General features: G+C 41.6%; 52 protein-coding genes, 10 tRNA genes and 1 riboswitch (1 of these 63 running past the window's edge). Of the genes, 16 read left to right on the top strand and 46 right to left on the bottom strand.

Features of this window, described 5'->3' with window-relative positions; translation table 11 throughout:
- From ilvB to HED61_RS07845, 9 genes are all read right to left on the bottom strand, one after another.
- Nucleotides 1-1547: the 5' portion of a biosynthetic-type acetolactate synthase large subunit gene (gene ilvB, locus HED61_RS07885; protein WP_219645295.1), read on the bottom strand. It extends 151 nt beyond the left edge of the window; only the first 1547 of its 1698 coding nucleotides appear in the window; its start codon is at nt 1545-1547; its stop codon lies off the left edge, out of view.
- Complete coding sequence (gene ilvD, locus HED61_RS07880) at nt 1547-3235, bottom strand: dihydroxy-acid dehydratase (protein ID WP_081131804.1); 1689 nt, start codon at nt 3233-3235, stop codon at nt 1547-1549. Before ilvD ends, ilvB begins: the two co-directional genes overlap by 1 nt.
- Before the next feature lie 408 nt (nt 3236-3643).
- Nucleotides 3644-3919 (bottom strand): HU family DNA-binding protein, encoded by a 276-nt coding sequence (locus HED61_RS07875; RefSeq protein ID WP_003126821.1) that lies wholly within the window; start codon nt 3917-3919, stop codon nt 3644-3646.
- A 234-nt stretch (nt 3920-4153) separates the two neighbouring features.
- Nucleotides 4154-5464 (bottom strand): ribosome biogenesis GTPase Der, encoded by a 1311-nt coding sequence (gene der / locus HED61_RS07870; RefSeq protein ID WP_003126818.1) that lies wholly within the window; start codon nt 5462-5464, stop codon nt 4154-4156.
- Nucleotides 5465-5631: 167 nt separating this feature from the next.
- On the bottom strand, nt 5632-6840 hold the full coding sequence (gene rpsA / locus HED61_RS07865) for a 30S ribosomal protein S1 (protein WP_003126816.1): 1209 nt from the start codon (nt 6838-6840) through the stop codon (nt 5632-5634).
- Nucleotides 6841-7147: 307 nt separating this feature from the next.
- Nucleotides 7148-7819 (bottom strand): (d)CMP kinase, encoded by a 672-nt coding sequence (gene cmk, locus HED61_RS07860; protein ID WP_003126814.1) that lies wholly within the window; start codon nt 7817-7819, stop codon nt 7148-7150.
- Between the two features lie 74 nt (nt 7820-7893).
- A complete protein-coding gene (locus HED61_RS07855) occupies nt 7894-8529 on the bottom strand; it encodes an SAG1386/EF1546 family surface-associated protein (RefSeq protein WP_003126813.1) in 636 nt (211 codons plus the stop codon).
- A 72-nt stretch (nt 8530-8601) separates the two neighbouring features.
- Nucleotides 8602-9978 carry a RecQ family ATP-dependent DNA helicase gene (locus HED61_RS07850; protein ID WP_113849938.1) on the bottom strand — a complete coding sequence of 459 codons (1377 nt, stop codon included), beginning with the start codon at nt 9976-9978 and terminating at the stop codon, nt 8602-8604.
- Nucleotides 9972-10955, bottom strand: a complete 984-nt coding sequence (locus tag HED61_RS07845; RefSeq protein WP_003126811.1) for a helix-turn-helix domain-containing protein — start codon at nt 10953-10955, stop codon at nt 9972-9974. The genes HED61_RS07850 and HED61_RS07845 overlap by 7 nt, the downstream gene beginning before the upstream one ends.
- 35 nt (nt 10956-10990) lie before the next feature.
- On the opposite strand from HED61_RS07845, the gene HED61_RS07840 reads away from it, so the two are divergent.
- Nucleotides 10991-11206: a ferredoxin gene (locus HED61_RS07840; protein ID WP_003126810.1), complete on the top strand. Its 216-nt coding sequence runs from the start codon at nt 10991-10993 to the stop codon at nt 11204-11206.
- A 41-nt stretch (nt 11207-11247) separates the two neighbouring features.
- Here HED61_RS07840 and HED61_RS07835 read toward each other — a convergent pair whose 3' ends face one another.
- From HED61_RS07835 to tuf, 14 genes are all read right to left on the bottom strand, one after another.
- Complete coding sequence (locus HED61_RS07835; protein ID WP_003126809.1) at nt 11248-11841, bottom strand: ECF transporter S component; 594 nt, start codon at nt 11839-11841, stop codon at nt 11248-11250.
- A gap of 154 nt (nt 11842-11995) precedes the next feature.
- A riboswitch (FMN riboswitch) is annotated at nt 11996-12120 on the bottom strand.
- An 81-nt stretch (nt 12121-12201) separates the two neighbouring features.
- Nucleotides 12202-12918, bottom strand: coding sequence for a pseudouridine synthase (locus HED61_RS07830; RefSeq protein WP_081131786.1), 717 nt, complete (start codon nt 12916-12918; stop codon nt 12202-12204).
- Nucleotides 12918-13496 carry an SMC-Scp complex subunit ScpB gene (gene scpB / locus HED61_RS07825; protein ID WP_003126807.1) on the bottom strand — a complete coding sequence of 193 codons (579 nt, stop codon included), beginning with the start codon at nt 13494-13496 and terminating at the stop codon, nt 12918-12920. Before scpB ends, HED61_RS07830 begins: the two co-directional genes overlap by 1 nt.
- Entirely contained in the window at nt 13489-14241 is a 753-nt protein-coding gene (locus HED61_RS07820) for a segregation/condensation protein A (RefSeq protein ID WP_003126805.1), read from the bottom strand. The genes scpB and HED61_RS07820 overlap by 8 nt, the downstream gene beginning before the upstream one ends.
- 14 nt (nt 14242-14255) lie before the next feature.
- Nucleotides 14256-15146 carry a site-specific tyrosine recombinase XerD gene (gene xerD, locus HED61_RS07815; protein ID WP_003126804.1) on the bottom strand — a complete coding sequence of 297 codons (891 nt, stop codon included), beginning with the start codon at nt 15144-15146 and terminating at the stop codon, nt 14256-14258.
- An 89-nt stretch (nt 15147-15235) separates the two neighbouring features.
- On the bottom strand, nt 15236-15706 hold the full coding sequence (gene fur / locus HED61_RS07810) for a ferric iron uptake transcriptional regulator (RefSeq protein ID WP_003126803.1): 471 nt from the start codon (nt 15704-15706) through the stop codon (nt 15236-15238).
- 109 nt (nt 15707-15815) lie between these two features.
- Nucleotides 15816-16679 carry a CvfB family protein gene (locus HED61_RS07805; protein WP_081131788.1) on the bottom strand — a complete coding sequence of 288 codons (864 nt, stop codon included), beginning with the start codon at nt 16677-16679 and terminating at the stop codon, nt 15816-15818.
- A 25-nt stretch (nt 16680-16704) separates the two neighbouring features.
- Entirely contained in the window at nt 16705-17022 is a 318-nt protein-coding gene (locus tag HED61_RS07800; protein WP_147735539.1) for an AzlD domain-containing protein, read from the bottom strand.
- Entirely contained in the window at nt 17015-17722 is a 708-nt protein-coding gene (locus HED61_RS07795) for an AzlC family ABC transporter permease (RefSeq protein ID WP_003126799.1), read from the bottom strand. Before HED61_RS07795 ends, HED61_RS07800 begins: the two co-directional genes overlap by 8 nt.
- Before the next feature lie 118 nt (nt 17723-17840).
- Nucleotides 17841-19796, bottom strand: coding sequence for a cell division site-positioning protein MapZ family protein (locus HED61_RS07790; RefSeq protein ID WP_171918022.1), 1956 nt, complete (start codon nt 19794-19796; stop codon nt 17841-17843).
- Between the two features lie 324 nt (nt 19797-20120).
- Complete coding sequence (rpoD, locus tag HED61_RS07785) at nt 20121-21227, bottom strand: RNA polymerase sigma factor RpoD (RefSeq protein WP_003126797.1); 1107 nt, start codon at nt 21225-21227, stop codon at nt 20121-20123.
- Nucleotides 21228-21250: 23 nt separating this feature from the next.
- Nucleotides 21251-23080, bottom strand: coding sequence for a DNA primase (dnaG, locus tag HED61_RS07780; protein ID WP_219645296.1), 1830 nt, complete (start codon nt 23078-23080; stop codon nt 21251-21253).
- 158 nt (nt 23081-23238) lie between these two features.
- A complete protein-coding gene (locus HED61_RS07775) occupies nt 23239-23868 on the bottom strand; it encodes a lysozyme family protein (protein ID WP_103299860.1) in 630 nt (209 codons plus the stop codon).
- A gap of 178 nt (nt 23869-24046) precedes the next feature.
- A complete protein-coding gene (gene tuf / locus HED61_RS07770) occupies nt 24047-25234 on the bottom strand; it encodes an elongation factor Tu (RefSeq protein ID WP_003126794.1) in 1188 nt (395 codons plus the stop codon).
- A 274-nt stretch (nt 25235-25508) separates the two neighbouring features.
- Between tuf and HED61_RS07765 the strand changes: the two genes are divergently transcribed.
- Nucleotides 25509-25868 (top strand): YxeA family protein, encoded by a 360-nt coding sequence (locus HED61_RS07765; protein ID WP_003126793.1) that lies wholly within the window; start codon nt 25509-25511, stop codon nt 25866-25868.
- A gap of 44 nt (nt 25869-25912) precedes the next feature.
- Here HED61_RS07765 and HED61_RS07760 read toward each other — a convergent pair whose 3' ends face one another.
- Entirely contained in the window at nt 25913-26917 is a 1005-nt protein-coding gene (locus HED61_RS07760; RefSeq protein WP_219645297.1) for a nucleoid-associated protein, read from the bottom strand.
- 153 nt (nt 26918-27070) lie between these two features.
- Here HED61_RS07760 and HED61_RS07755 point away from each other — a divergent pair, with 153 nt between their 5' ends.
- The 4 genes from HED61_RS07755 (at nt 27071) to HED61_RS07740 (ending at nt 29671) form a co-directional block, all read left to right on the top strand.
- A complete protein-coding gene (locus HED61_RS07755; protein WP_373368160.1) occupies nt 27071-27916 on the top strand; it encodes an aldo/keto reductase in 846 nt (281 codons plus the stop codon).
- Nucleotides 27917-27930: 14 nt separating this feature from the next.
- On the top strand, nt 27931-28200 hold the full coding sequence (locus tag HED61_RS07750; protein WP_005472161.1) for a hypothetical protein: 270 nt from the start codon (nt 27931-27933) through the stop codon (nt 28198-28200).
- A gap of 213 nt (nt 28201-28413) precedes the next feature.
- On the top strand, nt 28414-29055 hold the full coding sequence (locus HED61_RS07745; RefSeq protein ID WP_003126789.1) for a hypothetical protein: 642 nt from the start codon (nt 28414-28416) through the stop codon (nt 29053-29055).
- A 193-nt stretch (nt 29056-29248) separates the two neighbouring features.
- The gene (locus HED61_RS07740) at nt 29249-29671 is read left to right on the top strand and encodes a GNAT family N-acetyltransferase (protein ID WP_372339116.1); all 423 of its coding nucleotides are present in this window, start codon (nt 29249-29251) and stop codon (nt 29669-29671) included.
- 91 nt (nt 29672-29762) lie between these two features.
- Here HED61_RS07740 and HED61_RS07735 read toward each other — a convergent pair whose 3' ends face one another.
- Nucleotides 29763-32210 (bottom strand): hydroxymethylglutaryl-CoA reductase, degradative, encoded by a 2448-nt coding sequence (locus HED61_RS07735; RefSeq protein WP_219645298.1) that lies wholly within the window; start codon nt 32208-32210, stop codon nt 29763-29765.
- Between the two features lie 191 nt (nt 32211-32401).
- Here HED61_RS07735 and HED61_RS07730 point away from each other — a divergent pair, with 191 nt between their 5' ends.
- The 9 genes from HED61_RS07730 to vanS all read left to right on the top strand — a co-directional run bounded on the left by HED61_RS07730 (nt 32402) and on the right by vanS (nt 42710).
- On the top strand, nt 32402-33556 hold the full coding sequence (locus HED61_RS07730) for a hydroxymethylglutaryl-CoA synthase (protein WP_103299852.1): 1155 nt from the start codon (nt 32402-32404) through the stop codon (nt 33554-33556).
- A gap of 450 nt (nt 33557-34006) precedes the next feature.
- Complete coding sequence (locus tag HED61_RS07725; RefSeq protein WP_060814818.1) at nt 34007-34981, top strand: ABC transporter substrate-binding protein; 975 nt, start codon at nt 34007-34009, stop codon at nt 34979-34981.
- Between the two features lie 101 nt (nt 34982-35082).
- Nucleotides 35083-36003, top strand: a complete 921-nt coding sequence (locus tag HED61_RS07720) for an ABC transporter permease (protein WP_005472153.1) — start codon at nt 35083-35085, stop codon at nt 36001-36003.
- Nucleotides 36000-36809, top strand: coding sequence for an ABC transporter ATP-binding protein (locus HED61_RS07715; RefSeq protein WP_021151270.1), 810 nt, complete (start codon nt 36000-36002; stop codon nt 36807-36809). The genes HED61_RS07720 and HED61_RS07715 overlap by 4 nt, the downstream gene beginning before the upstream one ends.
- 348 nt (nt 36810-37157) lie before the next feature.
- The gene (vanC1, locus tag HED61_RS07710; RefSeq protein ID WP_063856645.1) at nt 37158-38189 is read left to right on the top strand and encodes a D-alanine--D-serine ligase VanC1; all 1032 of its coding nucleotides are present in this window, start codon (nt 37158-37160) and stop codon (nt 38187-38189) included.
- Nucleotides 38186-38758, top strand: a complete 573-nt coding sequence (locus tag HED61_RS07705) for a D-Ala-D-Ala dipeptidase/D-Ala-D-Ala carboxypeptidase VanXY-C (RefSeq protein ID WP_003126779.1) — start codon at nt 38186-38188, stop codon at nt 38756-38758. The genes vanC1 and HED61_RS07705 overlap by 4 nt, the downstream gene beginning before the upstream one ends.
- Nucleotides 38755-40851 carry a membrane-bound serine racemase VanT gene (gene vanT / locus HED61_RS07700; RefSeq protein WP_081131798.1) on the top strand — a complete coding sequence of 699 codons (2097 nt, stop codon included), beginning with the start codon at nt 38755-38757 and terminating at the stop codon, nt 40849-40851. Before HED61_RS07705 ends, vanT begins: the two co-directional genes overlap by 4 nt.
- Nucleotides 40852-40939: 88 nt before the next feature.
- The gene (gene vanR-C / locus HED61_RS07695) at nt 40940-41635 is read left to right on the top strand and encodes a vancomycin resistance response regulator transcription factor VanR-C (protein WP_003126775.1); all 696 of its coding nucleotides are present in this window, start codon (nt 40940-40942) and stop codon (nt 41633-41635) included.
- Complete coding sequence (vanS, locus tag HED61_RS07690) at nt 41625-42710, top strand: vancomycin resistance histidine kinase VanS (protein WP_308460647.1); 1086 nt, start codon at nt 41625-41627, stop codon at nt 42708-42710. The genes vanR-C and vanS overlap by 11 nt, the downstream gene beginning before the upstream one ends.
- Before the next feature lie 241 nt (nt 42711-42951).
- Here vanS and HED61_RS07685 read toward each other — a convergent pair whose 3' ends face one another.
- From HED61_RS07685 to arcA, 10 genes are all read right to left on the bottom strand, one after another.
- On the bottom strand, nt 42952-43596 hold the full coding sequence (locus HED61_RS07685; RefSeq protein WP_029487033.1) for a V-type ATP synthase subunit D: 645 nt from the start codon (nt 43594-43596) through the stop codon (nt 42952-42954).
- Nucleotides 43587-44984 (bottom strand): V-type ATP synthase subunit B, encoded by a 1398-nt coding sequence (locus tag HED61_RS07680; protein WP_003126771.1) that lies wholly within the window; start codon nt 44982-44984, stop codon nt 43587-43589. Before HED61_RS07680 ends, HED61_RS07685 begins: the two co-directional genes overlap by 10 nt.
- Nucleotides 44984-46759 carry a V-type ATP synthase subunit A gene (locus HED61_RS07675; protein WP_081131800.1) on the bottom strand — a complete coding sequence of 592 codons (1776 nt, stop codon included), beginning with the start codon at nt 46757-46759 and terminating at the stop codon, nt 44984-44986. Before HED61_RS07675 ends, HED61_RS07680 begins: the two co-directional genes overlap by 1 nt.
- Before the next feature lie 31 nt (nt 46760-46790).
- A complete protein-coding gene (locus tag HED61_RS07670; RefSeq protein WP_005472140.1) occupies nt 46791-47105 on the bottom strand; it encodes a V-type ATP synthase subunit F in 315 nt (104 codons plus the stop codon).
- Nucleotides 47098-48099, bottom strand: a complete 1002-nt coding sequence (locus HED61_RS07665) for a V-type ATP synthase subunit C (protein ID WP_113849949.1) — start codon at nt 48097-48099, stop codon at nt 47098-47100. Before HED61_RS07665 ends, HED61_RS07670 begins: the two co-directional genes overlap by 8 nt.
- A gap of 12 nt (nt 48100-48111) precedes the next feature.
- Entirely contained in the window at nt 48112-48702 is a 591-nt protein-coding gene (locus HED61_RS07660; protein WP_003126766.1) for a V-type ATP synthase subunit E, read from the bottom strand.
- 13 nt (nt 48703-48715) lie between these two features.
- The gene (locus tag HED61_RS07655) at nt 48716-49189 is read right to left on the bottom strand and encodes a V-type ATP synthase subunit K (RefSeq protein ID WP_003126765.1); all 474 of its coding nucleotides are present in this window, start codon (nt 49187-49189) and stop codon (nt 48716-48718) included.
- The gene (locus HED61_RS07650) at nt 49173-51167 is read right to left on the bottom strand and encodes a V-type ATP synthase subunit I (protein WP_219645299.1); all 1995 of its coding nucleotides are present in this window, start codon (nt 51165-51167) and stop codon (nt 49173-49175) included. Before HED61_RS07650 ends, HED61_RS07655 begins: the two co-directional genes overlap by 17 nt.
- Nucleotides 51168-51479: a hypothetical protein gene (locus HED61_RS07645; RefSeq protein ID WP_219645300.1), complete on the bottom strand. Its 312-nt coding sequence runs from the start codon at nt 51477-51479 to the stop codon at nt 51168-51170.
- 370 nt (nt 51480-51849) lie between these two features.
- The gene (gene arcA / locus HED61_RS07640; RefSeq protein WP_171918031.1) at nt 51850-53073 is read right to left on the bottom strand and encodes an arginine deiminase; all 1224 of its coding nucleotides are present in this window, start codon (nt 53071-53073) and stop codon (nt 51850-51852) included.
- Between the two features lie 292 nt (nt 53074-53365).
- On the opposite strand from arcA, the gene HED61_RS07635 reads away from it, so the two are divergent.
- Nucleotides 53366-55369, top strand: coding sequence for a beta-galactosidase (locus HED61_RS07635; RefSeq protein ID WP_219645301.1), 2004 nt, complete (start codon nt 53366-53368; stop codon nt 55367-55369).
- Nucleotides 55370-55647: 278 nt separating this feature from the next.
- On the opposite strand, the gene HED61_RS07630 is transcribed toward HED61_RS07635, so the two are convergent.
- The 11 genes from HED61_RS07630 to HED61_RS07580 all read right to left on the bottom strand — a co-directional run bounded on the left by HED61_RS07630 (nt 55648) and on the right by HED61_RS07580 (nt 57671).
- On the bottom strand, nt 55648-56409 hold the full coding sequence (locus HED61_RS07630) for a (S)-acetoin forming diacetyl reductase (RefSeq protein ID WP_219645302.1): 762 nt from the start codon (nt 56407-56409) through the stop codon (nt 55648-55650).
- 225 nt (nt 56410-56634) lie between these two features.
- Nucleotides 56635-56718, bottom strand: a tRNA-Leu gene (locus tag HED61_RS07625).
- 126 nt (nt 56719-56844) lie between these two features.
- A tRNA-Leu gene (locus HED61_RS07620) sits at nt 56845-56928 on the bottom strand.
- Between the two features lie 26 nt (nt 56929-56954).
- Nucleotides 56955-57025: transfer RNA gene (locus tag HED61_RS07615), tRNA-Cys, on the bottom strand.
- A gap of 39 nt (nt 57026-57064) precedes the next feature.
- Nucleotides 57065-57136, bottom strand: a tRNA-Gln gene (locus HED61_RS07610).
- Between the two features lie 10 nt (nt 57137-57146).
- A tRNA-His gene (locus tag HED61_RS07605) sits at nt 57147-57219 on the bottom strand.
- A 29-nt stretch (nt 57220-57248) separates the two neighbouring features.
- A tRNA-Trp gene (locus HED61_RS07600) sits at nt 57249-57322 on the bottom strand.
- Nucleotides 57323-57328: 6 nt separating this feature from the next.
- Nucleotides 57329-57409 (bottom strand) — tRNA-Tyr (locus HED61_RS07595).
- Between the two features lies 1 nt (nt 57410).
- Nucleotides 57411-57486 (bottom strand) — tRNA-Phe (locus tag HED61_RS07590).
- Nucleotides 57487-57520: 34 nt separating this feature from the next.
- Nucleotides 57521-57594 (bottom strand) — tRNA-Asp (locus HED61_RS07585).
- Between the two features lie 4 nt (nt 57595-57598).
- Nucleotides 57599-57671: transfer RNA gene (locus tag HED61_RS07580), tRNA-Val, on the bottom strand.

Raw genomic sequence — 57671 nt, 5'->3', positions numbered from 1 at the left:
CGCACACTATTGATGCCATATGCTTCTGCTAATTGGCCAAAATTTGGCTGTTTAGCAAATACAGAAGCAGAACGGCGTTCATTATGAAACGTTTCTTGCCATTGCCGTACCATCCCGAGAGAGCGGTTATTCATCAAAATGAATTTGACATCCAGACCATAATCATTTAGCAGAGCAAACTCTTGGTTGGTCATTTGGAAACCGCCATCGCCTACAAAAACGACTATCGTTTTTTCAGGACAAGCAAATTTTGCCCCTATGCCTGCGGGGATGCCATACCCCATTGTCCCTAAACCTCCGCTAGTGATCAGCTGTTTGGGAAATCGGAAAGGATAATATTGAGCGACCCACATTTGGTGTTGACCAACATCGGTAACAATAACGGCTTCCCCTTTCGTCAAGCGTCCCACTTCTTCAATCAATTTTTGCGGCTTGATTTCCTTTGTTTCCTCGCGGTCATACCGATAAGGATGTTCTTTTTTCCGTTTTTGACAACGATTGAGCCATTCCTTGCAATCTAATTCCTCCGCAGGATAGCGCAGCAACTGGGTCAAAGCTGCTTTCGCATCCGCCACGATCGGAATGGTTGTTTGAACGACTTTTCCGATTTCTGCAGGATCAATATCGATATGAGCAATGATTGCCTGTTGTCCAAATTGACTGCCGGCTGTTGCTAATCGGTCATCAAAACGTGAGCCAATATTGATGATCAAATCCGCTTCAGATAATGCCATATTCGCAGCATACGTGCCATGCATGCCCCCCATTCCTAAGAATAAGGGATGATCTGCTGGCACCAATCCAAGACCTAAGAGCGTGGTTACGATCGGCAAATGATGGGTTTCGACAAACAGACGCAATTCTTCGGCTGCATTGGCGGCACATACCCCTGCTCCCGCCAAGACAACTGGACGTTTTGCTTGTTTTAAACAATTCATCAATTTCTCGATTTGCAAAATAGATGGAAAGAGGGTGGGTTGATAGCTTTTTCGCTCAATCGGCAGTTCAATGACTGCGGCTGTCCGCTGAAGCGTGACATCTTTTGGCAAGTCGATCACCACTGGACCTTTTCTACCCGTGGTAGCGATATGAAAAGCTTCTGCGATCACTCGCGGCAAATCATCGACATGTCTAACTTGGTAATTATGTTTAGTGATCGGTAATGTGATCCCTAGAATATCCGCCTCTTGAAAAGCATCTTTGCCAATACCGGCTGTTGCTACTTGACCGGTGATCACCACTAATGGAACGGAATCACTCATGGCATCAGCGATGCCTGTTACCACATTGGTTGCTCCTGGTCCACTAGTCACTAGGACAACGCCGGCTTTCCCGGTGGCTTTGGCATACCCTTCTGCAGCGTGGACAGCACCTTGTTCGTGACGCGCTAAAATATTCGGAATCGCAGCATCGTAGAGTTGGTCATATAAAGGCAAGACAGCACCGCCAGGGTATCCGAAAATCAGTTCTACTGCTTGTTTCTGCAAACTATCGACTAACACTTCTGCACCGGTCCTAGTTACTTCATTCAACTGGATATTCTCCATTAAACTTCCTCCTCGCTGATTTTCATGATCGCCCCGGTATTTGCTGATGTGACTAATGCCGTATAACGTGCCAGCCAGCCTTTCTTCACTTTAGCCCGAAACTTCGGACGTGTTTGTGCACGCAGCATTAATTCTTCCTCTGAGACTAATACTTCCAATGAGCGATTTTGCAGATCAATCACGATGTCATCTCCATCACGGATCAAAGAGATCGGTCCACCGGCTGCCGCCTCAGGAGAGATATGCCCAACTGCGATCCCTCTCGTGGCTCCTGAAAAGCGTCCATCTGTGATCAGTGCAACCTCTTTGCCTAACCCTCGTCCAACAATACTCGAAGTCGGCGCCAACATTTCTGGCATCCCGGGACCTCCTTTAGGTCCTTCATAGCGGATCACCACGACATGCCCTTTTTGGACCGTATGATTGTCGATCGCAGCTACTGCCTCATCATGAGAATCGAAACAAATTGCTTTTCCTTTAAAAAGCTGAATGCTTGGGTCAACACCCCCCACTTTGATGACACTTCCTTGAGGCGCAAGATTGCCGTAAAGGATCGATAAGCCGCCGACAGGGCTGTACGGATTCTCCTTTGGATGAATCACTTCTTCATTTTTGATTGTCGCCTGAGCGACATTTTCCCGCAAGGTTCTGCCTGTGACTGTCAGCCGATCTGGATGGATCGCCCCCTTGATATCGACCAATTGCCGTATAATGGCAGAGACGCCGCCAGCCGTATGGACATCGTGCATGGAATAAGCGGAAGATGGCGCAATTTTTGAGAGATAAGGAACTCGTTCGGCAATCTCATTGACCCGCCTCAAGTCATAATCGATCTCCCCTTCGTTCGCAATAGCTAATGTATGCAAGACGGTATTGGTAGAGCCCCCCATAGCCATATCAAGCGCAAACGCATCATCGATGGCTTCTTCTGTTACGATATCCCGGGGCTTGACTTGATTCTTCACTAGATCCATCAGATGGAATGCCGCTTTGCGAACAAGTTCCCGTCGTTCTTGCGAAACTGCCAGAATCGTCCCATTTCCTGGTAATGCCAATCCTAAAATCTCCAAAAGACAGTTCATAGAATTGGCTGTGAACATGCCGGCACAGGAACCACAGGTGGGACAGGCATTTTTTTCCATGAATTCAAAATCTGCCTGTGACATTTTGCCCTCTTTAAAGGCGCCTACTGCTTCGAACATGGAAGATAATGTCGTCTGATGGCCCCTAGGATCAATCCCGGCTTTCATAGGTCCCCCAGAGCAGAAAATTGCTGGCACATTGGTACGCATAGCTGCCAAGATCATCCCAGGCGTAATTTTATCGCAGTTGGGGATGTAAAAAACACCATCGAACCAATGGGCATTGATGACTGTTTCAGCTGAGTCAGCAATCAGTTCACGACTTGGCAATGAGTAACGCATCCCGATATGTCCCATGGCGATTCCATCATCTACCCCAATTGTATTGAATTCAAAAGGGATCCCCCCGGCTTCTCGAATGGCTTCTTTGGCAATATCTGCCAGTTCTCGCAGATGGACGTGACCAGGTACGATATCGATATACGAGTTGCAAATGGCAATAAAAGGCTTATTCATATCTTGGATATTTTTTACTTGTCCTGTTGCATAAAGCAAACTCCTTGCTGGAGCTGCTTCAATGCCTTTTTTTATCTGATCACTTCTCAATTCCATCATCTCCCGCCTATTTCATAAAAAAAAGCACCCCGGTTTATAATAAACTGGGATGCTTTGCCAGAATCCCATTTTACTTACGCAAATAGGACTCAAACAAACGGATAAATTTTGCTTCCGTGTTCTAAGTCCTGGTCTCAATAATAATGACTAATAAATATTGATTAAAATTGCGCATAAAAAATGGCTCCTTCATTAAAATATTTGCTGTTTTCTTGTAATTGTTTAATAATATAGCGCGAAAAAAAATTCTTGTCAATGAATTTTCTGAATTTTTTTGCAATTGATCCGATAAATGTACTTTTAGTAGACGGATCTACATTGGATTTTTGATGAAAAATAGGGATAAGTAAATTTATGTACAAAAAAACCCTTGATTACTCAAGGGTTTGGAAGACTCAATTATTTCACTGCGTCTTTAAGAGCTTTACCTGGTTTGAATGCAGGTACTTTGCTAGCAGGGATCTTGATTTCTTCACCAGTTTGTGGGTTACGTCCTTTGCGTTCTGCACGAGAACGAACTTCAAAGTTACCAAAGCCGATCAATTGAACTTTTTCACCGTTAGCTAAAGCGTCTTGAATTGTTGAGAAGACAGCGTCTACTGCTGCTGTAGCGTCTTTCTTTGTCAAGTCAGTAGCTGCTGCAACTTTTTCGATTAATTCTGCTTTATTTGCCATGGATGGTTTCACCTCCTGATTATTTTTTTGATGTCATACATCAACAAAAATCTTGAGTGGTCCAAGTTTTTTGTCAAATATTGATATCCATCAATATTCTGATATAACGTTATCATAAGAACGTTGTAATATCAAGGATTTTAACGTTTTTACTACTGTTTTTTTTAGGATTTATCGTTTTTCTGTCAAAAGAATAGAATTCTTTGTCAAAAGCAGCAAAGTATGATAAAATCGCTATTTTCGTCTTCTTGGAATGATTCGAATCGGAGTTCCTTCAAAAGTAAATGCTTTCCGGATCTGATTCTCTAAAAAGCGCGCATAAGAAAAATGCATCAACTCTTCTTCATTAACAAAAATAACAAATGTTGGTGGCTTGACCGCAACTTGTGTCGCATAAAAAATCTTCAATCGTTTTCCTTTATCCGTTGGCGTTGGATTGATGGCTACTGCATCCATGATCACATCATTCAATAATGCAGAAGGGATACGCATGTTTTGATTCATGCTGACTTCTTCGATCAAAGCTGGCAACTGATTCAACCGCTGTTTCGTTGCCGCTGATACAAAGATGATCGGGGCATAATCTAAGTATTGAAACTCATCACGAATCTCCGCTTCAAAGTCTCGCATGGTATTGGTTTCTTTTTTTAGCAGATCCCATTTATTGACAACTAGGATGATCCCACGGCCAGCTTCATGAGCATAGCCAGCGATTCGTTTGTCCTGTTCACGAATTCCTTCTTCCGCATTCAAGACCATTAGAACCACATCGGAACGTTCGATGGCACGCATCGCTCGCATGACACTGTATTTCTCTGTTGATTCGTAAACTTTTCCTTTTTTACGCATTCCTGCAGTATCAATCATAGTGAACTCTTGCCCATTTTCACTTGTAAAATGAGTATCGATCGCATCCCGGGTCGTTCCTTCAATATCCGAAACGATGACACGTTCTTCACCTAAAATCGCATTGATTAACGAAGATTTCCCAACATTTGGTCGCCCAATCAAACTAAATTTGATGATCGATTCATCCTCTTCCTCTGCTTCTTCTGTAAAATGCTTAACGGCTTCATCAAGCACATCTCCGATCCCTAATCCATGACTGCCGGATATTGGATACGGATCACCTAATCCTAATGTATAGAATTCATAAATATCTGCACGCATTTCTGGATTGTCGACTTTATTGACCGCTAGAATCACAGGCTTATTGCTCTTATACAAAAGGCGAGCAACAAGTTCATCTGCATCCGTCACACCTTCTCTGGCACTCGTAATGAAGACGATCACATCTGCTTCATCGATCGCAATTTCTGCTTGATGTTTGATTTGATCCATAAACGGCTCATCGCCTAAGTCGATTCCACCTGTATCGATAATACTGAACTCTCGACCTAACCATTCACCTGTTGCATAAATTCGGTCTCTCGTCACACCCGGAGTATCCTCAACGATCGAGATTCGTTCTCCGGCAATCCGGTTGAAAATAGTCGATTTCCCGACATTCGGACGTCCGACGATCGCAATTGTTGGATTTGACATTTTTTACCCTCCATTTATAAGAAGCGAACTGCTGAATACAGCTGCTTCTGCTTTTCAATCTTTCTTAGTTTACCTAATGCATCACTAACTTGCAAGTCTTGATGACAAACAAAAAAGCAGCTTATAACAAATTCAAAAAACGAATCGTTATAAGCTGCTAGGCTAGATTATTCTTCGTCGTTATCTTTCAACGCATCGCCCAAGATATCACCCATGGTAAAACCAGTGGATTCTTCTGGTAATTCATAGTCATCTTCTGCAGGCGCTTCTTCCGCTTCCTCGGCTTTTTCTAGTGCTTTGATGCTCAAAGCAATCCGATGATCGGTTGGATTCACTTCAAGAACTTTCACTTGCACTTGATCACCTTCATGCAACACTTCATGAGGCGTTGCAATATGTTTATGTGAGATTTGCGAAATGTGGATCAATCCTTCTACACCAGGGAAGACTTCCACAAAAGCACCAAAACTAGTTAGTCGTTTTACTACACCATCTAAAACACTACCAACGGGTGCTTGTTCTTCGATATTGCTCCAAGGTCCAGGCAATGTATCTTTGATCGATAACGATACGCGTTCTTTATTTGGATCAACGGATAAGACACGGACATTGACAGTATCACCAACAGATAAAACATCACTCGGTTTGCCTACATGGGCATGAGAAATTTCTGAAACGTGTACTAAACCATCAATTCCACCCAAGTCAACGAAAGCCCCAAAATCGGTCAATCGTGCAACTTTCCCTTCGATTTCTTGACCTTCATAAAGATCAGCTAGCAAGGCTTCTTTTTGTTTCTCTTTTTCAGCCTCAACCACTGCTTTATGGGATAAAATCAAGCGGTTCTCAGAAGGTTCGATCTCAACAATCTTAAAGGTGAGTGTCTTGCCTTTATAATCTTCAAAATCAGCTACAAAGTGGTCCTCAACCATCGAAGCTGGCACAAATCCGCGTACGCCAACATCAACAACTAAGCCACCTTTGACTACATTTGTTACAGGCGCTTCAATGATCTTACCTGCTTGGAAATCTTTTTCGATATCTTCCCAAACTTTCTTCGCGTCTAAACGACGTTTTGAAAGTAGATAGCTGCCGTTTTCTTTATCTTTACCGATTGCAGAAATAACAACTAACTCTAAAACATCGCCCACTTTGACTACTTCATTGATATCCTCAACAGGCAATGTAGACAATTCTTTTGCTGGAACGACTCCTTCTACACCTGCTCCTTCGATGCCAACGATCGCTTGTTTGTCTTCGATGGCTAAAACTTCACCTTTGACAATATCGCCAACGTTCACTTCTTGGAAGTTATCCAAAGCAGCTTCCATTGATTCATTCCCATTTTCCACTTGATTATTTTCAAATTCTGTCATGTCTTGTGTCCTCCTAACCAACAATTGTACGTAAATGCACTACATCCCTTAGTTTAAATTAGAATGCCAAAAAAATAAAGCGATTTCGCTTATTTTCACAAAAAACTGTCAATAATTGTTCTCAAAAAACGTTTCCTTCACTATTTTGCTTCAAAATCACTGTTTCATACAAAAAAAACTGGCCCCTCCGACCTAAAAACCCCAGAGTTCGAACAATATTTCTACGCGAAAATTCCGATATTTAATGAAATTTCTCATGAGAATCGTTCGGTTCTGTTTTTTTAGGTCGACTAGCGCCAGTGGTTGATTATTCCATTTTTTGATCAACGATTTGCTGAATCGCTGCAACGACTTCTGTAATGGACATTCCTGTCGTATCAATGCGAACTGCATCATCGGCTTGTTTCAAGGGAGAGATTTCTCGATGAGAATCTAAATAATCCCTTTGCTCGATTTCTTTTTTTAATGTGTCAAAGGAGGTGGTGATTCCTTTTTGCTGGTTCTCTTTGTATCTTCTTTCTGCTCGTTCTTCTACACTCGCCACGAGAAAAACCTTTACTTCCGCTTGAGGTAAGACTGCGGTGCCAATGTCGCGGCCGTCCATTACAACACCGCCATTTTCAGCAATTTTTTGTTGCTGTTGGACCAGTTTTTCCCGAACTTTTTGATAAGCAGAAACTTTGGAAACAGCGTTGGTTACCTCGGGCTGGCGAATCTCTTCTGTCACTTTTGTTCCATCTACAAAAACATCTTGTCCTGTCTCAGTTGGCGCAAAAGTGATTGGATAAGTATCGATCAATGCCACAAGCCCGCTTTCATCTTCTAATGAACACCCTGTTTTAAGAGCTAAATAAGTGATACTACGGTACATTGCCCCTGTATCCGTATAAACATATCCATAATGCTGAGCTAAAATTTTTGCCACTGTACTTTTGCCCGATGAAGCTGGACCATCGATGGCAATATTGATTTTTTTCATTTGTTACTCCTTCTCAACAACTACCGATCAACGGCCTTTTAACTTTCAAGAAAAAAAACCGCCAAAGCGGTTTTTTATTTAATTCGTAATGTATCGCCTGGGTAAAGCATGAAATTACTTGGATCGATCCCGTTTAATTGATACAAAGTCTCGACAGAAATACCTGTACGTGCTGCTACTTGTTCTGGACCTTCACCAGCTTGAACAGTCGTATATTGCTCTGTTCCTTGGTTGGTTTCTCCCTGATTCGCTGCACCTTGATTCGTCGTTCCTTGGTCTGCATTTCCCTGATTGTTCTGGGTGTTGTTTCCTTCTGCTTCACTGTTCGCTGGCTCTTCAGACTCACTGCTTTCAGATGAGGAAGAAGATGATGATGACGATGACGAACTACTGCTGGAAGTAGATGATTCACTGACTTTTGTCGATGACTCAACAGTCGATGATTCTGTGCTGGCAACTGTACTGCTACTTGTTGATGAGGCAACAGTCGCTGTATCATTTGAGCGGTTTAAGACCCAAATCCCCGCGCCAACAGGAATTGCAACGATCAAGAAAAGTAAAACTAAGACGATCGTCAAAAAGAGTGAATTCCCGCGTTTTTGTTTCCGCTGTTGTGATCGTGAGGCAGAATCTTCATATTCTGTATCATAAATTGGTTGTTCCCACGGCTCTTGATTTTCTGAATTATAGTTTTTGTCTTTCTTGCTCACTCGTATTACCTCCTAATATCCTTCCGATGTATTATAACATAGCTTGAATCGAACTGTCTTTTAAAAAACGATTCAATTTGTTTCTTTAAAAATTTTTAGTAAACGTTCCTGCCACGAGTTCTTTCTTTGCGGCTTGAATTCCTTTTGGTCAAGCCGAATTTCAATACCATCGATATCACAACACTGGTCAAGCGGTTGTTTTTCTTCGTCAAAATGAGCCAATAAAAAACACCGTCGACAACTAGTACAGTGAATGTATTCGAGCATCGTTTTTAGCTGCTGCTTTTTTTCCCACTCATTTTGCTTTAAAATAGCAAACCATTTGTTGGCACCATACTCATTGATTTTTGCTTGCCATTTTTCCTGCAATGGGGAAAGCATCAAAGATTGCGGCGTCATTTCCAGCTGTTCTCTTTCTGCACTTAGTTCCTTTTGAAAGAAATAATGGATGGTTTCGTCTCCAGGACGATAGAGTAAGATCGCATAGCTTTGCTTGCCATCTCGACCTGCTCGGCCAATTTCTTGACTATAGTTTTCTAACGAATCCGGCAGATCATAATGGATCACAAAGCGAATATCTTGTTTATTGATCCCCATTCCAAAAGCATTTGTGGCGATCAATAACTGCAGCTCGTTCCGACTAAACTGCTGCTGAAGGACTTTACGCTGATCACTGGCTAATCCACCGTGATAATACCCCACAGAATACTTGCCGCGTAATTTTTGATAAAGTTCTTCCACCTTGTTTCTAGTGGCACAATAAATAATTCCCGCACCTGACAATTGCTGCAAGTAATGCATTAAAAGCGTGTCTTTTTCTTCGCCGCTTTTATCAACGATCAGTCCAATATTTTTGCGATCCATTCCATAGCGAAAAACTTGATGCGTTTTTCCTAAAAGGTTTTGTTGAATATCTCGTGCCACCTGTTCGGTTGCCGTGGCAGTCAAAGCCAGAGTCGTTGGTGCTTTTAATTGTTGTTTGACCGCAGCTAGCTGAAGGTATTCTGGTCGAAAATCGATCCCCCACTGAGAAACACAGTGTGCCTCATCTACGACCAGCAATGCGATTCTACTATTTGCCAATGCTTGGAGAATCGTCTTTTGAACAAGCATCTCGGGACTAATAAATAGAAATTTATACTGCTGTAGATGGCTAAGAACAAATTTTCGTTCAGCGAATGATAAGAGACTGTTAAAAGCGATCGCTCGTCTCTCACCATTTTTTTGCAAACTATACACTTGATCTTCCATCAAAGAAAGCAATGGTGATACGATTACTACCAACCCTTCCAGCAAATAACCCGGCAGTTGATAGCATAAGCTTTTGCCGTTACCAGTGGGCATGATTGCTAATGTATCCTGATGATTCAGAACCGATTGGATCACTTCTTTTTGACCTGTCCGAAAATGGGAATGACCAAAATAGTGTTTGAGCGCCTGTTCTAACATAGGATCCCTCGCTTTTGTGCAATTTGATTGATTCGGATACTTAAAAAATCCAGCGGCACTTCTTTTTGAAGAATGTGATAAGGCAATTTCCATGACAATGGAGGGAACTGCTGCTTTGTGGCAAAATAGTGATAAGGAAACTGATCATCGATGATCGCCCATTCGATCAAGTGATCGTTGACTGTTCCTCGCTTGATCTGTCTAAGTGCCATGATTTCCTCAATCGACTTCCCGCTGAGAAATAAGCGACGGGTCTTCAGCATGCTTTGGTTGAGGTTTTCTTGATAAAACGGGTTTAACCCTGCTGCTAAAAGAGGAGATTGCTTCTTTGCCACTGATAAAAAGCAGTGGATCGCTGCCGCTGGAAAAAACTGATTCCAAGGCATTTTTTGGTAGTTATCTGGTAACAGCTGAAAAAAAGTCTGACCAATTTGCTCAGGTCCTGTCAACGTCCCTGCCAAAAAGTCGGCAAATTCTCCCGGAATCTGCTCGAAGACTGTCCAAAGCTCAGTAAACAACGCCTGCTTCAATTTTGGATGCTGCCGAATCAGCTGCCGAACCGGTTCTGTGAACATAGGAGTGTTCTCCACAGGAATATATCGATTACTGATTTCTTGAAAAGCAGCCGCTTGAACAAGCAGCTGTACCAAGCGCCACATCTGTTCCCCCCGGCGACCGAATTGAAAATAATTTAAATGACGGCAGAGTGTCTCTACTTCAGTAAGCGTTGCAGGTGCAACTGTCTGGAGAAACCCTTTTTCATCTGCTACAAGTTGTTTGGCAGCAATCAGCGCCGTGATTCTTTTATTAAATTCATCCTCTTCAAGATTCGGCATTGCTTGAAAGTAACCTAAGCGATCATAAAAAAAAGCATAACTCAATACTGAACTCGTTCGTTTGCCGTAAAGTATTTGATAAATGGTTGACGGACGCAACTTGTCAGAATGATGAAACAACGCTAAAATAAAAGCATCCATATGTCTATACTTACCTCCAGAAAGGAAACAATTCCATGTCTCAACGCTGCAAAATCATTCCTGAGCGCTGTATCGCTTGTGGACTATGCGCGGTCTGTGCCCCTGATATTTTTGATTATGATGAAGATGGTATCGTCTTATTTGCTCAAGAACCAGCCGCTCGGCAACAGTTTATCATAGAAGATCAGCAAGAAAAAGTCTTAGCTGCATATAAAAAGTGTCCTACTCGGGCGATACTGTTAGAAAAATAAAAAGATCGCGTTTGCTCAAAAGCAACACACGATCTTTTTTATTATTTTCCAACTGGTGAATGTTGCGGTTGTTTACGAGCCAACCAAGGCAACAACTTCGCATGAAGGATCAAGAAGACCCCACTGACGATAACTCCTTTGATCAAGTTAAAAGGAATAATACCGATGCTGACATAACGCGCTAATGACATGCCAAGGAATTGATCTGCTGTAACACCAAAGAAGCGCAGGTACAATGGTGTGATGACATATAGATTGGCAATACTCATAAAAGCAGTTAATGCGAGGATTCCTGTGACCACTCCCACGAATTTATTTTTCGCATGGATCCCTTTACGGAAAAAGTAGTACATTGGCAAAGTAAAGACACAGGATGCCAAGAAACTTGCCGTGTCTCCCACGAGATCTGCTGGTGAAAAACCAGATAGAAACAAGTGTAAGAGAGAACGTAGAAACGCGGTTGCCACGCCAGCAAAAGGACCGAATAAAAACATGACGATCATTACTGGAATATCGCTAAAATCGATTTTCAAAAAGCTAAACGCCGGGATGATGGGAAACGCAATAAACTGTAAGACTGTTCCCATTGCTGCACACATTGCTATTGTTACCATTTTTCTTGTTTTGTTGTTCATTAATACAAATCCTCCTAAGTTCAGGATTCCTCTTCAAACGAACCTATTAAATTTCCTTGATTCCTTACTTGTCGGCGCCAGACAAAGTAAAAAATGCCCTCTTTTCCACAGGGAAAAAGAGGGCATTTGAAAAACCATAGGCAAATCAAATACGCTCTATCTTCTTTATCCAGACTTTACTGTCGGTATCGGAATTTCACCGATTCAGCTACTTCAAAAGAAGTAGGTCGTGGACTATCACCACCGGTCGGGAATTGCACCCTGCCCCTGAAGACGAACCTTTTATTTATAATACATGTTTCATTATACACAAAAATTCTCGATTGACAAATTTTTTAAGCATCTTTTGCTGTGTACTGGTTATTTCACTTGGTTTTTTAATTCATTGACTTCTTTTTTCGTCAACTCCCGATACTCTCCAGGGCGCAACCCAGCTAATGTCAACGAACCATACATTTCCCGTTTCAATTTTTGGACCGGTAAACCAACTGCTTTAAGCATATTTTTCACTTGATGATTACGGCCTTCATGAATCGTCAATTGGACGATACTTGTTTGAGTAGCAGCGTCTGTCGACAAAATCTCAAAGCGAGCAGGTGCGGTTTTCTTGCCTTCGATCCGAATTCCTCTAGACAAGGGCAATAGTTGTTTTTTATCAGCGATTCCTTTCACTTTTGCCACATAGACTTTATCCACTTCATGTTTTGGATGCATCAGTTTTTGTGAAAGATCGCCGTCATTGGTCAGCAATAATAAACCTGAAGTATCATAATCCAACCGTCCGATTGGGTAGAGACGTTCTGGAACTTCAGTAAAAAAGTCTAAAACAACTTTCCTTTTTTTATCGTCAGTTACTGCTGAGATTACGCCACGTGGTTTATAGAGCATATAGTAGACGGGCGATTCTTGTTCAATTGGGACACCGTCAACTTCCACGCGATCTTTGGCACTCACCTGTACTCCTAGTTCCTTAACAATTTGACCATTGACACTGACACGACCTGCCACAATCAACTCTTCTGCTTTTCTGCGAGAAGTGATTCCAGCATGTGCGATTACTTTTTGCAAACGTTCCATTATGAGTCTCCTTCTTGTTTGTAACGATCATAAAAAAGATCCACTGGTCCATCTTCTTCGAGTTCGTCTTCCATTGCTTGAATATCAGGTAATTCGGCTAATGATTTCAAGCCAAAGTAATCCATGAAGTATTCAGTGGTTCCATATAAAATTGCTCGACCTGGTCCATCAACACGGCCTTTTTCCTCGATCAATCGTTTTGCGACTAATTTCTGTACGGAGCCGCTGGACTGGACCCCACGAATCTCTTCTACTTCGATTCGTGTGATCGGTTGCTTGTAGGCAATGATCGACAATGTCTCTAACGCAGCTTGCGAAAGAGAGTTGCCCATTGGCGATTCTGCGTATTTCTTTAATAACGGTGCGACTTCTTTCTTTGTGGACAAAACAAAATGATTCCCAACTTCTAAAATATGCAAGGCTGAATCTTCATTTTCTTCATAACGCTGATTCAATTCTTGCAAGTACTGATAGACAGCCGCAGTTTTGCTATTGACTAAGTAGCTTAATTCTTCTAATCCGATCCCTTCATCTCCTACGACAAAGAGAATCGCTTCTATTTCACTATATTTACTCATCTGTTTTACCTGCTGGGTAAAGCAAGATCGATTCATAGTTTCCTTCTTGCTCTACTCGAATATATCCTTTTTTCATTAATTCTAATAATGCCATGAAAGTGGTAACGACTTCTGTTTTGCTGTAATTGGTGAAAAAAGAATCAAAACGTCGTCCCTTTTTGGCATTTCGTTGCTGCATTTCCAATTGGATCGTCGCCATTTTTTCATCAATGGTACTTTCATCTGGTGTGATCTTTGTCTCCAGTACTTTCCGACTCTTTTTCTTTTCAAGCATTTTATGAAAAGCCAAGAATAAATCGATCGTGTTGAACCGGTTGGCTGCCAATTCATCACTTTTTTCTTTATAGGCATCGACATCCATCGGATCTTTCGTAAAGTATAAACTTCGTTCTTCCGCTTTTTCGGATAATTGTTCGGCTGCGTATTTGTATTTACGGTATTCCAATAGCTGAGCAACCAGCATATCCCTTGGATCTTCTTCATAAGGATCGTTTTCTTCAATCAAGATCTCTTGTTTTGGCAGCAGCATCTGGCTTTTGATTGCCATCAGTGTAGCAGCCATCACCAAGTATTCTCCGGCAACCTCTAACTCTAAACTTTTCATTGCATGAATATATTGCATATATTGTTCGGTGATCGCTGCAATTGGAATATCATAGACATCGATCTCCAATTTTTGGATCAGATGCAGCAACAGATCCAACGGTCCCTCAAAGACATCTAGTTTGATATTGATTTCTTCCATGTCTTCCTCTATTTCTAGGCACGAGGAAAGTGCTGCTTATACACTTCCGTCATCCTTTTTTTCGTAATATGAGTATAGATCTGTGTCGTGGATATATCTGCATGCCCTAATAATTCTTGAACGGTACGCAAATCGGCACCATTTTCCAATAAATGGGTGGCAAAACTATGCCTTAGCGTATGTGGCGTCACATTTTTTGTAATGCCTGCCTTGCGCACGAGGGCCTTTAAGTTTTTCCAGATTCCTTGACGAGAAAGTTGTTTTCCATGATTATTGACAAAAAGATGACTCTCTTCTGGATGTTTCCGAGTCAAAAAAGGGCGTGCTTCTTCCAAGTAAGTTTCGATCCACTGAATCGCCAGATCTCCTAAAGGAACGATTCGTTCCTTGTCACCTTTCCCTGTCGTCTGCAACAGACCCATGCTTAAATGAAGGTCTTTCAGTTGCAACCCGATCAGTTCACTGACCCGAAGGCCGGTAGCATACATCACTTCTAAAATCGCACGATCGCGGATTCCCAACACTTCTTTGGTATCCGGTGTCTCGATCAAGCGCTCAACCTCAGAAAGGCTCAATGTATCAGGCAGTTTCTGTTGTTTTTTTGGGGAATCGATGTGCTGCATAGGATCATGATCCGTAAAGCGTTCTTGACGGAGAAATTGATGAAACCTTCTCAAGCTTGATACCATTCGAATAATGGTCGCCGAGGATTTCCCTGATTGCTGCAATTGCTGCAAAAAAGAGAGGATCAAGACACGATCCACCGCCTGCCAATCTTTGATGTGCTGTTCCGTCAAAAATGTAAGGTACTGCTCTAGGTCGCGCTCATAACTTTTACGGGTATTTTGGGATAGCCCCCGCTCAATCGTCAGATAATGCAAATAATCGATGATCTGTTCTTTCATACACGTCCCCCCTACTTTCAACCTCTTTATCATAACAAATTAAAGCTTGATATGATAGTAGTTCAACCACAAAAAAAGCTGAGGAGCAATTACGCTTCACTCAACTTCGCTGCATTTTTTGTCTGACACTTCTGACACACTCCATGAAAAGTCAATCGGTGGTCTTTTACTAGAAAATGGTATTTTTTCTCTACGATGTCTTCGACACCTGTCAGCAGATCTTCTTCTACTTCTTCGATACTGCCACACTCTAAACAAAGCAGATGGTGATGGAAATGCTTTGCTCCTTCTTTGCGCAGATCGTAACGAGAAACACCGTCATTGAAACTCACCTTGTCCACGATTTTTAGATCAGTTAAGATTTCTAATGTACGATACACTGTAGCTAGTCCGATTTCTGGACTTTTTTTGCGCACAAAAAAGAAAATTTCTTCTGCAGATAAATGATCTTTCTCATTCTCCAAAAGAACCAACAAGGTAGCTTCTCGTTGTGGAGTCAATTTAAATCCTGATTCATGAAGTTGTTTTTTTGTCTTCTTTAAAGCAGCAGTTGTATTCATACAGGCCTCCATACATCGCTAATTTATAACGATTCTAATCTAAGAGACGTCAACTCTTAGATAATATTGTAATCATTATAAATTAGAATGAGAAAAGATACAAGCATTCTCAATTGGATTTTTCGACTTTGATGGTGAAGCCGTCTTTTTGTTCCACTAAACGCTGTTTCATCAAGGTACCGATCGCCCGCTTGAATTGGCCTTTACTGATACCGAATGTCTGCAGAATCTCTTCTGGTGTCGATTTATCAGTAAAAGGAATACGATGATCTGCAGCTCGATCCAAGAATGTCATGATCATAGCGGCATCATTTGAAATTGCTTCATAAGCACGAGGCTTCAATGATAAATTCAGAACACCATCCGGGCGAACACCAATTACTCGTCCTGAGACAACTTCTCCTAAACGTGGTTCTTGGTATCTTTCGGAAGGATGGATAAAGCCAATGTAGAAATCATCTGTGAGCAAGTAAGTTCCCGCAAGTTTCAAGCGATAGACTGTCCCTGTAATGTCAGCATTCTTCAACGTCTCTGAACCACGTTTACTCAATGCTTTAAAAATCTTTTCATCCGCTAAAGAAGCCCAGATTCGATCCTTTTCATCCACTGTCAAGCTGACCATCAAGCGATCGCCTTTCTTTGGCCAAAGTTCCCGCATTGTTGGTAATTCATCTAATGATACCACCATATCTTTATCTTTGAGACCAATATCGACAAAGACGCCTAGATCTCGACGACTGTCCGTGACAGTTCCGAAAGCATAATGTCCTTGGCGGCTTTTAGGAATCTCCGTAGTGATTACGAGTTCTTGTTTTTGATTCTGATAACCAAAACCCTCCACAGCTTCTCCAAGATGGTGCTCTCCTTCTGCTTTTGATAAGCGAAAAGTCAGACCATTTTTTTGTACAAAGTAATTTTGATCATTCTCATCAATGATCAATCCGCTAAAAACGGATGCCAATAAGTCTTTCATTTTTTCTCTCCTTAGAAATGATTTACTAGAAAAAGAATCGAATCGCCGCCATCGTGATAACGCCTGTAACAACGATCTTCATCAAATCTTTTGTATAATAACCGACCACTAGCGCTGGTAAACAAGCAACGGTTTCTTTGACTTTAAGCAATGGAAATTGTCCTTCACGAAAAACCAACAGATTTTGAACAAGCAGCGCCCCAAGAATACAAAGGGGCAAGTAGCTTAGAAAGATCGTGAATCTTTCAGGAAAAACTAATTTCTTCGAAAATAAAAAGGGCAGCACCCGAGGTATCCAAGTAACGACACCACAAGCTATCATCAGTATAACAAAATCAATCATGATGTGTCACCGTCCCTATCAAACATCCAATCAAAGTGGCAGCAATCACGGCTACTTCAGCTGTTGAAATTCGCATAAAAAGGACCAATGAAATTACCACAGCGGCTAGCACCAGCACCGTCTGCTTGGTCTTCTTTTTTAAAGGCAACTCTACTTGAAAAAGGAATAAGCCAACAAACATAGCCACTAGTGCAAAGTCCAGTCCTAATGCTTCAGGATCAGGAATATATGACCCTAACAACGCTCCTAAGAAAGTGGCAAAGATCCAACTTAAATAGGCCATGACATTCAATCCGTGAGTCCATCGGGTAGTGATTGGTTTGTTTTGTTGCAAAGCTGTCGTTAAAACTCCATAGGATTCGTCTGTCAGCAATGTGCCGATGCCAATTCCTGACACTAATGAAGCAGAACGGAAATAAGGTGCTACCGATAAACTCATCAAAAAGTGGCGTAAGTTTACTAAGAAAACTGTCGCAACGATCGAAGTAAACGGTGCTTGAATAGCCAAAAGGGCACAGATGATAAACTGGGCACTTCCAGCATAGACAATGATCGACATCAAGAGGACTTCAATGACCGTCAAGCCGATTCCTTTCCCCACGACTCCCATTGCAAAACCAATGCCTAGATAACCCAGAATCGTTGGAATACAGGCAATAACTCCATCACTGAACTGTTCATATCTTTCAATTTTCTGCAACAAAAAAACCTCCGTTTCCGATTGATTATCATCCATCATATCGAAAAGCCGGAGGAGAAACAAGCTGTTTTTTGATTCAATAATGTAATTATGCTGAAAATTTTCTAAGTGTCACCCATCACCGAATCGTATGATCATTTCCATTTCCACGGAAATACCCGGTTTTGGCATTCACTGTAAAGAGATACATTGGAAAAGCGGAATCACCGGTTCCTTTCAACAAGGAGCCTTGGTTGTTGGTCGCATAAAAATTATAGTAACCTTCTCCATTCACGATTCGTACGCGCTCAAAGGTATAACCCCCTTCAACGACATAGCCGCGAGCAATTGCGGTTGCAATGATCTTTTCTTGGACACCAGGCGCCCAATTCCAAGCCGGATTGCTAGAGTCTGCCAAATCACTTTCACGTGCTGGAATGATTGGTTGATTATTGGTATTCGTTGGTGTATTCGGCGATAATACATAATCAGCTTCAGAAGACTGGCTATTGTTAGCCGTAGTTGTTTCTTGAGCTGCGGCGGCTTTTTCCGCTTGTGCCTGAGCTGCTTCTTGGGCCGCCTTCTCTTTAGCAGCCTTCTCGGCAGCTTCTTTTTTCTTCAGTGCAGAATCAATCGGTGCTATCTCAGCAGTCAATTGCTCTTTTAAAGAAGCAATCGGCAATGCATCGATCTTCTTCACTAAATCATTGTAGCTTTTTCGCGTGACTTTGTCAGAAAGTTCACCCTCTTTATTCAAAGCAACCATGCTTTTGACTGCATTTCGTACTTCTTCGATCTGGGCATACTCTTTTTGCCCTTGATCAATCGCCCGATTTACTAATTGATCGAATGGTGTTTCAGATGTTCTTTTTGACATAGTCACTGCCGAAGGCTCTTTTAAGGAAACCTTCTGCAATTGATCTTCAATGATCACTGGACTAGTGAAATACCCATTGATTTCCGAAAGAGTCGCCATCTTTTCTTTGATTGTTTCAGACTGAGCCAACAAGTCCGGGTAACGGCTTTCCGTTTTATACTTGGCTAGTCGATCAGTCAATGCCGTCAATTGCGTAGTTGTTTTGTCTGCTTTGATAAATTCTTGGTTATCGTCGGTATAAAAATCGGCTAGATCCGCTTCGATCTGGTCCAGCTCACTTGCTGTCGCAATTTGTTCTTGACGAGCGGTCTCTTCGTAATAATACCAGCCACCTGCAGAAACAAGTACCAACGCCGCAGCCGCTACATAGAATTTTTTGCGTGACTTTTTATTTTTGGGCAGTGGATCGGTTTTACTCTTCGTATTTTCAGATACCGCTGTTTTTTCTGGAATTTCGGCAAGCTTTGTTTCTTCTGCTTCAATTTCCGGTTGCGGACTCTCTGTTGATTGAGGGCTTTCTGAAGATTCAGTAATCGCTGCAGTATCAGTTTGTTCATCTTCTAATCCAGATTGAGATTGTTCCTCCGTTAGAGGAAGAGCCTCTTTATCGTCCGTGACTTCCGGTATCACTGGAACATCTGTCGCATCTTCATCCATCTCTGAATTTTTATGTTGACGAATATAAGCAGATAAAATAGCCGAATCGTGATCTTCAGGGACCTCGGCTGAATCTACTAAATCATTGGGCTCTGCGGAACTTTCTGCGATCGATTGGATTCCTTTGTCTGATCCAGACACTTCATTGCTTTCATTTCCACTGTGCATCGATTGTTCTGCTGACTGATATTCAAGTGACTGTGATTCGATCGTTTCGGACGCATCTGATAGCGTTTCTTTTGAAACGGGTGTCTGTTCTATATTTGGGTTCGTTATCAGCTCTTGCACGTTTACGTCGTCTTCTGACTGATTGTTCTTTGACTCATCAGTTTCATTCTTGTCTTCGAAATGTTCAATTAATTCACCTAAGGGAACATCCTTAAAATCAGACCAGCGGATATCATCATTTTGCTGCGGATTCTTTTCGGATACCGTCTCATTCGTATGAGGGGCTTCTTTTTCATTTGCCTCATCCGCTTTAACAAACTCAAAGCCGCAGTTTGGACATTTCTTTTGTGCATCAATTGATTCAAATCCACATTGAGGACATGTTTTCATCATTTGTTCGAATTTGCTCCTTTTATTTTGAACCTGCTTCGGCAGTTATCTGTTCATCGTTGAAAGGTTTCATTTTACTACAGAATATCACACTTATAGACTTGCCCTTTATTCACTGGCTTTGGTGAAAAAACTCTCTGTACCAAAATGATTCACCTTCGTGTAAATGATTCACAAAATTAAATTTATCATATTCAAAGCAATTAGCCAACACTTGCTTCGTTACGTTTTTATTAAGTTCATTACTTTTCCTACGAAAGTTGGCTAAACCACAAGAAAAAGACTTCTCCAAGGATACTTCTTGGAAAAGTCTTTGTGGTCTCAGTTTTATTCTAGAAAATCTTTTAATTGTTTTGAGCGGGAAGGATGGCGTAATTTACGTAACGCTTTTGCTTCGATCTGACGAATCCGTTCTCTCGTTACACCAAAAACTTTTCCGACTTCTTCTAAAGTACGTGTCCGACCATCATCGATACCAAAACGCAATCGCAAAACATTTTCTTCACGATCGGTCAACGTATCTAGTACGTCTTCCAGTTGTTCTTTCAACAATTCGTAGGCTGCATGTTCGGCGGGACTTGTCGCATCTTGATCTTCGATAAAATCGCCTAGATGGGAATCATCCTCTTCACCGATCGGTGTTTCCAATGAAACTGGCTCTTGTGCGATTTTCAAGATTTCACGTACTTTTTCAGTTGGCAGATCCATTTCTGCTCCGATTTCTTCCGGTGTCGGTTCGCGACCTAGATCTTGCAGTAATTGCCGTTGGATTCGAATCAATTTATTGATTGTTTCCACCATATGGACTGGAATCCGAATCGTCCGTGCTTGGTCGGCAATAGCACGAGTGATTGCTTGACGAATCCACCAAGTGGCATAAGTCGAGAACTTGAATCCTTTGCGGTAATCGAATTTTTCAACAGCTTTCATCAAGCCCATGTTTCCTTCTTGGATCAAGTCCAAAAACTGCATCCCCCGACCAACGTAACGTTTCGCAATACTTACAACGAGACGTAAGTTGGCTTCAGCTAACCGTTGTTTCGCTTCTTGGTCGCCTTCTTCGATTTTTAAAGCAAGGGCTACTTCTTCTTCGGCAGTCAATAAGGGTACGCGTCCGATTTCTTTCAGATACATCCGTACCGGATCATTGATCTTGACACCCGTAGGAGCGGAAAGATCTTCTTGTGGTTGCGTTGCTTGCTGCTTTTCATTGCTCTTCAAACTATGAACGGAAGGCTCCCCATTCTCATCTACTACACTGATCCCTGAGTCTTCCAGTTTTTGGATCAGCTTGTCCATTGCGTCTGCATCTAAAGAATAAGGGGTCGCTAAATGATTGGTTAGTTCGTCATAAACGACTTGTCCTTTTGGTTTGTTTTCTTTGATAAATTCGGCAACAGCTTTGTCATATGTTTTCTTTGTTTCTTCTGCCATGAAAGAAAGCCCCTTTCAGTTCGCTATTTAGCTTGTTTCAACCGTTTGGTCAAATCAATGATCGCAATTGCTAATTCCAACTCTAATTGCTGGTTTCCTTTTTGTCGTGCTTCTTGCTGCTGGATTCGTTTTTGATTGATTTCTTCAGCAATGCCCGACTTACGAAATACCTGCAGAAGGTCTTGGAATTCTTGTTCCGTCCCCTCTTCAGAAGCCTTGATATCAGCGATCTCGATCACTTGTTGTTTCATTTGTTCATCTTTCAAAAAATCCAAGAATTTTGCTAGGATAAATTGCTCTTCGGTTTCCATATACGCATCGTATAAAAAATAGATTTGTTGGTATTTATCATGAATAAACGCAACACCGGTACTTTTAAAACGAGGATTCAGCGTATTGTCATGGAACAGACGATATAACAGTAATTCCTCCGCCTTTTCTACCTGAGTTTTCCGTTGCTGTCGTGGTGGCGGTGGTGCTACACTCACTGCTTCACGAACTGGCGGTGAAGGCGTTGGGGTCGGCTGCGTCTGTTTTAACTGACGCAATTGCGTCTGTAGTGTTTCTCGACTAATATGAAATTCAGTTGAAAGTTGTGTCAAGTATCGGTCCTGTTCTAGCAAAGAATCTACATGCTGTAATTCTTGCAAGACCTCTTGGACATAATCGATCTGTTCTTTTTCATTGGCCAAATTGCGATTGGCACGATGAAAGTCCATTTTGAATGCAAACACCGTTTCTCTGCCATGCATGGCCAGTTTGAAAAAGGCCTCTGTACCATACTTTCGCACATAATCATCCGGGTCCAGACGTTCAGGGACTCGAACGACGGAGAGATTCACGCGGCTATGTTCTTGTAAAAGATCAATCCCGCGATTCGTTGCATTGATTCCTGCCTGGTCACCATCATAGCAAAGGATGACTTCTGTAGCGACACGTTCAATATTGGCAATCTGCTGGTTCGTCAAACTAGTTCCCATTGAAGCGATCCCGTTCTCAATTCCTGATTGCCACGCTGCGATTACATCCATAAAGCCTTCAAATAGAAAGACTTGGCCTTCTTTTCGGATTGATCGCCGGGCTTTATCAAAGTTGAAAAGTACTTCACGCTTATTGAAAAGCATTGTTTCCGGACTGTTCAAATACTTGGGCTGGTCTTTGCTATCATCCTGTTCCGTTTGAAACCAGCGTCCAGAAAAACCGATGGTCTTTCCTTGAGGGTTCCGAATCGGAAACATGATTCTTTGATAAAAACGGTCAGCAAGTTGCCCATCGTTCCTTTGTACAAAGAGACCTGTATCCGCAAAAAATGCCGCATTTGCTTTTTCATTCAAAAAAACTTTTTCCAAAAAGGCACGCTCGTTAGGCGCAAAACCAATCTGAAATTCGTCAATCAGTGCCATCGTCAATCCGCGTTCCAGCAAATAATCCAATGCGTCTTGCCCGGCAGCCGTATTGACTAACATGTGATGATAGACTTCAGCAGCTTTTTCATGCAACGCGATCAATTGATTTTGCTGAGAAGAGGTTGCATCAATTGCTTCGGTTTGCTTGTATTGCTCATCTAAAGGGATATCACTGATTTCTGCAACTTTCAAAACAGATTCTGGAAAACTTAATCCTTCTAACTCTTGCAAAAAACCAAAGACATTGCCTCCGCGGCCACAGCCAAAACAATGGTAGATCTGCTTGTCTTCTGCCACAGAAAAAGAAGGTGACTTTTCGTTGTGGAAGGGACATAATCCAAAATAGTTTTTCCCAGATTTCTTCAACTGGACGTACTGACCAACGATATCAACGATATTGCTTCGTTCTCGAATATCATCAATGACCGTTTGAGGTATTCGTGCCATCCACTCACCTCCATTCGGTAAGTATTCCCGTATTCATTAGGTAAAAAATCGCACCAATCAGAATCAGTGCGACGAATAATTAGACAGAATCACTCATATTGATTCTATCATATTTTATTGTTTTTTCAAGTCTTTTACCTGCTTGATTTCAGAGACTTTCAAGAAAACAAAATACTACCCATTTTTATCTTCCATTGATTGAATTTTACCACATCTGCATAAAATAAATTGCCACCATTGTGATACAAATAACCGCCATTATAAGTGATCGACTGCCACCCCCAGTAACGATAGGTTTGCTCATTATCATTTCCTAACAAAGGAGAAAGCACTTCTTTTGAATAGGACTCTGCCAGTTCTAGCGTATTTTCGCCACCATTCTTGGCTACATAATCAATATAGTCTGTCCCAAAATTATAGGCTTGAACGGCGGTCCACAGATCACAGTCCATGTCAGCAGATTTTTTGATCAGTTTAGCCAGATAAGCCACTCCCTGCTCGATACTGTCTTGGGCATTTTCAAATTGATTTTGTTTTCCGTAAGCACTCTCTGAGCTTTGCATCGGGTCGTTTCCTTCCCCTTTTGATTCAGTCAACATAATACTCATCGCTAATTCCTGATAGTCGCTGATGCCATATTTTTCTGTTTGCTCAGCGATTGTTTCTTCATAAGAATACACTTTCTTTAGAGCTGTATAATTTTTATAGCCTAAAAACAGCCCGCCGATAAGCAACAGGACTCCAGCTATTTTTGCTATAAAAATAAAAAATCGTCGCAGTTTTCTCATGGAAAAACATCCTATCTTTTTAGTGTCAGCTTCTATCCTACTATGAAACTTATTTGCTGACTAGGTTTGTTTTCCATCATCTAAAATCCTTAATAAAATCACAAAGAAATTTAGAAAAAGAAACAGTGACTGTCCTAAAAGGCTCTAGTCACTGCTTCATTTTTGTTGAAACACTGATTTATTTTTCGATTTCAGTAACGATACCGGAACCAACTGTGCGGCCACCTTCACGAATAGAGAACGTCGTTCCATTTTCAACGGCGATTGGATGAATCAATTCCACATCGATGGTCACGTTGTCACCTGGCATCACCATTTCTGTTCCTTCAGGCAATGTAATGTTCCCTGTCACATCCGTTGTACGGAAATAAAATTGTGGACGATAGTTGTTGAAGAATGGTGTATGACGACCACCTTCTTCTTTCGTCAATACATAAACTTCTGCTTGGAATTTTGTATGTGGTGTGATCGAACCTGGTTTAGCCAACACTTGTCCGCGTTCGATTTCGTCACGAGTGATCCCTCTTAGCAAGACACCTACATTGTCGCCGGCTTCCCCAAAGTCCATCGTCTTGCGGAACATTTCGACGCCTGTCACTACAGCTTTTTGGGTTTCAGGTTTGATACCGACGATTTCTACTTCATCGCCTACCCGAACTGTTCCCCGATCGATCCGTCCGGAAGCAACTGTTCCTCGTCCAGTAATCGAAAAGACATCTTCAACTGGTAAGAGTAATGGTTTGTCTGTATCCCGCTCTGGTGTTGGGATATAGCTATCTACTGTATCCATTAATTCCATGATGGCAGCTTCTGCATCAGGGTCTCCTTCCAACGCTTTTAATGCCGAACCTTTGATAACAGGAATGTCATCACCTGGAAAATTATATTCAGATAGTAGTTCTCTTACTTCCATTTCCACTAAATCGATCAATTCTTCGTCATCGACTAAATCGATTTTGTTCAAGAAAACAATCAGATGTTTCACACCAACTTGTCTCGAAAGCAAGATATGTTCCCGAGTTTGAGGCATTGGACCATCTGTTGCGGATACAACTAAAATCGCACCATCCATTTGGGCAGCACCGGTAATCATATTTTTAACATAATCCGCGTGTCCTGGAGCATCAATGTGAGCATAATGACGTTTTTCTGTTTCATATTCAACGTGAGCGGTATTGATCGTGATACCACGTTCCCGTTCTTCAGGAGCCGCATCAATACTTGCGTAATCTTGCGGATTAGCGAGTCCTTTTTTACCAAGAACTGTCGTAATGGCAGCAGTCAGTGTCGTTTTCCCATGATCCACGTGTCCAATTGTACCAATGTTTACATGTGGTTTACTACGATCATAATGTTGTTTTGCCATAATAATTTCCCTCCTAAATGAGATGTAGCGCCGTTGGATCGGCTCTACTATCAATTATAGACTTTTCCTTACAAAAGTAAAAAATTCTTTCTTACTTATTTTTTGTAAGTTTAAATCTATCTCTATTATAGGTCAAATTTAGTCAAAGTCAAGAATATTGTCTCCTTCATTGTTTGCCGTTTTTATTCAAAATTTCTAAGATTTGCTTTGATTTTGATAAAATAGTTGGACGGGTCTGCTTTTTTATAGAATAATAGATATGAGGTGAACAGGAATGAAAAAAATCATTGCGAGTTTGATCGTCTTTGGCGTTTTCTTAGGCGGCTGTTTCTTTGCCTACCGTTATTACTATGGCGGCACTGCTTACTACACCGAAATCACTACCAGCGGTACCCACTCAACATCAATTGCCAGTGATGGTGTGGCTCAAGATATTTATAAATATGAACAAGCGGCTTATAATGAATCAGGTGAAGAGAAGATCGTTAAAATGAATGAACACCGCTCCAAGCCCCTACGAGAAGGAGCTTATCTGAAACTGTTAGTCAATCCCCGCAAAGGTGTCCTCAGTTGGGAAGAAGTCTCACAAGAAGATGTACCCAAACCCGCTTTGGATCAACTCAACAATAAATAAAAATAGCTGCCAGAGACTCCTTGAGAAGAGCCTGGCAGCTATTTTTATATGCGATTGATGACTTCTTCCACATTTTTGATGGTTACAGAAATCGTGCCATCGGGATTGTTGATGAATTCGATCAAATTCGGATCTCGATAGACATCCAATGGAACGATCAACTCGATACCATTGGAAAGTTTTAGCTTTTGTTTGCCATATTTTTTTTCTGAAATTTCTCTGACCTCTCGCAGCATAGGGGCTTGATCGATATACCCTTTTTCTGCTACTTCTTCTTGAAAGGCCATCTGAGCCGTAATATTATCTTTGAATACTTTTTGGGCAATCGAATCTACATGCAGCTGACCATTTTCTTCTATTGTATCGTAAACAGCCTCTTTGACATCGGCGATGACATCATAAGAAGGGGTCTCAAACTTTTGACCAATTTTTTCAGCTACCTTTTTGATGACTTTGACATTTTCTTCTAGAGAAGGCAGCGGTTCAGAATCAATCACTTTCGTGGAGAAATAGAAATATTTTTCTCCGGAGAAGGTATATTTTTTCTCTACTAATTCGTAAGTCAGCTGCTCGACATCGATCGTTATTCCTTCATCTGCTTTTTGGGTTTTGCCAGCTAAAAGTGCTCGATGCAAAATCAGATTATTGGCGATACCTGTTTCAGTACTGTCGATAAAGTGCGTGTAGCCATCTGTATAGTTAACCTTCAAAAATGCTAATTGCAGTTTGGTATCTAATTCATACAAAACAATGAAAGCATCCGCACTTGGTGCATCTTCACTTTGATGGTAAACTTCATACCAGCGTCGCAGGATTGCTTCACTGCTTTCTACAAATGCTTCCGGCGCTTGTTTGACGAATCTAGCCATCTCAGAGTCCTCCAGCAAGCGGCCGGTCTTTGTCTGAGGTGTCGCTAATTTTTGAATTTTTTTCGTTAAATAATCTCGGATGTATTCCGTTGTCAGATCCAATTCCACTTGCGAGTATACGGGATCACCCGTTTGTCGATCCACAATGTGCATGATCGCACGCTTTAAATAGATATCCATATTCTCTCTCCTTATCCATTTCTCAAGTGTACAAAAAAACTGGTTCAAAACACAAGTTTTTTTACATCTTTTTTGTGCATTATTTTGATCAGAAGTATCTTCCATTGGAAAAAAATCCCTTCTCTGCTAAACTAAAAACAAAGAAATGGAGGAATGAAAATGAACAGTTATACTTTATCGAACAATGTATCGATTCCTGAACTTGGCTTTGGCACTTGGCAAACACCAAATGGTGACGTTGCTGTTTCTGCTGTCAAAAAAGCATTGGAAGTTGGTTACCGTCATATCGATACCGCGCAAGGTTACAAAAATGAAGACAGTGTTGGACAAGCAATTAAAGAAAGTGACATTCCTAGAGAAGAAATCTTTTTGACAACAAAATTATGGAATGAAAATCACTCTTACGACTTGGTCCTTTCTTCCTTTGAAGAATCGTTGAAGAAATTACAAACCGACTATATCGATCTTTTCTTGATTCATTGGCCAAATCCAGTGAAATTCCGTGACAATTGGCAGTCAGCAAATGCAGAGACATGGCGCGCGATGGAAGAGCTTTATCAAGCTGGTAAGATCAAAGCCATCGGCGTCAGCAATTTCTTGCCTCATCATTTCGAAGAACTGAAAAAAACAGCCACTATTTTCCCAATGGTCAACCAGATTTTCTTAGCGCCTGGTGAATTACAAAAAGAAGTAGTGTCTTATTGCCAAGAGCACAATGTCTTATTGGAAGCTTACAGTCCTTTAGGCACAGGAAAGATCTTTGACGTTCCTGAAATGCAGGAACTCTCTGACAAGTACGGCAAAACGATTGCTCAAATCGCGATTCGCTGGTCTTTACAACATGGTTTCTTGCCGCTGCCTAAATCTGTTACACCAAGTCGTATCGAGGAAAACTTAGCAGTCTTTGATTTTGAGCTTTCTGATGAAGATATGCAGCGAATCGACCAACTAGATGGAGTCGTTGGGAAAGCAACTAATCCGGATACAACAGGATTCTAATGAGGGAAAACCCGATGGATTCTACACGTTTGGATCAACTGCCCACTGCCGTCAAGCGAGCCTTGCATCCTGATTTTGTATTTCTGATTTTTCCCGACTACGTTCAACATTTTCCCGCACGTCAATGGGATCAGTCAGACTATCAGCAAATGCTTGCTGAAAAAGCGAAGATGCCGCTAAGCTTTTTTCTATGGGAAAATTGCTTGGTCGCCTACGGTAAAAATGATTCGTTTATTTTGATGCCTAAATATCAGCAAATCGACGCTTTGAGCACTATGCGATGAACCTGGTATATCTTTAGAAGTAAGTTGTTGCCCTCAGAAACAGTCAAAGTCATCCCCTACTCATTGGGTATGATCTTGGCTGTTTCTTTTATTTCATTTAAGGAAAAGCCATTTTTTCTGATAATCAAAAGAAATTCCTCATTTTTTCATGAAAACCCCTGTTCATTTTCGTCATTATTCCTTATAATCGAGATTGATTGAGAGGAGAAGAATATGAAAAAGAAACAATTAGCCAAGTTAAAACAACAATTTCGGCCATCTTATGAAATGGCACGTCAACAATTATTTTCAGCGATCCAACACAAGACAGCTGCAAATTTTGGACTAGAGACCACCGTTTATATCAACCCTAAAAACCGTGAGGAAATGTTGATTGAACTGCAAACGGCAACGACCAAAGAACAAAAAATCGCAGTTCCTTTAGACGAGAATTTCAAAATCGTTGTGAAACGAATCCAAAAACAAGAAAAAGGTCTATTAGATCGTTTTAGTGATAATCTAGTTGAAGAAATCGCCGCTTATTGGTTACCAGCAACATCAGCTGTCAATCAACCAGAAGCCTCTGCTACCGAACCAGTCTCAGAATCTCAGACGGAAGCAGCGGAAACAACGGATGGTTTTGCCGCTTTTGAAGAAAAAATGACTGCATTTCCTAAATTCTCTGTTGAAAGAAATGCCGAGAATGTGCAGATTTTTGAAGATACAGCGAAAGAAAAACGCCTATTGGCAACTATATCAGCGACTGAAGTTGGCGAATTCACTGTTGAACCTGCCTTAGCTCGTAAGTACAAACTGAAGCTGGATGTGATTCCATTGATCGAAGAGTATGCGAATACCCCACTAACTGAACGTTAAGCTAAAGAGACGATGATAGAAAAAAAACGAACAGCTCAACTGTTGGGGTTTGGCTGTTTCATTTGTTGGAATCCTTCTATCATCGTCTCTTTCTTTTAAAGACGTCTTTGCCCATTACCAAAAAGCCATCTGCTAAAGGGTATTGATCAAATTCCCTAGGACTAAACAACTCTACTCTGTATCAAGGAGGACCATGATGAACGATTCTAAATATCTCCTAAAACATACAGTTCCTGAAGTAGCTGAATACCTAACTCTACGAAAAGCCTGCGGTCTTTCTCTTCGTGGAACAGCTGCGAGTAAGATTGGTTTAAGCAATAGTCTTTTTGCAGTGACTGTTCGAAGAACCAGCGATCAAACCTTAGTCGGCATGGGCCGATTGATTGGTGACGGAGGTACTGCCTATCAAATCCTAGACATCGCTGTCCTTCCTGAAGATCAAGGCAATGGATTGGCAAAATCAATCATGAGCGCCATAATGAACCATATACATAATGAAGTAGATCCCCAAGCTTACGTGAACCTGATTGCTGATTGTCCAGCTGAAAATCTTTATCAGCAGTTTGGTTTTGTGGAGACAGCCCCCAAAAGTATTGGGATGTACTTAAAAAGATGAGCTTTAGCAGCTTCTAGAAACACTCATCAATTTGTCTATGACAAAAAAACTTGTTTCAACAGTAGCATTTGCTACCGTTGAAACAAGTTTTTTATTGTTCCCGAATTTCTCCTAAAAACCGTAACGCTTGTTGTTGATTCATTGGAGGATTTTGCCGTAGTTTTTCAGCTACTTGCTCGATTTCCGCTTTCTCCGCTCCAACAGCGATCGCTAGTGAACGAGCTTGCATACTCATATGTCCCTTCTGAATCCCTTCTGAGACAAGCGCCCGCAAAGCTGCCAAATTTTGGACAAGTCCCACACTTGCAGCTAGCGCAGCTAACTCTTGAGAAGAGTGAACATCACTGATTTCCAATGCTGCTTGTGCTTTTGGTAGGACCTTTGTGGCACCACCAACAGTAGCGATAGCTAACGGCAACGTGATTTCCCCTACTAATCGATCTGATTCGATGGTCCAATTAGTCAGTCCTTGATAGCTGCCAGTACGTGCTGCATAGCCGTGGCAGGCAGCAGAAACTGCCCGGGTATCATTTCCAGTGGCCAGCATCACTGCCTCCACCCCATTCATGATGCCTTTATTATGAGTGACGGCTCGATAAGGATCCGTTTTGGCAAACAAAGAAGCTTGAACAATTTTTTGTGCAACCGTGGCGCCACCTCTTTTGCTCAAAGCGGAAAACGGTACTTCACAAACAGCCGTGACTAATGACTCAGTAGCAAGATTGCTTAAAATACTAAATAAGATTTCTTCATTAGGAAACCATTCTCTGAAAAGTGCGGCAACGCCTTCTAAGATCGCATTGATGATATTGGCTCCCATCGCATCCTTGACATCCACGAAAAGATCCACCGATAAAAACGTCGACTGATCAGCAGATTCCTGCTGAGAATCTACTGGAAAGTGCCGCAGAGCGATGCGCCGCAATCCTCCTTCTCGTTTGACGATCGAAGGATAGCTTTGTTCTGCCCGTTCAAAAATCACAGCTTGGTTTTCCGCAATCCGTTGCTCGATCTCATTTGGATTCTTTGCAGAAAAAACAATCTGTCCCCGCAACAATCGTTCTTTGCTTTGCGTATGGATCTCACCAGCCATTTTGGCTCCATTACTCATTGCTGCAATCACAGAAGGTTCTTCTGTAGCCATTGGCACGACATATGCTTTGCCGTCCACCTTCAGATTCATGCCTACACCCATTGGCAGCTCGATCTCACTGATTTGGTTCTCAATCAAATGGTTCGCCGTGTCTTCCGCTAACATCATTTGTGACAGTTGTTGTTTTGTTTCACTAGAAATTTTTTGTTGATTCTCAAGCTCTTGTAACCGCTCAGCGGGGGACAACTCATAAAATTTCTTATCCGTCGGCTTTGCTTTTTCAATTGTTGGCCGCTCCAACAGCATAGCCAGCCCTAGCCCGCCACCAACACATAAAGAAGCAATCCCATAACGGGCTTGGATCTCTTGCATTTGGTAGACCAAAGAAGTTGCTAAGCGGGCTCCTGTAGCACCAATCGCATGTCCAAGAGAAATTCCGCCACCATAGCGATTGACTTTTGCTGGATCCAATCCCAATTCAGACTCCACCACGATCGAAGATGCAGCAAATGCTTCGTTGATCTCAAACACACCGATGTCTTCTAATGAAACTTTTTGATTTTGAAGAAGTGTTTGAATTGCCTTGATAGGCGAGATCCCCATGATTTCAGGATCGATCCCTACTTCAACGATCTCTTTGATCGTCGCTAAATACGGAATATCATTTGTTTCACAGTAGGTTTTTGATGCTAACAACACCAATGCTGCACCATCATTGATCGTAGAAGCATTTCCTGCAGTTACGGTACCGTCAGTTTTAAAAACTGGTTTTAAAGAAGCCAGTTTTTCCATTGTGGTCTGACTGCGGATCCCTTCATCTGCGGTGATCGTTTCTGTTTCGCCAGCCAGCGGAACGATCTCTTTCGCAAATTTATTCTCTGCTTGCGCTTTAGCAGCTTTCATTTGTGACTGATAGGCAAACTGGTCCTGAGCCTCTCGTGAGATGTCATAGCGTTGCGCCACATTTTCAGCTGTCAAGCCCATTGGCTTACTACTAAAAGCATCTGTTAAGCCATCTAATGTCATACTTGAGACTGGGACACTGTAAGTATCTTCTGCTTTATTGTAATGACTGAGGGACGGAGCATTCGTCATGCTTTCGATCCCCCCGGCTAAAACAACTTGCGCTTTGCCCAACTGGATTTGCTCCATTCCCATTAAAATGGCTTTCAATCCAGACCCACAAACTTCATTGATCGTTGATGCCGGGATGTCCACTGAGAGACCACTTTGTAGGGCCACTTGTCGGGCAGGGTTTTGGCCATTGCCTGCTTGTAGGACATTGCCGATGATCACTTGCGCGATTTCTTCCTTGATCTTTTGATTTCGTTCAAACATATCTTTCGCTACAGCAGTACCTAAGGCAACTGCTGAAAATTTCTTTAATGACCCATGGTATTTACCGATGGGAGTTCTTCGTGCATCGATAATAACAACTTCTTCCACCATGCCACCTCCAACAGAAATATATCATTATTTCCACAAAAAAAGAATACCCCACGAGTTTGCATTCTGTTCCAATCAGCCATTCTTAAATAAAGTTTAAATTCTAATAGAATTTTTTTCATTTTTAAACAAAAATATGATACCGTATAAACGATAGTTATAACATAAGTTAAACCCAAAGGAGCGTCATAATGAACGTTGGTATTGATAAAATAAATTTTTTTGTTCCGCCTTACTATATAGACATGGTTGATCTCGCTCACGCTCGTGAGGTAGATCCTAATAAATTTACCATTGGTATCGGTCAAGACCAAATGGCAGTCAGCAAAAAAACACACGATATCGTTACATTTGCGGCTAGTGCAGCAAAAGAAATCTTAGAACCTGAAGATTTGCAGGCAATCGACATGGTGATTGTCGGTACAGAATCTGGAATCGATGAGTCGAAAGCTTCTGCTGTAGTCTTACACAGATTGCTTGGCGTCCAACCTTTCGCCCGCTCTTTCGAAATCAAAGAGGCTTGTTACGGAGCAACCGCAGGGATTCAATTTGCGAAAACCCATATTCAAGCCAATCCAGAAAGCAAGGTTCTAGTCATTGCGTCCGATATTGCTCGTTATGGTTTACGTTCCGGTGGTGAACCGACACAAGGAGCAGGTGCTGTTGCCATGTTGCTTACAGCTAACCCACGAATTCTAACTTTTGAAAATGACAATTTGATGTTGACTCAAGATATTTATGATTTTTGGCGTCCTCTCGGCCACGCTTATCCAATGGTCGATGGGCATCTATCTAACCAAGTTTACATCGATTCTTTCAAAAAAGTGTGGCAAGCTCATTGTGAACGCAATCAAGCCAGCATCAGCGATTATGCTGCAATCAGCTTCCATATTCCTTATACAAAAATGGGGAAAAAAGCATTGTTAGCAGTCTTTGCCGATGAAGTAGAAACGGAGCAGGAACGAGTGATGGCTCGCTATGAAGAATCCATCGTCTATAGTCGCAGAATCGGCAATCTCTATACCGGCTCTCTGTATTTGGGACTGATTTCGTTATTAGAAAATTCGTCTCATTTAAGCGCAGGAGATCGCATTGGTCTTTTTAGTTATGGTTCTGGGGCTGTTTCTGAATTTTTCAGTGGTCGTTTGGTAGCTGGTTATGAAAATCAATTAAACAAAGAAGCCCACACTCAGCTATTGGATCAGCGACAAAAATTAAGCATTGAGGAATATGAAGCCATCTTTACTGATTCATTGGAAATCGATCAAGATGCCGCTTTTTCTGATGATCTTCCTTATAGTATTCGAGAAATTAAAAATACGATCCGTTATTATAAAGAAAGCTAAACCTATTTAATCAAAGCAGCTTAGTTAATCTGGCTGCTTTTTTATTTTATTTTACTATTTGCTTACATCCCTTTATCTGTTATAAAAAAAATTTTCAGAATATTGCGTTTTTCAATTGACAGATGACAGAACTTTCGTCTATACTGAAAACAATTCAAGTTTGGAGGAAGAATCATGAAATTATTGCTATCCCCACAACTGAATATTGCTTACTTTAGCTATTTTAGATAGTTTGTATTCATAACATTGTGGATACAAACCTCACAACACTTTGTTTGTATCTATAATGGCTAGAGCAGTTTAACGTGAACAGCAGCCATGTAGAGAATCTTCTAAATGGCCGCACTGAATTTCTGAATTTTGGTAAGTTCAAATCCATTTAGACGATTGTCTGAATGGATTTTTTTGTTCCGTTGGGTTTAAATCAAGACTTTTTAGGAGGAATATTTGATGAAAATGAAAAAATGGATCACAACTGGCCTATTGGCGACTACCTTAGGACTTGGACTTGCGGCATGTGGGAATACCAACAATGCCACTGAAGATGGCAAAAAAACGGTTGGTATCTTGCAGCTGGTGGAACATGGTTCGTTAGATGCTGCCTATGAAGGATTCAAAGAAGGTTTGGCGGAAGGCGGCTATAAAGAAGGCGAAAACCTTACTTTAGAATACCAAAATGCCCAAAATAGCCAAGACAATCTGAAGAGTATGAGCGAAAAACTTGTAAAAAATTCTCCTGATCTTCTCTTAGGGATCGCGACACCAGCTGCTGTCTCATTGGCGAATGAAACAACAGATATTCCGATCGTTGTAACTGCAGTCACTGATTTAGTTGAAGCAAAATTAGCGGATTCCAATGAAGCTCCTGGACGCAATATCACTGGTACATCTGACATGGTCCCTATCGATAAACAGATTCAATTGTTATTGAGTATCGTCCCTGACGCTAAAACAATCGGTATTATGTATAATGCTGGAGAAGCAAATTCAAAAATCCAAGCAGATTTGGCAGAAAAAGCATTGAAAGATGCAGGTGTAGACGTCAAAGTCTTGACAGCGAACACGACAAATGATGTCCAACAAGTAACTACTAGTTTAGCTAAAGATGTGGATGGTATCTATGTGCCAACAGATAATACCTTTGCTTCTGCTGCGGCAGTCGTTGGTGAAGTAGCCAAAGAAACCAAAACACCGATCGTTGCTGGTTCTGTCGAGCAAGTGGAAGATGGCGCTTTAGCTACATTCGGGATCGATTACAAGTCACTAGGCAAACAAACGGGTGAATTGGCTGCAAAAATTCTTGATGGAGATGAAAAGCCCGCTACAACACCTGTAGAAACAGCGAATAAACTAGAGCTAGTTGTGAACCAGGAAATGGCAACTGCATTAGGAATTGATCCAGAAAGCATCGTGGCTCCTGAGTAATTTTGCTACTATCTACTATCTACTATAATTTTGCTGCTATATGATGAAATGATGAAAACTAACTTGAAACTAAAAACCTAAAAACGATTTGAGGAAACCTTATGAATTTAATCAATACATTTTTCATACTTATTCAATCAGCTGCCTCTCAAGGTATGTTGTGGGCATTATTAGCGATCGGGGTTTATTTGACCTTCCGAATCTTAGATATTGCCGATTTGACAGCTGAGGGAAGCTTTCCATTAGGAGCCGGCATTGCTGCTGTCAGCATCACCAATGGCCTTTCCCCTTTTACGGCAAGTCTGTTGGGCTTTTGCGGCGGTTTAGCTGCCGGATTTGTCTCAGGGATCTTGCATACCAAATTTAAAATTCCCGCATTATTAGCGGGAATCATTACCATGACCGGATTGTATTCTATTACAAATCGGATCATGGGGGCACCCAATATTGCCTTGTTAGGGGAAGATACTGTTTTTACTTGGTTTCAAACACTAGGCTTAACGAAAAATACCGCAGTCATTTGTACAGGCCTCCTGTTTGCTGCTGTCGTGATTTTGTTGCTGTTTCTCTTCTTCCGCACAGAGATTGGACTAGCAGTGCGAGCAACGGGAGACAATCTCGCGATGAGTGAAGCCAACGGAATTAATACGGACAATATGAAACTAATTGGCTATATGATTTCCAATGGCTGTATTGCTCTTTCTGGTTCCCTCTTAGCTCAAAACAATGGTTTTGCTGATCTTAACTCAGGTGTAGGAACGATCGTGATCGGATTAGCATCGATCATTATCGCGGAAGTCCTTTTCAGCAATAAATCTTTGTGGGTTCGTTTGATCACGATTGTGATTGGTGCGATCTTGTATCGTCTAATCCTGGCCATCGTCTTTGAATTCAACGTGGAAGCTTCAGATTCAAAACTTGCCTCTGCCATCGTTTTAGTTATCTGTCTTTCATTGCCGCAAATTCGAACGAAACTTGGATTGCAAAAATTTCTTCCGAAAACCAAAGGAGGTCAATCATGACGACACCTGTTTTAACGATCAGTGATTTACACCAAACATTTGAAAAAGGAACCATCAACGAAAATCATGTCCTTCGCGGGATCGATCTCACCATGAACAGCGGTGATTTCATTACGATTATCGGTGGAAACGGTGCAGGAAAATCAACATTACTCAATAGTATTGCTGGAACGATCCCAACAGAACAAGGTAAGATCGTCTTAGGTGACAAAGAAATCACACGTCATTCAGTCACACGACGCTCCAAAGAAATCAGTCGTGTCTTCCAAGACCCGCGGATGGGGACAGCCGTTCGTTTGACAGTCGAAGAAAACTTAGCCCTTGCTTATAAAAGAGGCCAGGTTCGCGGGTTTTCCTCCGGTGTCAAAGGAAAGCATCGGGCCTTCTTCAAAGAAAAGTTAGCTCGCTTGAATCTTGGTCTTGAAAATCGACTGACGACTGAGATTGGGCTGCTTTCCGGAGGACAGCGGCAAGCGATCACACTATTGATGGCGACCTTGCAACAGCCTAAACTGATCCTGCTAGACGAACATACAGCAGCTTTAGATCCGAAAACCTCCATGACTGTGATGGCACTGACTGATCAGTTGATTCAAGAACAGCAGTTGACCGCCTTTATGGTCACTCATGATATGGAAGATGCCATCCGTTACGGCAATCGCTTGATTATGCTCCATCAAGGCAAAATCGTTGTCGATATCGCAGGTGAGGAAAAACAATCCTTAACGGTACCGGATTTGATGGCACTTTTCCATCAAAATAGTGGGACTGAGCTAAAAGATGATCAGCTATTGTTGCACACTTAACTGTATCTTCTTTAGCTATAGCTGCCTCAATTGGGCACATCACACTACGCCAAAGAACTAACGTATGAATACAGAGGAACCAAGTTGAAAATAGTTCAGCTCGGTTCCTTTTTTGTACGCTTTCCTGCATGCGTGAGCTCTTCCTTCAACGCACTTCTGTACCAAGAGTTGTTGTCCATTTGATCACTAACAATAGCTTCCCCTGCTTTCTTCAAGCCCTTTGTCATAAAATCGTTAGATTTTCATCATAAAAATACGAGAAAGACAACAGGAAGACCGCAAATTTTCTTTTCTTTTCCTAGGTACACTGAATGTAACCTTAAAAGAAAAAAGGAAAGGAAGAAAATGATGAAAAAAATTGCCGTTTTATTTGGAGGGAATTCTCCAGAATACTCAGTGTCACTAGCCTCAGCAGCAAGTGTGATCCAAGCTATTGACCCGCTGAAATATGAAGTAATGACCATTGGCATCGCACCAACAATGGATTGGTATTTGTATCAAGGAAACCTCGCGAATGTTCGCAATGATACTTGGCTAGAAGATCACAAAAACTGTCACCAGCTGACTTTTTCTAGCCAAGGATTTATATTAGGAGAAAAACGAATCGTCCCTGATGTCCTCTTTCCAGTCTTGCATGGGAAGTATGGCGAGGATGGCTGTATTCAAGGACTGCTTGAACTAATGAACCTGCCTTATGTTGGTTGCCATGTCGCTGCCTCCGCATTATGTATGAACAAATGGCTCTTGCATCAACTTGCTGATACTATGGGAATCGCTAGTGCTCCCACTTTGCTTTTATCCCGCTATGAAAACGATCCTGCCACAATCGATCGTTTTATTCAAGACCATGGATTCCCGATCTTTATCAAGCCGAATGAAGCCGGTTCTTCAAAAGGGATCACAAAAGTAACTGACAAAACAGCGCTCCAATCTGCATTAACGACTGCTTTTGCTTACGGTTCTACTGTGTTGATCCAAAAGGCGATAGCGGGTATTGAAATTGGCTGCGGCATCTTAGGAAATGAGCAATTGACGATTGGTGCTTGTGATGCGATTTCTCTTGTCGACGGTTTTTTTGATTTTGAAGAGAAATACCAATTAATCAGCGCCACGATCACTGTCCCAGCACCATTGCCTCTCGCGCTTGAATCACAGATCAAGGAGCAGGCACAGCTGCTTTATCGAAACTTGGGGTTGACGGGTCTGGCTCGAATCGATTTTTTCGTCACCAATCAAGGAGCGATCTATTTAAACGAAATCAACACCATGCCGGGATTTACTGGGCACTCCCGCTACCCAGCTATGATGGCGGAAGTCGGGTTATCCTACGAAATATTAGTAGAGCAATTGATTGCGCTGGCAGAGGAGGACAAACGATGAACACATTACAATTGATCAATAAAAACCATCCATTGAAAAAAAATCAAGAGCCCCCGCACTTAGTGCTAGCTCCTTTTAGCGATCACGACGTTTACCTGCAGCCAGAAGTGGCAAAACAATGGGAACGACTCGTGCGAGCAACCGGACTAGAAAAGGACATTCGTCTGGTAGATGGGTATCGTACGGAAAAAGAACAGCGACGCTTGTGGGAGTATTCTCTAAAAGAAAACGGGTTAGCTTATACCAAACAATTCGTTGCTTTGCCAGGTTGCAGTGAACATCAAATCGGTCTGGCCATTGATGTAGGACTAAAGAAACAAGAAGATGATGATCTTATCTGCCCTCATTTTCGAGATAGTGCTGCTGCTGATTTATTTATGCAGCAGATGATGAATTATGGCTTTATTCTACGCTATCCGGAAGATAAACAAGAGATCACCGGTATCAGTTATGAACCTTGGCATTTTCGTTATGTCGGGCTTCCCCATAGCCAAGTCATCACTGCCCAAAAATGGACTCTGGAAGAATACCATGATTACTTGGCTCAGACAGTGAGGCAGTTCGCATGAAAAATAAAGGAATCGATCAATTTCGTGTGATTGCAGCCATGATGGTGGTTGCGATCCATTGTCTTCCCCTTCACTATTTATGGCCAGAAGGCGATATCCTAATCACATTGACGATTTTTCGAGTAGCTGTTCCTTTCTTTTTTATGATCAGTGGTTACTATGTGTTTGCAGAACTTGCTGTGGCCAATAGTTATCCTTCGCGACAACGAGTGTTCAACTTTATCAAAAAACAGCTAAAAGTCTATCTATTAGCCACACTAATGTTTTTACCATTAGCACTCTATAGTCAAACGATCGGCTTCGATCTACCAGTTGGAACATTAGTACAAGCACTTTTGGTCAATGGCATTCTTTATCATCTTTGGTACTTTCCGGCTTTGATTACTGGGAGCCTGCTCCTAACAAGTTTGCTGATACATGTCTCCTTCAAAAAAGTGTTCTGGCTTGCGGCTGGATTGTACCTGATTGGATTAGGTGGTGATAGTTGGTTTGGACTGATCCAACAGACACCAATCGAACCATTCTATACTGCTGTGTTCCACCTATTAGATGGTACCCGCAACGGTATTTTCTTTACACCATTGTTTTTGTGCTTAGGTGTGCTGGTCAGAAAACAATCAGAGAAAAGAAGTTTATCCAAAACAGCTCTCTTCTTTTTGATCAGTCTTATCGGATTGCTTATTGAGAGTGCGTACTTGCATGGGTTTTCTATACCTAAACATGACAGTATGTATCTCTTCTTGCCTGTTGTACTCTTTTTCTTATTTCCACTGATCTTGCGCTGGCATCCCCACAGGACTTGGAAGCATCCGGGACAGCTATCTTTGTGGCTTTACCTTTTGCATCCTTATACAATTGCCGGCACACACTTTTTGAGCCAAAAAATCAGCATTCTGCAAAACAATCTAATCAACTATTTGGTTGTTTTGATCTTGACGATTGGATTCATTTGCCTCTTTTTAAGACAACAACACTCATGGTTTAGACATAAACAAACAACGCCCGTTAAAAGGGCCGTAAAAGAATTCTCAAAGACAGCCCTTTTGCATAATCTACAGGAGATCCAGCGGATCATCTCACCGAAAACAAAAGTGATGGCAGTCGTTAAAGCCGATGCCTACGGCTGTGGTGCCAAGGAAGTTGCTCCTGTTTTAGAACAAGCCGGAATTGATTTTTTTGCGGTGGCTACGATTGATGAAGGTATTCAATTGCGGAAAAATGCTGTCAAAAGCCCCATCTTGGTCTTGGGATATACCTCTCCAAAACGCATAAAAGAACTTCGTCGCTACTCATTGACCCAATCGATCATCAGCGAAGGTCATGCTGTAGCATTGTCACAAAGAAAAGTAGCGATTGACTGTCATTTAGCCATCGATACTGGGATGCATCGGTTAGGTGTAACACCGACTATCGATTCGATTCTTTCGATTTTCGATTTGCCCTTCTTGACGATCAGTGGTGTTTATTCTCATCTTGGTTCGGCAGATCGCTTAAATCCTGATAGTATGATTCGCACTCAGAAGCAGATTGCCTGCTTCGATCAGATTCTCCTAGAGTTGGATCAGAGACAGATTTCTTATGGTATCACACACTTACAAAGCAGTTATGGTATTTTGAATTATCCAGACTTAAACTATGATTATGTGCGTCCGGGGATTTTATTGACAGGATCCCTCAGTGATACGAACGAGCCTACAAAACAACGAGTAAGCTTACAGCCTATTCTGACCCTCAAAGCACAGTTGATCACTAAGCGAGTCGTTGCCAAAGGGGAAGCGATCGGTTATGGGCAAACCGCCGTCGCGAATCAAGAAACAACTGTTGGTGTTGTGAGCATCGGCTATTGTGACGGACTGCCCCGTTCTCTATCAAATCAAGAGTTTTGTCTTTCCTATCGCGGTCAGTCCTTGCCGCAGATCGGCTTGATCTGCATGGACATGCTTTTGATAGACTTGAGCCATTGTCCTACGATCCCAATTGAAAGTGAAATTGAAATTCTGACAGATTGGAGCGATACTGCCGAGCAAGTACAAACTATAACCAATGAGTTGATTTGTCGGATCGGTCCACGAGTCAGTGCTAGGATCAAATAGAAAACGATGCATAAGTTTACCAGGTAAGGTATGATGGGGGTATGGAAACGTGAGAATCCGAAACTATGTTTAGATGGAGTGAGAGAGTATGTCAGAAAAAATAGTCGTTGTTGATGATGAAAAAGAAATTGCGGACTTAGTCACGACCTTTTTGCAAAACGAAGGATTTAGTGTGCAGCCGTTTTATGATGGTACTAGTGCCATCGCCTATATTGAAAAAGAAGCCATTGATTTGGCCGTTTTAGATGTCATGTTGCCGGACATTGATGGTTTTCAACTGTTACAGCAGATCCGCAAGACCCATTTTTTCCCAGTGTTGATGCTGACTGCCAAGGGAGAGGATCTAGACAAAATCACTGGATTGAGTTTGGGAGCGGATGACTATGTCACCAAACCTTTTAATCCTTTAGAAGTTGTGGCTCGGGTAAAAACCCAATTGCGGCGCTACCAGCGATACAATCATTCCACTGCTTCTCCAACAGTAGAAGAATATGAAAAAGACGGCTTGATACTCAAAATCAACAGTCATCAATGCATTCTCTACGGCAAAGAAGTTTTCCTGACTCCCATTGAGTTCAAAATATTGCTTTATTTATTTGAGCACCAAGGATCCGTCGTCTCTTCCGAAACACTTTTCGAAGCGGTTTGGAAAGAAAAGTATTTAGATAACAATAATACTGTCATGGCACACATTGCTCGTTTAAGAGAAAAGTTGCATGAAGAACCTCGTAAACCTAAATTGATCAAAACCGTATGGGGGGTCGGCTATATCATTGAAAAATAGAAATCCTTTGATCCGAAAGCTCTTGACCCAATACTTCGTCACCACTGGAATCTTGCTGGCATTCCTTGTAATGATTCCATTAGTCATTCGCTTTATTGCCGGAACCCGGACTTGGTATGGAACGGAACCTATCTACTATATTTTACGTTTTTTTGCGGATCGCTGGTTGTTTTGTGTTGCGATAGGCGCTTTACTGATATGGTTTGGTACCACCATTTACTATATGACCAAAGCCATCGGTTATTTGAATGAAACGATCCAAGCCACGACTCAACTGATTGAAGAACCAACCAAACGCATCACTTTGTCGAGCCATCTGATTGATGTTCAAGAGGAAATGAATCAACTGCGGGAGAAAAGTCTGCAAGATCAACGTGCCGCTAAAGAAGCGGAACAGCGGAAAAATGATTTGATCGTTTATCTCGCCCACGATTTGCGGACGCCTCTGACAAGTGTCATAGGTTATCTGACTCTTCTAAAAGAAGAACCACAATTATCCAATGCGATGCGGAATCGTTACACGGAGATTGCTTTACAAAAAGCCCAACGGCTGGAACTATTGATCAGTGAATTCTTCGAGATCACACGCTTCAATTTGACCACGATCGTTTTGCAGACAGAAACGACTGATTTAAGTTTAATGCTTGAACAGCTGACCTTTGAGTTTTTACCTCTCTTGGAAGAAAAGAATCTAAATTGGCAACTCAACTTACAAAAAAATGTTCTTGCAACAGTAGACACCGAAAAAATAGCTCGTGTCTTTGATAATCTCATTCGCAATGCCATCAACTACAGCTATCCAGATTCGTCTTTACTTCTTGAATTGATCGAATCAGACAGTATTCACATTCGTCTGACGAATCGTGGAAAAACAATTCCAGAAGAGATGATCGGACGTCTCTTTGAACCTTTCTATCGCATGGATTCTTCCCGAGCTACAGCCACAGGCGGAACTGGTCTTGGTCTTCCGATTGCAAAAGAGATTCTGTTAGCATCTGGCGGGGATATCTCGGCAGAAAGCAAAGACGAAACCATCATTTTCAACGTTCGCTTGCCAAAACCTGCCAACAGCTGACGTCTCTTGATTTAAAAAATCTCTAGTATTAACTTTCATATAAAAAACTGTGATATCAGTCTTTCAACAAACGAATAACACAAACACGGCAGCTATTTTCAGATTTATACTGAAAATAGCTGCCGTAAGCTTATGTTATTCCCAAAGAAAAAATAAACCAGTTTTACTGACTTCTCAATTAAAAAATCTTTCTGTTCATGACAGAAAATAGTTGAAAAAAAAGGGTGAATTCTCATTGCGTCTAGCGCGTTTCATTTTCGGCAATGATATCCGTCACTTTCATCAAGCGTGTCAATGTTGCTCGTTCATCCTCTGCTAAGTTACTCTCAATGTATTGGATGGTTTCTGTCAACTTCGGAATTGTCATGTATTCTAGTGCATTGACCCGCCGACGAGTCCGTTCGATTTCATTTGCCATCAGCTGACAAGTTTTTTCAATTTCAGCTAATTGCAGCATGACTGGCAAAATTTGATCCAAATGGGACAGAGAAAGATCCAACTCACTTGTCGTACTAACAAAACCATATGAAAAATCATCATCCGAACTTTCTTCTTCATAAACAGGATTGAGTACCGGTACCTCCATGTTCATCACCGTGCGGCTTTGAACATCTAACGTCACTTTGTTCAAAGGAATCATAAAAGCTTCTTGCAAGATCACATCAGGAATACTACTAGATGCCAAAACATACTCTTCCATTCCAGCTTGTAACGCTGATTCCATTTGTTGGCGCAATTTTTGATTTTTTTTGACTAACTGAATGAATTGGCGAACCAACTCATCTTGTTTATCTTTCAATAACTTATGCCCCCGAGTTGCCGTCGTCAAGCGTTTGCGAAGCCGACTCAATTCCATCCGAGTCGGATTGACATTCATTATTGCCATGAAGGATTCACATCCTCCCCAGTAGGAAGATAGGCTTCAATAAATTCTTCTTTGATTCGGCTCAATTCTTGCTTCGGTAATGTAGCGAGCAATTTCCAGCCAATGTCCAATGTTTCTTCAATCGTTCGGTTGGTATCAAATCCCTGATTTACGTATTCTTTTTCAAAAAGATCCGCAAAACGAGCAAATTTCTTATCAATATCTGAAAGTGCGGATTCCCCTAATACGATCGACAGTTCTTTGGCAGCCTTCCCATCAGAATATGCCGCGTAGATTTGGTTCATCGTCGCCGCATGATCCCGCCGAGTCTTGCCTTCTCCAGTTCCTTTATCTTTCAGTCGGGACAAACTAGGTAGAATATCCACTGGCGGATTGATGTTTCTCTTGTAAAGATCACGGGAAAGGATAATCTGTCCCTCCGTGATATAGCCGGTCAGATCGGGTATTGGGTGGGTCTTATCTCCATCCGGCATCGTCAAGATCGGAATTTGAGTGACGGATCCTTCTTTATCCATCAAACGTCCTGCCCGTTCATAAAGAGTCGCTAAGTTGGTGTACAAATAACCAGGGTAACCGCGTCTGCCAGGAACTTCTCGGCGAGCAGCTGAAATTTCCCGCAGCGCTTCACAATAGTTTGTCATGTCGGTCATGATAACTAATACATGCATTCCTTTTTCAAAAGCTAAGTACTCGGCTGCTGTTAATGCCATTTTCGGTGTAGCAATCCGCTCAATGGCTGGATCATTGGCTAAGTTCATGAACAATACCGAGCGATCCAATGCACCGGTTTTGCGAAACTCTTCTACAAAGAATTCAGCTTCTTCGAAAGGAATGCCGATCGCCGCAAAAACGATGGCAAAGTTACCTTCTTGACTTGGCACAGTCGCTTGACGGGCGATCTGTGCTGCAATTTCCTTATGAGGCAATCCTGACGCAGAAAAGATCGGCAGTTTTTGACCACGGACCAACGTATTCAAGTGATCGATCGTTGAGATCCCCGTTTGAATGAACTCATCTGGAAAATCTCTGGCCATTGGATTGATGGCTTCGCCATTGACGTCAATTCGTTTTTCTGGAATGATCTGCGGTCCATCATCTTTAGGCTTACCTAGTCCATCAAAGACACGCCCCATCATATCTGGCGATACACCAAGCGTTAAACCCGTTCCTAAAAAGCGGGCTTTACTCTCTTCTGCACTCAGGTTACTAGTGCCTTCAAAAACCTGTACAACGGCATAATCATCGCTGACTTCTAAAACCTGCCCTTGACGAACCTCGCCACTGTCCATTCGCACTTGGACAAGTTCGTCAAATTTGACGCCTTTGACATTTTCTACCACCATCAAAGGACCAGCGATTTCCGAGACTGTTCGATATTCTTTTAGCATTAATGAATTCCTCCAGTCTCTACGATTTTTTGTAATAATGCTTTCGTGTCCTGTTTGATTGCATCTAAACGTGTTAGTTCTTCTTCAGGAATATATTTACTGCGGGCAATCCGTTCTCGCAGATCGATGGTACCTTTGGTTATATCATCCAGATACGCCCCTAGCTGCAAGGCCCGTTTTGCTTGTTCATCAAAATATAAAATATTTTCTAGCATTTTAAATTGCTTATTTCTTGACGTATAGGTGTCCACGTCATCAAAAGCATTCTGCTGCAGATAATCTTGACGTAAAGAACGAGCCGTCATCATCGTCAAACGATCTTTCTGAGAGAGAGAATCCATTCCCACTAGCTGAACGATCTCTTCTAAGCGGCTTTCTTCTTGCAAGATCGCCATTGCTTCATTGACCATCTCCGACCAGCGAGGTCCCATCAACTGATCTAAATAAGAATTGATTTGATCTTCATACAAAGAATAGGAGTTCAGCCAATTAATAGAAGGAAAATGCCGCTTTTGTGCCAACATACTGTCTAATGCCCAGAAAACTTTCACGATCCGCAACGTGTTTTGAGTAACTGGTTCTGAGATATCCCCTCCAGCTGGCGAAACAGCACCAATAGCTGTAATACTGCCCTCTCGAGGCTCCGATCCCAACGAACGGAACCGACCAGCACGCTCATAGTATTCCGCGATCCGGCTGCCTAAATAGGCTGGATATCCTTCATCTCCAGGAATTTCTTGTAAACGACCGCTCATTTCTCGTAATGCTTCGGCCCATCGTGAAGTCGAATCTGCCATGATCGCTACACTGTATCCCATATCCCGATAATATTCAGCAATAGTGATTCCTGTATAGATCGAAGCTTCACGAGCTGCGACTGGCATATTTGAAGTATTGGCAATCAAAACGGTTCGTTCCATGATCGATTCACCCGTGTGAGGATCGATCAATTCTGGAAATTCATTGATAACATCTTTCATTTCATTGCCGCGTTCGCCACAACCAACATACACAACGATGTCGACATCCGACCATTTCGCGATTTGATGCTGAACAACGGTTTTTCCTGCACCAAAAGGTCCCGGTACAGCTGCCGATCCACCTTTAGCTACCGGAAAGAAGGTATCGATCACCCGTTGACCAGTGACTAATGGTTCACCCGGATTTAACTTTGCTGCAGTCGGTCTAGGCTTACGGACAGGCCATTTTTGCATCATAGTCAATCGCTGTTCGCCTTCTGCCGTTTCTAAAAGACAAATCGGTTCAGTAATAGCATAATTACCTACCATGATTTCCTTTACAGTGCCTTTCACACCTGGCGGAACCATCACTTTGTGTTCAATGGCTGTTGTTTCTTGAACAAGTCCTAGAATGTCTCCAGCTTGGACGTTGTCCCCTACTTTTACTTGCGGCATGAACGTCCATTTTTTTTGACGATTTAGCGGGTCAATGGTCACACCCCGTTCCAAAAAATCACTCTCTGTTTGATTCATAAAGGTATCTAATGGACGTTGAATACCATCAAACATTTCTGTCAACAAGCCAGGGGCTAATTCAACCGATAACGGAGCCCCTGTTGATTCAACGGGTTCGCCCGGTCCAATTCCTGCTGTTTCTTCATATACCTGGATCGACACGAGACCTTTCTTGATCTCGATGATTTCTCCAATCAAGCCTTTTTCACTGACTTTACAGATTTCATGGATCTTAGCTCCTGATAAACCTGAGGCCGTGACCAAGGGACCAGATACTTTTTCTATTGTGCCAAATGCCACATGCATTCCTCCTAGTTGCCGTACTTCTCTTTTAAGAATCTAATATATTCATTCCAACAGCTTTCTCGACATTCTGCTGGATCCGTGCCATTCCGATCCCTAGACTCCCTGTACTGCTGGGGATGGGGATGATGGCTGGCGTGGGTAGTTCTTCGTATTGTCGAATGATTGACTCCAACTGTTCAATCAATCGCTCGGTCAAGAAGATCACCCCATAGTCTTCTGCCATTTCCTGCAGCTGTTGTGCGGCTTCTTCAAGATCGTCTACAGGATAGATATCGATTCCTAGACCTTTGAAGGGCAAAATTGAGTTTTTGCCACCCATCATTGCTATTTTTTTATTCATACGTATCACGCACCCGACTTCTTAATATCTCTTCCGGTACTTTATTGATTTTTCCAATCAAAATAATCCGTAAATTTTTACTTTCGATTTCTTTTGCATACAAGTAACCGATCATCGCAGCTGGACCGAATGGTACGATTTTTTGTTCTTTCAATTTTGCCATCAAAAAGTTATCTTTTCGCAGATCAAACGTATTGAGGGTCTTCTTCTCAAGCAGTTCTTCATAGCTGTGATTAATCAAATGTTTGTAAGGTGTATTTTGCAGATACTGGACAAAAACTTCCAAAGACGTCGTGATTGCTTCCAACAGCTCTTTTGCAGGGAGAGTCCCATTATCTGCTAGAACAGCGCTGATAAAGCCTCGATGACGCTTCATGGCGTAACTACGTAGTGCTGTCGAAATATTAAAAATATCTACTTGCCGTTGAATGATCCCTTGTAAAAACGGATCATCATATCGCTTACCGATTGACCAAAGATGCTCCCAAAAATGATTGTCAAAAATGATATCTACGGATTGAATCTCATGATAATTTTCGATATAGGAAAATACTTCATCGATACAAGCAATCATTGGCTGCTCTGCGTGCGCACTTTTTCTTGTGTTGACCAAATCTTTCAATTCATTTAAAGGCATGGTTCCGATCGGTACCAAAAATTCAGAAAAGTCTTGTTTCATGAATTTAGCTTTTACTAACACCTTCAGATTTTGATAATCATAGCGAAGGGCAAAATAATCCACCACAGAACGATCAGGTGTTAGCTGATACAAGTTTTCATATACTCGTTTTAATTCTGCGGTCAATACTTGTTCAAAATCATGGACTCGATCTTCTTCATTGATAAAATCACCATAAACGGTTTCTCGCAAAAGAGCATAAACTTCTTCGGCACTGTTGGCAGAAAGCATACGTTCGTAACGGCTGCGACTGATCAATTCCGCTTCATAGGTTCGTATTCGTGTATTCAGCGTGTTGTATTTGATATCTTCCATTTTTACACCCGCTTACTGTTCAAAAATCAATTGCAGTAATGTATGACTCAACTCTTCTTTGCTGGCATCCAACAACGCATCAAACGTAAAGTTCAGCTCAATATCGCCTTGGCGCAGTAAAAATCCGCCTTTTCGCGGCAAAACTTGTTTTGCAACTGTTAGTCGACATTCAGGAATCGTTTGTTGAATCTCTTTCAATGAACCTTCTGTCAGCAGATGCGCACTTTTTTCTCCCAATACCAATTCAACTTCACCAAAAACCTGTGCTTCTTGTACTCCTTTTGTGACGAATGCTTGAAAATCAGCGGCTTCCATTTGGTTCAAGCGCTCAAGTGCCTCACTAAACAATTCTTCCAAAACGGATTGTTTCGCGGCAAGCACTTTATTGCGAGACTGAATGTGAATATCGGAAATCTGCAAATACATTTCTGCCCGTTTTTCTTTTTCAAATTGGGCCAAACGATCAGAAAGTTGTTCTTCTAGTTGAGAACGTTTGAGACGCTCCTGTTTTTCAATTTCTACTTGTGCATCATTAAGGACCAACTGATACTTCTTTTCAGCATCTGCTGTGATTTTTTCGGTTAATCGCGTAATATCAGACATCTTTCTCCCCCTCTTAATTTAAAACTAGCAAGAAGGAAATAACGAAACCTAAGATACAATACGTTTCCATCATCGCTACATAAATGATCCCTTTTGTTACGTGCTCCGGTTTCTTGGCTAAAATCTGCATAGCGGCACTTGCAGCACGTCCTTGCCATCTTCCGGCAACGATTGCTGTCAACGCAATAGGTAAAGAAGCGATAAATAGGTACATTCCTCTATCAAGGGAGATCGTTCCGCTCATTTGACCAAAAATCATGAATGATATAACGAAACCGTATAGTCCTTGGGTACTTGACAACAGTTCCAAGATCAAGGCCTGTCCAAATTTTTCTGGTTGCTCTGCAGTCAATCCTGCAGCGGCTTCACTGGTCATACCGACCCCGATCGTTGAGCCGATCCCACCACAAATTGTCGCTGTAGCTACACCTAATGCGGCAAAAACTAACCCGCCATTTTCATAAAAGAAACTAATCCAATTTTCCATTCTTTTCCTCCTGCATTTTCTCTTCTGAGATAACCTCTACGTATTTTTCATCGGTTTTGAAAGGTACAAATGCTCGTCCCCCACCGGTGAAAAATTTTCCGAAATATTCTAAATACTGTAAACGAATACCATGAACATACGCACTTAAATAGCTTAAAAAGATATTTAATGCATGCAGCGCCACAAAAAGCAAAATACCGACTGTGAAACGCGCAGCTATTGGTAAATAACTGATGATCAAATTAAATGCGGATGCGATACTTCCCCCTGCGACTCCTAACGCCATGAGTCGTGTGAAGCTGATCATATCCCCTACGTAATTCGTAACATCCATTAATCCATATAGTCCTGAGCCGATTTTACCAGCTAGTGTTTTGCCTTCTAAACTACCGCCAAATACAACTGCCACTAAGCTAGCGATAATCATGATCAAACCAATGGTTTGTAAAGGCGAATCAGGCAACAGCAACATTCCTGCTGCCAATAGAACAACACTGATCAAAAAGACCATCCAAGATCCAGCCTGAAAAACAGCCTGTAGCTTCTGATCTTTTCGTTTCCAAAGGACATAAAACTTCAAAGCTAATCCAAACATGATTTGGATATATCCGAAAATGATCGACAAGACCAAAATCTGATTGACATCTTCTTGGGCTGATAACAATTGGAATGACAATTCAAAGCCAAAGAAATTACCATAAATCAAGCCCCAAATAATCGTGGGAATCGAACAAAGCTGAAACAGCGTCAAATTTTGTTCCAATCCTTTACTTAAATGAAAGAATTTTTTGCCCAAGAATGTTGCCAAAAACAGTAATAATCCATAGCCAAAATCTGCAACCATCATTCCAAATGCAACCATATAAAATGGCGCCATAAACGGTGTAGGATCTAATTCATCATACTGGGGCAAACTATACATCCGCACTAACCCTTCAAAGGGTTGTATCCACCGCGAATTATTCAACAAAATCGGAACATCCTCGATTTCTTGTTCTTTCACTTGTTGGTATTCAAGATAAAAAGCATCTTTGCTGGCCTGTTGGATCCTTTTCTCCAGTTCTGCTGCTTGCTCAACAGGGATCCAGCCTGAAATAGCTACGGCATGAGCCGAACGAAGCAACTTTTCATTACTCTGAGCTCGTTTGATCGCGCCATCTAAATACTCTGCTACGAGACGCAATTGTCCCTGCTCTTCGCTCATTGCACGTAAGGAGTGTTTGATTGTTTTTTCTTCCTCAATCAATGCGTGGGATTTTTCTTTTACATGTTGCAGGTCATTTTTTGGCAGACCTGAATAGGGATAGGTATACTGCTCGAATGCAGTCTTTTTTAAAAGGGAACTTACTTTATCTTTAACATCTTTATGGAAAAGAACGAATAAGTATGTAGTCGTTTGTGATTGATAAACTGTTTCAAAATAAACGAGTGGCAGTTTTTCGCAACCCTTTGTGAAAGCCGCAAATTCTGAATTTGGGAGCGAACCTAATAGGCCACCTGATTTTTTTAATTCATTCAAAATCTGAGGACGGTCTTCAAAGTATTTCCATCTATTCAGTTCTGCTTCTTGAGCCAAAAGCTCTCGTTTTTCTTGTTCGATCAATCGTAAACGTTTGTCTTGTTTTCGAAGTGTTTGACAAACTTCTTGCCAAGGATAAGTATGAGCGGCTTGCGCTAATTCGTGAAGTGTGTAGCGCTTGATTGGTTGCCGAAGTTTTTCCAGCATTCCTTTTTTTGGAACATATTCCTCTAATAATTGCAGGCCCCAATTTACTTGATCAAATTGGTTTTCTACTTCTTCAGTCTGTTTCTGTTCATCACGAACGGGTGTTAACACGCCTGTGGTTTCCTCTGACTCGTAATACATTTCAGAAGAAAGCAATTCGACACCTTGAAAGTCTTGTAACTGCTGTAAAACGGCATCTTTTTGTTCGTAAAAGGTCAACAGGCTGAATTTTTGCATTTTTGCAATCGCCATCTATGTCACAACCTTATTTATTATTATTGCCAATGCTTGTTCTCTCAACTCAGCTGAAATCGTGCGCAATGTCTCAACTTCCTCTTTTGTTTTTGCCACAAGGGGTTGTTTTGATTGCTCAAATTCCGTTGCAACTTTTTCTTCAATCATTCGTTGTGCTTCACGTTCTTTTTGTACCAATTCTTTCTGGAATGCTGAAATTCTTGTTTGACTTTCATGGATCAGTTGTTTTTTTTCAGCTTCCGCTTTCGTGTTTTTTTGTTCTGCAAACTCTTCTGCTTCTTGCAGCAAACGAATGGCATCTACAGACATTCTCTCACCTACTTTCTACTTTTTTTCGCGAAAAAAAACCATTACGAATCAAGCGATCGCTGTTCGTATGGTGTTAAAATTTAATAAGTGTCATCTACTCACACTTACCCGCGTCACTAATATAACCGTAACATATATTTTGTAGTATAACAAGGTTTCATCTGTTTTTTTATAATCATTACATATAAAATTTAAATTTTTTGCACAATTTCACGAAAAGTAATCCCTTTCATTATAATGGAGGTTTTTTAATCAAATAAAAAAAAGATGAAAGAAAAATGACTTCCTCTCATCTTTTTTAAACGTCCTAATTTGTGATGCCACCTGTTTTTTGCTGATAAAAAAACACTTAAATCAGCTAGTCATTCTATCAATCAGCTGTACGAATAAACGGCATGCTCATGCAGCGGGGGCCGCCACGGCCCCTTACTAATTCACTACCTGGAATTTGATGTAATTTAATACCGGCCTCTGCTAAAAGTTGGTTCGTAATAGTATTCCGGTCATAGACGATCACTTCGCCAGGCGCGATGGCTAATGTGTTTGATCCATCGTTCCATTGCTCTCTGGCAGCTGCCGTGATATCGTCGCCGCCACAACGAATCAACTCGACTGCCGGCAAGTCCAAATAACGGCATAAAATGTGATCTAACGTATCTTTTTCTTCAACTACTTTGATTTCTTGTCCTTGCTTTGTAATAGAGAACAAGGTTAGTTCACCTTCTATTTCAGGGTGAATCGTAAACTTGTCTTTATCAATCATGGTAAAGACTGTGTCCAGATGCATAAATTTCCGTTCAGAACCAATATCAAATGCTAAAATATGTTCAAATGACGGTTCCATTGAAAAAATGTTTTCAGCAATTTTTTCGATAGAGTGCACTTCTGTACGCTGAGAAATACCGATCGCTAATACATGCTGGGACAAAACAAGCTGATCCCCACCTTCGATACGTGCAGGTTCTTCTCGATCATACAAGAAATTGACCGATGGCTTGGCGAACTGCGGATGGTGCTTGAAAATGTACTGTCCATAAAGCGTTTCTCTTCGACGAGTTTCCGAAAACATCCGGTTAAGAGAAATGCTATGTCCTATAATAGCAAACGGATCTCTTGTAAAATAAAGGTTTGGCATCGGATCAATAATAAATGGATAATCATTTTCCCGCATTGCTGACAAACTTGCAGTCTTCGATATGGAAAGATCCTGTTTTTTTAACCCCGCCATCGTTTGATCAATAAACGCTCGTTCGTCTTTAATCGAAAGAAAATAGTCTCTGACTTCATTTAATACATCTTGATCTTGAATTTTCGTCTCTTGCAAATAATCATCCAAGAAAGCTTCCTTACACCCTGAAAGCTGTAATGTTTCAGCAGCCAGGTCTTCTAAATAAACCACTTCACAGCCATTCTCCACTAAAACTTTTGCAAAAAAATCATGTTCTTGTTGGGCTTGTGCCAAAAATGGAATATCGTCAAACAACAAGTCTTCTAAATAATCCGGCATCAAGTTTTCAAGTTCTGCACCAGGACGATGGAGCATCACCCGTTTTAACGGTTCAATTTCTGAAAATATTTGTATAGGTTTTGACATATCCAACCATTCCTTTCGCTCATTTCAAAAATGCTGAAGATGTGCATAAATATAAAAGAACATCTAATAATAATACATCTTCATTAAGAATTGAGTGTTATCAATTATATTTAATTGTAGGTTGAAAATAAAAAAACAGCAAGTAATATGGTTCTCGTGTATTGAGATCGGTTTGAACATTTTACAGATATTTGTATTATTTCATGCACCTTTTTGCTAACGCTTTCAGCTTTTACTTTTTTTGTTATGATTGAAACAAATATGTCTTACTATGAGAAAGGAAGTTTAACAGATGGTTGATCAAAAACAAATTTATTACGGCGCAGATTACAATCCTGAACAGTGGTCACAAGAAACGATAAAGGAAGACATGCGCTTAATGAGAGAAGTTGGAGTCAATTATGTCAGCATCAATATTTTTGGTTGGGTAAACATTCAACCAAATGAATCAACATTTGATTTCACTTTTTTGGATTGGCTGATGGATCTCCTTTATGAAAACAATATTGCCATCGATTTAGCCAATGGAACAGCTTCGCCCCCTGCATGGTTAGTCAAAAAATATCCTGAAATGATGCCGATGACCATTCATGGCAATCGGTTGGTACATGGTTCTCGCCAGCACTATTGTCCGACCTCACCGATTTATCGGGAATATGCCCGCCGGCTCAGTGAAGCTGTTGCCAAACGATACAGCCAACATCCGGGAGTTGTGATGTGGCATATCAATAATGAATATACTTGTCACATCCATGAATGTTATTGCCCGAACTGTCGTGCCAGTTTCCAAAATTGGCTAGAAAAAAAATACCAAACAATTGAAGCATTGAATACGGCTTGGTCAACAAAATTTTGGAGCCAAACCTATCAAGAATGGGATGAGATTTTCCTACCAGAAGAAATGCCGACTTTTAAGAATCCTTGTCAACAGCTTGATTATCGTCGCTTCATTTCTGATATGAATCTGGAAATTTATCAGATCGAGAAAAAGGCAATTCAAACATTCTCGTCAAACATCCCATTCATGACGAATTTGATGGGTCTTCATAAATATGTCGATGGCTTCAAATGGGCTTCTGAAATGGATGTCGTTAGCTGGAATGCCTATCCTAATCCGTTTGAATCTCTGCCCTATCCCCAATTCTTAGCCAATGATCTCATGCGAAGTTTAAAAAAGAAACCTTTTTTGATCATGGAACAAGCCCCAAGTGCGGTCAACTGGCGCCAAGTAAACGGCGTCAAAAAACCCGGTCAAATGCGCTTATGGAGTTATGAGGCACTTGCTCATGGCTCCGATGGCATGATGTTCTTTCAATGGCGCCAATCACAAGGAGGGGCAGAGAAATTCCATAGTGCAATAGTCCCTCGTGGTGATCCACACACAAGTCGCACCTTTCGAGAATGTGCTGCTCTGGGAAATGAATTAAAACAGTTGAATGACATCGTTGGCAGCCGGTTTGTTGCCGATATTGCTATCGTATTTGATTGGGAAAATTGGTGGGCCCTTGAGCTAGATGCGAAGCCGAATACCAATATTCGCTATATTCACCAAATGAGGGCGTTATATGCCGCTCTAAGAGCGTTGAACATTGCTGTTGATTTCATTCATCCATCTGAATCACTAGACGGCTATCCCCTTGTGATTGCGTATAATTTGTACTCTGCATCAGAAGGATTCGGAAATAAAGTCAAAGAATTTGTAGCAAATGGTGGAACATTCTTGACAAATTTCTTCAGCGGAATCGTCAACGAAAACGATCAAGTCTATCTTGGCGGCTATCCAGGACTTTTTAAAGAAGTATTGGGAATCACAGTTGAAGAATTTCAGCCTTTAAAACCGGAAATCCAGCAACAAGTGCATTTTAAAAATAAATTTTATGAAAATCGTCGGTGGGAAGAACTGGTCCATTTACAAGGCGCTATCCCACTCGCCACTTTCACAAGTGACTTTCTTAAAGATTCACCAGCCATCACTAAGCATCGATTTGGCAAAGGGCTGGCCTATTACTTAGGGACCGAGTTAGAACAAGATGGTTTGACCGACTTATTGAACGACATTTTTAGTGATGCAAAACTAAAAAAAGTTGCTGAGAGGTATTTGCAAGAAAACAGCGAGTTGTCTGTCACTGTTCGACAAGGACCAACCCATATCTTCTTATTCCTACTTAATCATACAAACGATTCACAACAAGTACAATTTCTATCGGAAGGTACAGCATTATTATCAAAAAGAAAAGTTTGTGAACTCACCCTCGCCCCCATGGAAGTTGAAATCATCAAATTTGCCAAGGGCTAAAGAATTGCTTTATCTTTTGTTCTATTCTTTGTGATAACTCCATTCTTAGACTTTTTCGATCGTTCCTTCGTATACAGATGAATGACCCGATTAGAATCTATCTAATCGGGTCATTCATTCGATGATTTGCATGAAACAGCAAATTACATAACTACTATCATTTAGTTTTTCTTACAGTAACAATTGAACAAGAAAATGCCACTATTTTGGTGAGTTTCAATCAACTGAAAACCTGCGGGACTATCCGAACGCCCAATCCTAGATCAACAACTTATTGATTACTGGAACTGCATTCCGCCATCCACAATGATTGTTTGTCCAGTTATATAGTTGGCATCATCACTGGCTAAAAATGAAACGACCGCCGAAACATCTTCGGGTTCAGATAAACGTTTCAATGCGATATCTTTACTAAAAGTTTGCATCCCCCATTCATCATCTTTACCAGCATTAGCACCTACTTGATGCGCAATATCCATCATCATCGGTGTTTTAACAATACCTGGTGCATAAGCATTTACAGTAATACCATAGTCAGCTAAATCTCGCGCAGCGATTTGGGTCATACCACGAACAGCGAACTTTGAGCTACTGTACAACATGAGATTAGGATTACCCACAACACCTGCCTGTGAACAAGCATTGATGATTTTTCCACCATGATTCAACTTTTGAAATGCTTCAGAAGCCGCTTGTGTTCCCCATAATACGCCCCCGGCATTCACGGAATAAACTTTTTCAAACTGTTCTGGAGTAATAGACTCTATCGGTGTAGTCGGTGCTACCCCAGCATTATTTACAATCACTGATAAGTCACCATAGACATCTATTACTTTATCAACTGCTGAAAAAATCTCATCCCGTTCCGAAACATCTGCTTTGATAGCAATCGCATGTTCACCAAGCACTTTCGCTGCCGCTCTTACAGAGTTTTCATTGTAATCCACCATTGCCACGTCAAAGCCGTCTTTGTACAAACGCTTAGCTATGGCAAAGCCAATACCTTGACCAGCACCGGTAATTAATGCAACTTTTTTCATTCATTTCCACTCCTTCTTATGAATACTCTTTACAGTTTTATGTTACTGCTTATGAATACTCTCAGCTAGTGAAAATAAATACGCATTCTAGTAAATTTTCTAAAACAGTAATTCGCAATACTTTTTCTTTTTGCTGATAAAGATCAATCCTTTCAAAATTTAAGAAAGCACACATTTAAATAAAAAAAGCATCAACGTATTCCTTACGTTGATGCTTCATTGTTATACCGACGGCCGGGGTCGAACCGGCACGTCCTTGCGGACACCAGATTTTGAGTCTGGCGCGTCTGCCAATTCCGCCACGTCGGCATGATTGCAGATCACTCAAGTACTTACTAAATTTTAACAGCTTTTTTTATCCAACCAGTTGATCTTCAACCAATATTAGGATAAAAATCGATACATCAATCGTACGAACGAATGATGTATCGATAATACCGACGGCCGGGGTCGAACCGGCACGCCCTCGCGGGCACTGGATTTTGAGTCCAGCGCGTCTGCCAATTCCGCCACGTCGGCATAACGCAAATATTAGTATCGTACTAAGGCGGTAACCGGATTTGAACCGGTGATGAAGGTTTTGCAGACCTCTGCCTTACCACTTGGCTATACCGCCATTATACTATTTCTGCAATTTACAAAAATGTAAATCGAACTGGGGTAGCTGGATTCGAACCAACGCATGACGGAGTCAAAGTCCGTTGCCTTACCGCTTGGCTATACCCCAAAAATGAAAGGGCGAGTGATGGGAATCGAACCCACGAATGCCGGAGCCACAATCCGGTGCGTTAACCACTTCGCCACACCCGCCGTGATAAGAAAACTTTTTAAAATAATAATGGCAGGGGCAGCAGGAATTGAACCCACACTAACGGTTTTGGAGACCGCTGTTCTACCTTTAAACTATGCCCCTATAAAATGGAGGAGAGTGGATTCGAACCACTGAACCCGAAGGAACGGATTTACAGTCCGTCGCGTTTAGCCACTTCGCTACTCCTCCATGGTGGCGCGGGACAGAATCGAACTGCCGACACATGGAGCTTCAATCCATTGCTCTACCAACTGAGCTACCGAGCCATAATAACATGGTGTATTTACAATAATAATGAAACGGTCTGGACGGGACTCGAACCCGCGACCTCCTGCGTGACAGGCAGGCATTCTAACCAACTGAACTACCAAACCGTAATGGAGGTTAACGGGATCGAACCGCTGACCCTCTGCTTGTAAGGCAGATGCTCTCCCAGCTGAGCTAAACCTCC

Source organism: Enterococcus gallinarum, from assembly GCF_021496385.1.
Lineage (GTDB): Bacteria > Bacillota > Bacilli > Lactobacillales > Enterococcaceae > Enterococcus_D > Enterococcus_D gallinarum.
Note: the sequence above shows the minus strand (reverse complement) of the source record. Positions and strands in the feature narration are given on the sequence as shown.

What these genes read in the sequence shown, in the direction of transcription:
- HED61_RS07800 (WP_147735539.1), bottom strand. Translation starts at nt 17,022, where the DNA reads ATGATTGATTTTGTTATACTGATGATAGCTTGTGGTGTCGTTACTTGG.
- HED61_RS07835 (WP_003126809.1), bottom strand. Translation starts at nt 11,841, where the DNA reads ATGAACAACAAAACAAGAAAAATGGTAACAATAGCAATGTGTGCAGCA.
- HED61_RS07725 (WP_060814818.1), top strand. Translation starts at nt 34,007, where the DNA reads ATGAAAATGAAAAAATGGATCACAACTGGCCTATTGGCGACTACCTTA.
- HED61_RS07765 (WP_003126793.1), top strand. Translation starts at nt 25,509, where the DNA reads ATGAAAAAAATCATTGCGAGTTTGATCGTCTTTGGCGTTTTCTTAGGC.
- HED61_RS07760 (WP_219645297.1), bottom strand. Translation starts at nt 26,917, where the DNA reads ATGGATATCTATTTAAAGCGTGCGATCATGCACATTGTGGATCGACAA.
- scpB (WP_003126807.1), bottom strand. Translation starts at nt 13,496, where the DNA reads ATGAGTAAATATAGTGAAATAGAAGCGATTCTCTTTGTCGTAGGAGAT.
- HED61_RS07745 (WP_003126789.1), top strand. Translation starts at nt 28,414, where the DNA reads ATGAAAAAGAAACAATTAGCCAAGTTAAAACAACAATTTCGGCCATCT.
- HED61_RS07875 (WP_003126821.1), bottom strand. Translation starts at nt 3,919, where the DNA reads ATGGCAAATAAAGCAGAATTAATCGAAAAAGTTGCAGCAGCTACTGAC.
- HED61_RS07705 (WP_003126779.1), top strand. Translation starts at nt 38,186, where the DNA reads ATGAACACATTACAATTGATCAATAAAAACCATCCATTGAAAAAAAAT.
- tuf (WP_003126794.1), bottom strand. Translation starts at nt 25,234, where the DNA reads ATGGCAAAACAACATTATGATCGTAGTAAACCACATGTAAACATTGGT.
- HED61_RS07680 (WP_003126771.1), bottom strand. Translation starts at nt 44,984, where the DNA reads ATGCTAAAAGAATATCGAACAGTCTCGGAAATCGCTGGTCCTTTGATG.
- cmk (WP_003126814.1), bottom strand. Translation starts at nt 7,819, where the DNA reads ATGAAAAAAATCAATATTGCCATCGATGGTCCAGCTTCATCGGGCAAA.
- HED61_RS07740 (WP_372339116.1), top strand. Translation starts at nt 29,249, where the DNA reads ATGATGAACGATTCTAAATATCTCCTAAAACATACAGTTCCTGAAGTA.
- HED61_RS07755 (WP_373368160.1), top strand. Translation starts at nt 27,071, where the DNA reads ATGAAAATGAACAGTTATACTTTATCGAACAATGTATCGATTCCTGAA.
- rpsA (WP_003126816.1), bottom strand. Translation starts at nt 6,840, where the DNA reads ATGACAGAATTTGAAAATAATCAAGTGGAAAATGGGAATGAATCAATG.
- vanC1 (WP_063856645.1), top strand. Translation starts at nt 37,158, where the DNA reads ATGAAAAAAATTGCCGTTTTATTTGGAGGGAATTCTCCAGAATACTCA.
- HED61_RS07830 (WP_081131786.1), bottom strand. Translation starts at nt 12,918, where the DNA reads ATGGAACGTTTGCAAAAAGTAATCGCACATGCTGGAATCACTTCTCGC.
- HED61_RS07655 (WP_003126765.1), bottom strand. Translation starts at nt 49,189, where the DNA reads ATGGAAAATTGGATTAGTTTCTTTTATGAAAATGGCGGGTTAGTTTTT.
- HED61_RS07715 (WP_021151270.1), top strand. Translation starts at nt 36,000, where the DNA reads ATGACGACACCTGTTTTAACGATCAGTGATTTACACCAAACATTTGAA.
- HED61_RS07840 (WP_003126810.1), top strand. Translation starts at nt 10,991, where the DNA reads ATGTCTCAACGCTGCAAAATCATTCCTGAGCGCTGTATCGCTTGTGGA.
- HED61_RS07850 (WP_113849938.1), bottom strand. Translation starts at nt 9,978, where the DNA reads ATGTTAGAACAGGCGCTCAAACACTATTTTGGTCATTCCCATTTTCGG.
- HED61_RS07635 (WP_219645301.1), top strand. Translation starts at nt 53,366, where the DNA reads ATGGTTGATCAAAAACAAATTTATTACGGCGCAGATTACAATCCTGAA.
- HED61_RS07750 (WP_005472161.1), top strand. Translation starts at nt 27,931, where the DNA reads ATGGATTCTACACGTTTGGATCAACTGCCCACTGCCGTCAAGCGAGCC.
- dnaG (WP_219645296.1), bottom strand. Translation starts at nt 23,080, where the DNA reads ATGGCACGAATACCTCAAACGGTCATTGATGATATTCGAGAACGAAGC.
- HED61_RS07685 (WP_029487033.1), bottom strand. Translation starts at nt 43,596, where the DNA reads ATGGCAATAATGAATGTCAATCCGACTCGGATGGAATTGAGTCGGCTT.
- HED61_RS07805 (WP_081131788.1), bottom strand. Translation starts at nt 16,679, where the DNA reads ATGAAAGACTTATTGGCATCCGTTTTTAGCGGATTGATCATTGATGAG.
- HED61_RS07660 (WP_003126766.1), bottom strand. Translation starts at nt 48,702, where the DNA reads ATGTCTGATATTACGCGATTAACCGAAAAAATCACAGCAGATGCTGAA.
- HED61_RS07650 (WP_219645299.1), bottom strand. Translation starts at nt 51,167, where the DNA reads ATGGCGATTGCAAAAATGCAAAAATTCAGCCTGTTGACCTTTTACGAA.
- HED61_RS07630 (WP_219645302.1), bottom strand. Translation starts at nt 56,409, where the DNA reads ATGAAAAAAGTTGCATTAATTACCGGTGCTGGTCAAGGTATTGGCTTT.
- HED61_RS07845 (WP_003126811.1), bottom strand. Translation starts at nt 10,955, where the DNA reads ATGGATGCTTTTATTTTAGCGTTGTTTCATCATTCTGACAAGTTGCGT.
- HED61_RS07790 (WP_171918022.1), bottom strand. Translation starts at nt 19,796, where the DNA reads ATGATGAAAACATGTCCTCAATGTGGATTTGAATCAATTGATGCACAA.
- xerD (WP_003126804.1), bottom strand. Translation starts at nt 15,146, where the DNA reads ATGAAAGAACAGATCATCGATTATTTGCATTATCTGACGATTGAGCGG.
- HED61_RS07645 (WP_219645300.1), bottom strand. Translation starts at nt 51,479, where the DNA reads ATGTCTGTAGATGCCATTCGTTTGCTGCAAGAAGCAGAAGAGTTTGCA.
- HED61_RS07730 (WP_103299852.1), top strand. Translation starts at nt 32,402, where the DNA reads ATGAACGTTGGTATTGATAAAATAAATTTTTTTGTTCCGCCTTACTAT.
- der (WP_003126818.1), bottom strand. Translation starts at nt 5,464, where the DNA reads ATGTCAAATCCAACAATTGCGATCGTCGGACGTCCGAATGTCGGGAAA.
- HED61_RS07775 (WP_103299860.1), bottom strand. Translation starts at nt 23,868, where the DNA reads ATGAGAAAACTGCGACGATTTTTTATTTTTATAGCAAAAATAGCTGGA.
- fur (WP_003126803.1), bottom strand. Translation starts at nt 15,706, where the DNA reads ATGAATACAACTGCTGCTTTAAAGAAGACAAAAAAACAACTTCATGAA.
- vanR-C (WP_003126775.1), top strand. Translation starts at nt 40,940, where the DNA reads ATGTCAGAAAAAATAGTCGTTGTTGATGATGAAAAAGAAATTGCGGAC.
- rpoD (WP_003126797.1), bottom strand. Translation starts at nt 21,227, where the DNA reads ATGGCAGAAGAAACAAAGAAAACATATGACAAAGCTGTTGCCGAATTT.
- HED61_RS07820 (WP_003126805.1), bottom strand. Translation starts at nt 14,241, where the DNA reads ATGGAAGAAATCAATATCAAACTAGATGTCTTTGAGGGACCGTTGGAT.
- HED61_RS07720 (WP_005472153.1), top strand. Translation starts at nt 35,083, where the DNA reads ATGAATTTAATCAATACATTTTTCATACTTATTCAATCAGCTGCCTCT.
- arcA (WP_171918031.1), bottom strand. Translation starts at nt 53,073, where the DNA reads ATGTCAAAACCTATACAAATATTTTCAGAAATTGAACCGTTAAAACGG.
- HED61_RS07670 (WP_005472140.1), bottom strand. Translation starts at nt 47,105, where the DNA reads ATGAATAAAAAAATAGCAATGATGGGTGGCAAAAACTCAATTTTGCCC.
- HED61_RS07665 (WP_113849949.1), bottom strand. Translation starts at nt 48,099, where the DNA reads ATGGAAGATATCAAATACAACACGCTGAATACACGAATACGAACCTAT.
- vanT (WP_081131798.1), top strand. Translation starts at nt 38,755, where the DNA reads ATGAAAAATAAAGGAATCGATCAATTTCGTGTGATTGCAGCCATGATG.